Genomic DNA, 57,466 nt, shown 5'->3' with positions numbered 1-57,466 from the left:
ACGTCGATCCGCGCGCGCTGGTCGAGCAGGCGGTGCGCAAGGTGACCGGCACCCGGCCGTCGACGCGGCTCGACGTGCGGATGTCGTTGCGCGACCTGGGCCTCGATTCGTTGATGGCGATGGAACTGCGCAATGAGCTATGCGCGCTCACGGGCCGGCGCCTCGCGCCGACGATCGCGTTCGACTACCCGAGCATCGAGGCGCTTGCCGCGCATCTCGCAGCGCTGGCGGGCGACGACGACAAGACGGACAAGACGGACAAGACGGACAAGACGGACAAGACGGACAAGACGGACAAGACGGACAAGACGGACAAGACGGGCGCAGCGCCCGCGCCGGCCGCGCGGACCGACCTGTCCGCGGACGAACTGGTCGCCCGGCTCGAACGGGAAATCTCTGCATTGGAAGGACATCTGTGATGACGGCAATGGGTGCTGATGCTTCGCTGTTGCGCGCGCTGTCGGCGCTCGAACGCAGCCGGCTCAAGCTGGAGGCGGTCGAGCGCGAGCGCTCGGAGCCGATCGCGATCGTCGGGGCGGCTTGCCGGCTGCCGGGCGGCGTCGTCGATCTCGACAGTTATTGGGCGCTGCTGGCAAGCGGCGGTGATGCGGTATCCGGGCTGCCTGAGGCGCGCTGGAACGCCCCGGGCCTGTTCGACCGGAATCGCAATGCGGCGGGCAAGGTATACAGCGACGCGATGGCCGTGCTGGACGGCGCGGACCGTTTCGATCCGGCCGCGTTCGGCCTCTCCGCGCGGGAGGCGGAGCGCATGGAGCCGCAGCAGCGCCAACTGCTCGAAGTGTCGTACGAGGCGCTCGACCACGCGGGGCTGGACATCGACGGCTTGCGTGGCAGCGACACCGCCGTCTACGTCGGGATCTGCGCGAACGATTTCGTGCACCGGTTCGCGACCGAGTCCGCCGACACCTACTCGGCAACCGGCGCGTCGCTCGCCACCGCGTCCGGGCGGCTCGCTTACACGTTCGGCTTCCAGGGGCCGGCGCTCAGCATCGACACCGCCTGCTCGTCGTCGCTGGTCGCGCTGCACCTGGCATGCCAGGCGCTGCGCAAGGGCGAGACGCGCATCGCGCTCGCGGGCGGCGTGCACGTGAGCGCCGGCCCGGAATCCTCGGTGGCGCTCGCGAAGCTCAATGCGCTGTCGCCGAGCGGGCGGTGCCGCGCGTTCTCGGCGGACGCGGACGGCTACGTGCGCGGCGAAGGTTGCGTCGTACTGGTCCTGAAGCGGCTGGGCGATGCGCTGCGGGATGGCGATCGGATCCTCGCGTCGGTGCGCGAGACGGCGCTCAACCAGGATGGGCGCAGCAACGGGCTGACCGCGCCGAACCGGCTCGCGCAGACCGAGCTGCTGCGCGCGTGCCTGTCGCGCGCGAAACTGAGCCCGAGCGACGTCGGCTACCTGGAGGCGCACGGCACCGGGACCGAGCTGGGCGATCCGATCGAACTCTCCGCTGCTGCGGCGGCCTACGGCATCGATCGCGCGTCACCGCTGTGGGTCGGCTCCGCGAAGACCAACATCGGTCACCTCGAAGCGGGCGCGGGACTGGCCGGGCTGCTGCGCGCGGTGCTCGCGCTGCGGCACGCGACGATTCCGCCGAACCTGCACCTGAACGGACTCAATCCGCATTTCGACTGGGAGGCCGAGCGGCTGCAGGTGCCGACGGTGCCCACGCCGTTTCCGCTCAACCCGTCCGGCAGCCGGATCGCGGGCGTCAGCTCGTTCGGCTTCAGCGGCACGAACGCGCACGCGCTCATCGAGCAGCCGCCGTCGCCCGCCGCGGCCGCGGCGCCCCTGCCCGGCGACGCGGATGCCGTGTTCCTGAGCGCCGCGTCGGAGGCGGGGCTGCGCGACCAGGCGCGGCGCTTCGCGCGCCGTCTCGCCGATGCGCCCGCGCAGTGGCGCGAGCTCTGCCACACGGCACGCGCGCGGCGCAATCCGGGCGCGCTGCGCATCGCGGTCGCGGGCTGCGACGCGGCCGAACTCGCGGCGCAACTGAACGCGTTCGCGGACGGCGCGGCGCCGGCGGAGGTCATGCGCGGCGAGCGGCTGCCCGGCGAGCGCGGCGTCGTCGCGGTGTTTTCCGGGCAAGGCGCGCAATGGGTCGGGATGGGGCGCGAACTGATCGCGACGAGCTCCGCGTTCGCGCGTGGATTCGACGCGTGCGCGCAGGCGGTCGAGCGCCATTCGGGGCGCGCGATGCGCGACGCGCTCGCCGCCGGCGAAGCGGCCTTCGCGGCGCTCGACGCGGCCACCGTCCAGCCGCTGCTGTTCTCGGTCGCGGTTGCGCTGGCCGCCCACCTGCGGGCGCTCGGCGTGCGCTTCGACGCGGTCGTCGGGCAGAGCATGGGCGAGGTGAGCGCGGCGGCCGTCGCCGGCGCGCTGTCGATCGACGATGCCGCGCGCATCATGTGCGAGCGCAGCCGCCTCGGCGTCTCGGCAAAGGGTGGTGCGATGGCGATGCTCGCGATGAGCCGCGCGGAAGTCGAGGCGCAGGTCGCGGCCGAAGGCCGGGCCGTGACCCTCGCCGCGTGCAACGGGCCGGCGTCGACGCTCGTGTCCGGCGAGGAAGCCGAGATCGATGCGCTCGTCGGCACGTGGCAGGCGCGCGGCGTGTTCTGCCGCAGGCTGCGGGTCGACTACGCGTCGCACAGCGCGTTCATGGAGCCGCTGCTCGCGCCGCTGAAGGCCGGAGTGGCCGCCATTTCGCCGCGCGCGGCGGAGATCCCGCTGTATTCGACGGTGACGGCCGACGAGATCGACGGCGCGACGCTGACGCCCGACTACTGGGCCGCCAATCTGCGGCAACCGGTGCTGCTCTACCCGACGCTCGAAAAACTGATCGCGCGCGGCTACCGGCTGTTCCTGGAAATCTCGCCCCGTCCGGCGCTGAGCGCCTCCATCGAGGATGCGCTGGCACAGGCGGGCGTCGACGGCTGCGTCGCATGCGCGATGAACGACGATGCCCCGCAGGCACGCACGGCGCTGCTGGCCGCCGGCCGGTTGTTCGCGCACGGCGCGCGCCTCGACGTCGAGCGCGCGCCCGGCCGGGTGGCCGAGATTCCGCCGCGCAGCTGGGAGCACGTCGAGTTTCCGCTGCCCGCCTATCGGCGCGCGGCGGGCGCGGACGGGCACACCGACGCGATCCTCGGCGCCGCGCGCGCGATCGCGTGCCAGGCCGGCACCCTGGTGGCCGACGGCTGGCTGAGCGTCGGGCATCCGCTCGTCGCGCAGCATCGCATCGACGGCAGCGCGCTGCTGCCTGGCACGGGGTTCCTGCGGCTGGCGCTGCAGGCCGCGCTGGCGCGCTGGCCGGACCAGGATCTGGCGGTCACCGACGTCGTGTTCCGGCAAGTGCTGGCATTGCCTGACGAGGCGACCGAGCCGCGGCCGCTGCAGCTCGTGCTGGTCGACGAATCGCCCGACGCGGCCGGCTGGCGCGTGAGCAGTCGCGACAGCGAGCGCGACGACCGCTGGGTCGAGCATGCGGGCGGCCGCGTGACCCGCGTGACCCGCGCGAGCGGCCCGGCGGACGACGGCGCGCAGCCGGGGTTCGCCGACGCGCAGGCGCGCATGCGCGACGAGGTGGACGGCGCGACGCTGTATGACGCGCTCGACGGGATGGGGCTGCAATACGGCCCGCGGTTTCGCTGCGTCGAGCGGCTCTGGTGGGCGGACGATGCGTTCGTCGCGAGGCTGGCCGACGGCGGCGCCGCGCAGCCGGACGCATTCAACCTCGATGCATGCCTGCACGGGCTGGCGTGGCTCGGCTTCCGGCACGGCGAGCCGGCCCGGGTGCCGGTCTCCGTCGAACGGGCGACGATCGCCGCCGGCGCGGGCGCGCCCGCCTGGGTGCACGGGGTGCGCGCGCTCGACGGCGACGCGTCGACGGCTGATCTGGTCGTGTGGGACGCGGCGGGCCGCGTGGTGGCGCGAATCGTCGGGCTGCGCGCGCTGAGCCCCGAGCGCGCCGACGCGGCGCTGCCCGCGCAGGGTCGCTGGCTGCATGGCCAGGCATGGATCGAGCAGCCGTTGCCGGCCGAGACGCAAGCCGCGCCGCGCGATTGGCTGATCGTGGCCGCCTGCCGCGACGCATCCGGCGCGTGGCTGGAGCGGCTGCGGGCGCGGCTCGGCGGCGCTGCGCTGCTGCACTGGAGGCCCGACGACGGCATGCCGTTTCCGGCGGTCGCATTGCGCGCGTGGGCGGAATCGGACGGACACGGCACGCGCTCGATCGTCTGGATCGGCGACAGCGTCGAGCGTGCGCTCGCGGGCGACGCTGGCGGCGATCCGGCGATGCAGGCGAGCATCGATGCGCTCCGCCTCGTGCAGGCCGTCCTTGCCGCGTTCGACGGCCGCGAGGCGCCGCGCCTGAGCTTCGTGTCGGCCGGCGCGCAGGCCGTCGCCGGCCAGTCCGCGCCGGCCCGGGCGGCACTGGGCGATGCCGGCCTCTGGGGGCTGGCGCGCGCGCTGTCGGCGGAGCACGCGGAATGGCACGTGCGGTGCATCGATGTCGATCCGTGCGACGCGCACGCGCAGGCGGAGCGGCTGGCCGACGAGCTTGCCGGCGGGTCCGCCGAAACGGAAGTCGCGCTGCGCGCGGCGCGCTGGGTCGGCAGGCTGGCGCGCCGGCCGCTCGGCGAAGAGCGCGAGCCGGGCAGCCGGCTGGCCGGCGAACCCTATCGCGTCGAGATCGACCGGCCGGGCGTGCTGGGTTCGATGAAGCTGCGGGCGACGCCGCGCGTCGAACCGCGGGCCGGCGAGGTGGAAATCGAGATCGACGCGGCCGCGCTCAATTTCGCGGACGTGATGCGTGCGATGGGCTTCTTCCTCGCCGACGACGAGCGCTCGGTCGCACTCGGCAGCGAATGCGCCGGGATCGTGTCGCGCGTCGGCCCGGGCGTGTCGACCGTGGCGGTCGGGCAGCGGGTGGTCGCGATCGGCGCGCACTGCTTCGCGAGCCACGCGTGCGTCGACGCGGCGCTGGTGGCGCCGCAGCCCGACACGCTGTCGGCGGCGCAGGCGGCCGCGTTGCCGATCGCATCGATGACCGCGTGGTACGCGCTGAAGGAGGTCGCGTCGCTGCGCGCGGGGCAGCGCGTGCTGATCCATTCGGCGACGGGCGGCACGGGGCTGGCGGCCGTGCAGCTCGCGCTGTCGCTCGGCGCGGAGGTGATCGCGACGGCCGGCAGCGAAGCCAAGCGCCAGTTGCTGCGCGAGCTCGGCGTGCGGCACGTGTTCGATTCGCGCAACGCGACGTTCGAGCGCGCGACGCTCGACGCGACCGGCGGGCGCGGGGTCGACGTGGTGCTCAATTCGCTCGCGGGCGCGGCGATCGAGCAGAACCTGCGGGTGCTGGCCGCCGACGGCTGGTTCCTCGAGCTGGGCAAGCGAGACATCTACGAGGACGGCCGGCTGTCGATGCGCCACTTCAAGAAGCGGCTCCGCTTCGTGGCGATCGACCTGGGCGGCTTGCAGCGGGAACGGCCCGAGCAGTTCGCCGCGCTGTTCCGGCGGGTGCTGGACGCGTTCGCGCAGGGCGAGCTCGCGTCGCTGCCGACCACGGTGCTGCCGGTGTCCCGCGCCGCCGACGCGTTCCGGCAGATGGCGGCGGCGCAGCACGTCGGCAAGCTGGCGCTGGCCATGCAGGACCCCGATCTCGTCGTCGCCGAGCCGGGCGGGCCGGCGCCGCTGCTGCGCGGCACCCACCTGATCACGGGCGGCACCGGCGGCCTCGGCGCGGCGCTCGCCGGCTGGCTGGTCGCGAACGGCGCGCGGCGGATCGTCCTGATGGGGCGCTCGGCCGCGGGCGCGGCGGCGCAGGCGCAGGCCGAGCAATTGCGGCGGCAGGGCGCCGAGGTGCGGACGGTCGCGATCGACGTGGCGTCGCGCGCGGACCTCGCACGCGAACTCGACGCGATCGACGCCGGCTTCGGTCCGCTGCGCGGCGTGTATCACCTGGCCGGCGTGCTGAACGACGCGCTGGTCGACACCCAGACGCCGGACGCGTACCGGCGCGTGCTGGGCCCGAAGGCCGACGCCGCATGGCACCTGCACGAGCTGACCGCCGGGCGCGCACTCGATCATTTCGTCGTCTATTCGTCGGCGGCGACCTTGCTGCCTTCGCCGTCGCAAACGAGCTATGCCGCGGCGAACGCGTGCCTCGATGCGCTCGCCGCGTGGCGGCGCGGGCAGGGCCTGCCGGCGCTCAGCCTCCAGTGGGGACCGTTCTCGGACGCCGGTCTTGCGGCGGCCCGCGGCGACCGCGGCGCGCGCCTCGCGGAGCGTGGCGCGGCCAGCCTGACGACCGGCGAGTCGCACTGCTACCTCGGCATGCTGATGAAGCGCGACGAGCCGGTGGTCGGCGTGTTCCCGTTCGACGCCGCGCGCTGGCTCGACGCGTCGCCCGCGGTGGCGGCGCAGCCTCGCTTCGACATCGTGCGCGACGGCGCCGCCGCGCGGCCGGGCCACGGCGCGGCGCAGGCGCGCCTCAAGGACGCGCCGCCGGCGATGCGGCGCGAGCTGATCCAGGCCCTTTTGCGCCGGCATGCCGCCGCGGTGCTGCGGGTGCCGGAAGCCGCGCTGACGCCCGCGACGACCTTTCCGCAGGCCGGGCTGGATTCGCTGACGGGCCTCGAACTGCGCAACCGGATCGAGAGCGAGGTAGGCCTGCCGCTGTCGTCCGCGGTGCTGTGGCGTCATCCGACGATCGACGCGCTCGCCGAGTTCCTGACGCAGCAGCTCGGCGCATCGGACCGTCCGGCCGATGCAACGCCGCCGGCGCAGACCGTTGCCGCGCCGGCGGCGGAGGCGGGCAAGTGGTTTCTCGTGCCGCGGCCGTCGCGCGCGCCGCGTCTGCGGATCTTCTGCATCCCGTTCCTCGGCGGCCTGGGCTCGGTGTTTTCCGGCTGGATCCGGCACTTGCCCGAGGAGATCGAACTGCAGGCGCTGCAGCTTCCGGGCCGGCCGCCGCGCCACGCCGAAGCGGCGCATTCCCGCTATCCGGCGCTGGTCGACGCGTTGCGCGATGCGCTGCTGCCGCGTCTCGACGCACCGTACGCGATCTACGGGCACAGCCTCGGCGCGCTGCTGGCGTTCGGGCTTGCGCATGCGTTGCGCGACGCGGGGGCGCCCGCACCGGAGCACCTGTTCCTGGCCGCGTATCCGGCGCCGCACCTGCACAACCCTGTTGGCGACATCGCGGGCCTGCCGGAAGCGGAATTCATCGAGGGGCTGAAGCGCCTGCGCGGCATTCCGGAACAGGTCCTCGCGGACAGCGAACTGCTGAACGTGTTCCTGCCCAGCCTGCGGGCCGAGATCGCGCTGCTGAACTCCTATGTCCACGAGGGGCGCGCGCCGCTGGCGGTGCCCGCGACGATCCTCGGCGGCACGCACGACCACGTCGTCACCGCCGCCGAGATCGACGCGTGGCGGCAGCACTTCGCGGGCGCGGTCGACGTGCGCGAGATCGACGGCGGGCATTACTTCGTGAAGGACGCGCCCCGCAGCGTGGTCGACGTGGTGCTGGCGCGGCTCGCGCTGGCCCAGCCGGCCTGACGTCGGTGACGTGCGCCCGGCCGGGACTGGCGGGCGCACCCGAATTGCAGGCGAACGCTGCCGTTCGTGCGGAGCGGTAGCGGGGAGCAACGATCCGCACATTCATGACCAAGGAGATGAAAAAGTGAAAAAGATGCTCATGTCGTTCGCGACCGTCGGTGCGCTGTCCTCGTCCGCTCTCATGCTGGGCATGATGCCGGCGCCGGCCTGGGCCGGCACGCCGTCGTGCGCGAGCCTGGTCGGCTCGTGGGGCAACCAGCTTGGCTCGACGATGAACATCCAGTCGGTCGATCCGGTGACGGGCGCGATCACCGGCACCTACCGGTCGCCGTCGGGCACGAGCGGCCAGCAATTCCCGCTGGTCGGCTGGACCAACACCGCACCGGCGCAGAACGGCCTGGACAACGTCACGCTGGTGTCGTTCGCGGTGAACTGGGGCAACTACGGCACGGTGACGTCGTGGTCGGGTCTGTGCCGCACGCAGAACCAGGTGCCGACCATTTCCGCGCTGTGGCATTTCGCGCAGTCGAACGCGCAGTTCACGTGGAGCCACGTGCAGACGGGCCAGGACGTATTCAGCCCGTCCAGCTCGTCGACCGCGCGTTGAAGCAACGCGCCCGCGCAAGCAGCAGGCGGGCGCGCGCCGCCGTGGCGCGGCACCATGCAGACCCGGTTTCCCCGCGCCGCGCCGTCAGGCCGGCGCGGGCGAACACCGGCGGCGCGCGAGCGCGCCCACTATCCGGATTCATCAGCAGGGAGACGATTTCATGGCGTCAGCCGCCGAACTGAAACAGAACGCATCGCTGTATTTCCTGGCGCTGGGCGCCTTTGCGATCGGCACCGAAGGATTCATGCTCGCCGGGCTGCTGCCGATCATCGCGAAGGATCTGTCCGTCAGCCTCGCGGCGGCGGGGCAGCTCGTCACCGTCTTTTCGATCTCCTATGCGATCAGCTCGCCGATCCTGACGACGGTCAGCGCGGGGGTCAATCGACGGCGCTTCCTGATCGTCGCGCTGCTGTGCTTCTCCGCGGCCAACTTCGCGGCCTGCGCGTCGCCCGGCTATCTGTCGCTGCTGGCCGCGCGCGTGCTGCTGGCCGTGTCGGCCGGCCTGTACATGCCGAGCGCAAATGCGCTCGCCGGCTCGCTCGTCGCGCCGGAGCGCAGGGGGCGCGCGCTCGCGACCGTCCATGGCGGGATCACGATCGCCGTCGCGCTCGGCGTGCCGCTCGGCGCGTGGATCGGCGGCCACTTCGGCTGGCGCGCGACATTCGCCGGCATCGGCGTGTTGTCCGCGATCGTGACGCTCGGGGTGGTGGCGGGCCTGCCGCGCGGGATCGGCGCGAACCTGTCGGTGCCGTCGCTCGCGCAGCGCGTGGCAGTCGGGCGGCAGCCCGCCGTGCTGGTCACGCTGCTCATCACGACCCTGTGGGCCGCGGGCATCTGGACCATCTACCCGTATCTCGCGCCGTTCCTGACGGGCCGCCCCGGCTTCAGCGACGCGGAAGTCGGCGCCGTGCTGCTGCTGTACGGCGTGTTCGCCGGCATCGGCGTGTTCATCAGCGGCCGTGCGATCGACCGCCTCGGCAGCGGCAAGGTGCTGATCGTCTGCCTGGTCGTGATGATGCTGTCGTACGAGAGCCTGACCGCCAGCGCGCTGCACCTGGAGCCGGCGCATGCACGCGTCGCGATCCTGGCCGCGATCGCCGCGTGGGGCGCGGCCGGCTGGGCGTTCAACCCGGCCCAGCAGACCAAGCTGATCGGCATCGCCGGCCTCGACGTCGCGCCGGTCTCGCTGTCGCTCAATTCGTCGTTCACGTATCTCGGCTTCGCGCTCGGCGCGGCGCTCGGGTCGTTCATCGTCGCGTACAGCTCCGTGGCGGACATCGGCGCGATCGGCGGGCTGTGCGAACTGGCCGCGCTGATCGTCACGCTGGCGGCCAACCGCCATGCCCGGCGCGCGGCGACGCGCGTGCACGTCGTGGTCCAGGCCGCCGCCCCGCGCGCCGAACGCTCGACGCAGCCGTGACACGGCGCGTACGCACAACAACGAAGGAGACGTCATGAGCCGGGAAACGATCAAGGCGCTGTACGACATCGGCGAAATGCCGCCGCTCGGTGGCGTGCCGCATCTCATGCATGCATGGACGATTCGCGCGGATCGCCACGGGCCGCCGCACCGCGCGTTCCAGAGGGAAGTGGTGCCGGTCTGGACGATCGGCGACGACGAGGTGCTGGTCTACGTGATGGCGGCGGGGCTCAACTACAACGGCGTGTGGGCGGCGGCCGGCATGCCGCAATCGGTGCTCGGCATTCACGGGCATCCGTTCCACGTCGCCGGCTCGGACGCGTCGGGCATCGTCTGGGCGGTCGGACGCAACGTCCGGCGCTGGGCGGTCGGCGACCACGTGGTCGTGCATTGCAATCAGGTGGACGGCGACGACGAGGAGTGCAACGGCGGCGATCCGATGCTGTCGCCGAGCCAGCGGATCTGGGGGTTCGAGACGCCGGACGGCTCGTTCTCGCAGTACACGCGCGTGCATCGGAACCAGCTGCTGCCGAAGCCGGCCGGGTTGGGCTGGGCCGAGGCCGGCTGCTACATGCTGACGCTCGCGACCGCCTACCGGATGCTGTTCGGCCAGCATGCGCCGGGCATGCGGCCGGGCGGCGCCGCGCTGGTGTGGGGCGCCGCGGGCGGCGTCGGCGCGTTCGCGGTGCAGCTCTGCCGCTTGAGCGGGATGGAGGCGGTGGGCGTCGTGTCCAGCGAAGCGCGCCGCGAATTCGTGACCGGGCTCGGCGCGAAGGGCGTCATCGACCGCAGCCGGTATGACTGCTGGGGCGAGTTGCCCGACGTCCAGACGCCGCGCTACGACGCCTGGCTCGGCGAGGCGCGGCGCTTCGGCAAGGCGATCTGGGATTGCCTCGGGCGGCGGGAGAACGTCGACGTGGTGATCGAGCATCCGGGGCAGGCGACTTTCCCGCTGTCGTGCTACCTGGTGAAGCGCGGCGGCACGGTGTTGTTCTGCGGTAGCACGACCGGCTACAAGCTGACCTTCGACGCCCGCTACGTATGGATGCACCAGAAGCGCATCCAGGGTTCCCATTTCGCGCACATGAAGCAGGCCGCCGAAGCGAACCGGTTGGTCGAGCGCGGCAAGGTCGAGCCGTGCCTGTCCCGCACGTTCGCATGGGATGCGCTGCCGGATGCGCACGAGCTGATGGCGCAGAACCGGCTGTCTCCCGGCAACGCCGCGATCCTGGTGGGCGCGCCGGCCTGACGCCGCGGCGGGCGGCGAGGGGCCCGCCCGCGCCCGGGCGGGTGACGGCTATTCCGCGACCGGCCCGGCCGGTTCCGTCTCGCGCATCAGTTCGTCCACCTTATTGAAGATGTCGCCGAGCTTCATGTCGAAATCGACCTGCAGCTTCTCGAGGTCGATGCGTCGTTCATAGACGACCTCGGCGGCGATCGCCAGCTCGACGAGCATCATCGAATCCCAGCCCATGCCGGCAATCGTCGCATTGGTGTCCAGCTTCTCGACGTCAAGCAGGCGCGCGAGTTCCGCCGCCAGTTTTTCCGTCATCTGTTCACGTTCAGTCATTCTCCCGCTCCTTGGTTTGGTGGCTACACTTCCTGAAGTTCATCGATGATCGCCAGACTTCCGTCGGCGAGGCTTTCCCTGCATAGCGATCTGATGAATTTTCCGCTCGACGTCCGGCTCAACGAGCCGCGCAGGACGAAGCAGACCCTCGCGACGCTGACGCCCGCGTGCAGCGAGACGGCCTCGCGGATCTGCGAGACCAGCGTGCTTCGCGCGGACGAGGCGGTCGTTCGCGAGATCTCGACGACGGCCGCGACCGTCTCGTCGCCGTTCGCGGCGGGCAGGCCGACGATGCAGACCGTGTGATCGTCGATCTGCGGACACTCACGCTCGATGATGCTTTCGACGTCCTCGGCGTGATACGTGACGCCGCGAATCTTGATCGTGTCCTTGCGGCGCCCGGTCACGAACAGTTGCCCGCGTTCGATCTTGCCGAGGTCCCCCGTGCGGTGAAACAGCCGGCCCTCGTGGGCCGCGAAGCGGTATGCGAACGGCGCGGTCCGGATGCCGTATTCGTCACGGTAGGCGCTCGCCACCGACGGACCGGAGATGAAGATCTCGCCGGTCGAGCCATCGTCGAGCGGCGCGAGCGACACGGGATCGGCGACCACGATCGTTGTCTCCGCATCGATCGGGCCGCACGATACAAGCGTACCCGTGGAATCCGTCGCCGGCGCCGCCGTGCCGCCATCCGTCCCGAAGAAGCGGTGGCCAGAGACGAACAGGCTCGCTTCGGCCATCCCGTAGCACGGAAAGATCGACGTGGCCCTGAAGCCGGATGCGCGGAATTTTTCCGCGAATCGCTCCAGCGTGTGGCGCCGCACCGGTTCCGAACCGTTGTACGCGGTTTCCCATGCGCTCAGATCCAGGCTCGCCGCTTCGTCCGCCGACACGCGCCGCACACACATGTCGTAGATGAAATTCGGGCCGCCGCTCGTGTGCGCGCGTGTCCGCTCGATCAGCTTCAGCCAGCTCGCCGGCTTCGACACGACGTCGAGCGGAGACTGCATCAGCGCGGTGCCGCCGAGGAACAGCGGCTGCAGCACGTTGCCGATCAGGCCCATGTCGTGAAAGAGCGGCAGCCAGCCCAGCAGACGCAGGCCGTCGCGATGGCCGAAGTGTTTCGCGATCGCGATCTGGTTGGCGACGATGTTGGCGTGCGAGACGAGCACGCCCTTGGGCGTCGCCGTCGAGCCGGAAGTGAACTGCAGCAGCGCGGCGGCCTCGCCCGGGATCCGCCGCACGGGGGGCACGGTCCCGCCGGCCTGCGCCGGCGCGGACAGGTCCAGCGCATGCACGTCGTGGCGCGCGAGGATGCCTTCGGTGAAATCGTTCAGCCCGTCGTGCAGCATCGCGACCGACTGCCCGACCCGCAGCATGGCTTCGAGGCGCTGCGACGAGCGGCGGTTCGCCGGCATGCCCGGGATCGCCACGCCGCCGAGCGACAGGATCGCGAGCAGGGCGACGAGGTAGTCGATGCCGTACTTCATCGCGACGAGTGCGGTGTCGCCGGGCCGAACCCGGTCCGCGAGCCGGGCCGCGGTTTTCTGCATCGACACGACGAGATCGCCGTAGGTCAACCCGGCGATCGGTTCGAGGTGCGCGTCATAGTGCTGCATCGCGAGCTGATTCGGGCGGGATGCCGCGTGCTGTTGCAGGACCTCTACGATCGATTCGGGTGTCATGTGGCGAAGGAGGATGAGATTGCGTGAAAACCGGCGAACCTGGCGCTTCAGCCGAGCGCGAGCCGGCGGATCTGTTCCATCACGTCGTCCGCGCTGTCGAGCGAGATGCCGACGAGCGTGCCGATGACCGAGCGCATCCGCGCATCGATCAGCCCGCGATCGTCGACGCCCGGCAGTTCGTCGGACTCCCGGGACAGGCCCGACACGAGGCGCGACACGATTGCAACCGGGTGCTGCACGTCGCGCAGCGATGTGAGCCAGAAGTACAGGACCTTGAGCGCCTCGATCCGTTCCGTGCGCGGCCGATTCGAGCACGCGATCATCTTGCTCGCATACACGTAGAAGCTGCCGGAGTGGCGCGCCTCGTCCGACGACAGCAATCGCGTGATGGTCTTCAGCACGGGTTCCCGTACGGCCTTCGACAGCCGCATGTAGATCGACGACGCCTCGATTTCGGACAGGATGTTCATCACGAGGGTGCCGACGCGGGAACGGATGAACGGCTCGGTCGCGCGCCCGGACGCGACGAAGTCCGCGTCGAACGAACGCCCGGCCAGCTCGAGCCAGCGCATCAGCACGTACGGGTGCTTGGTCTCCTCGTACATCCAGACGGATACCCATTGCGTGAAATCGACGTCGTCGTGGAATTTCTCGAGGAACATCCGCGAGGCCGACCACGTGGTCAGCTCGGACATCGCAATCTCGGTGACCACGTCCAGCAGCTCGTCCGAGACGAGCGAATGGTCGAGCCGCTCCCACGGCAGGTCCGATATCTTCCAGCGCACCGATTCGGCCTGGTCGAACAGATGGTAGAAGCGCGCGCTGCCGAGCACGGACTCAGGGCTGCCGGGCTCGGCGCGGGACGACGGGGACATGCTGGCAAGGGCCATGGTGCTGGATCTCCTGAAAGCGCGGTTCGAACGTCGAAGGGCGGGCAGGCCCGCTCACGCGGACGCATGCAGCCGCAGGCCTGCGCTCACGCGCCGGCTGTAGTAGTCCTTCATGACGCCGGACGCGCCGGTGAAGAGGCTCATCACGCGGCCGTCGAGGCGCGCGCGCTGAAGCCACGCGATGTCGCCCGGCGCGCGGCGACCCGCGAGCAGCGCGTCTTCGCACGCATCGATGCAGTCGCGCACGAAATCGCCGCACAGGTACTTGAGCATCGCCGCGTCGGTGGAAATCGACGTGCGCGCCGCCGCGCGCCGTGCCGTTTGCCAGCAGCGCACGCGCAGCGCCGCCGCCTCGCAGCGCAGATCCGCGAGCGCCGCCGCGTCGTTCCGCGCGGGCAACTGCGCGAGCGTACGGTTCAGGCAGTAGAGCGCATACGAAACCGCGGCGGCCGCAATCAGCACGCGCTCCTCGACGATCACGTCGACGACGTATAGCAGGCCGGACCCGACATAGCCGACGGTGTTCTGCTTCGGCACCTTCACGTCGGTAAACCGGATATGCCCGGTTTCCGACGCGTGTGCGCCGAGCTTCGCGTATTTCTCCACGATCTCGACGCCCGGCAGGTCCATCGACACGCACAGCAGCGTGAGACCCTGCGCGTCGGCGCCGCGCGTCGTGCGCGTGAGCACGAACGCGACATCGGCGGCGGGCGAGTTCGTGATGTAATGCTTGTCGCCGTTTACGACCCAATGGTCGCCGCGATCGTCTGCGGTCGTCGCGAGCGTGGTCACCATCGCCCCGGCGCTACCGCTCTCGGTCACCGCGAGGCAGGGGATCGTGCGGCCGGCCGCGATCGCCGGCAGGAAGCGGTCCTTCAGGTCCTCCGAGCCGTAGCGTGTCAGGATCGGCACGACCGTATTCGCGATCAGCATCGTGCTGACCGTCAGTCCGAACAGATTGTCGAGCATCATCTGCTCGGTCATGTGCATGTGCCGAATCATGCCGGCGCCGCCACCGCCCCATTCTCGCGGGCACGCCTGCCCGAGGTAGCCGCGCTTGCCCAGTTCCTCGAATCCGTCGCGTGGAATGCGGCCGCTGGCCTCCCATGCGTCGAACACGGGCGTGACCCGTTCGTGCAGATACTCGGCGAAGGTCGCGCGGAACGCGTGCTCGTCGTCGGTGGCCGCGACGAACGGCTGGGTCCAGTCGATCGGGGTGCCCGGGCCGGTCGCGCTGATCCGCAGCAACGGACGAGCCGCATTCAGGTCGAGGTAGAACGCGGCGACCGGATTGCGCTCGATGTAGCCCCAACCGCCGTTCAGCTGAACGCACTGATTGGCGAACATCTGCAGTTTCCTGAGCGCGGCGACCAGCAGGACTTCGGCTTCCGCGCACGTGCCCGGCGAAGCGGGCCGCCCGGTCAGTTCGGCGTGCGCGGCCTCGAGCACGTCGAGCCACGCATGGACATGCGAAAGCTGCGTGCGAACGTCCGGCAGGTCGATCAGGACGCCGGTCGTGCTTTTCCTGTCGATCAGGAAGCGCGCGGTCTGCCGCTTGACCTCGGCGGCCTCGCCGACGAGTTCCGCGATCACGCGCAGCAGGTAGCCGGCGCGAATGCGCGACAGCTCGGCGTCGGTCAGCGGCTGCCCCACGAGGTTCGCGTCATCGGCGATGGAGAGCTGACCGAGCGCGTTGTCGCCGTCGCCGGACGAGCGCAGCGCGATCGCGCTCCGGTACGCGGCGGCGTCGAGATACAGTACGCGGCCGCCGTCGGGCGCCGGTGCGACACACGCGAGCAGTCCGCCGTCCGGAATACCGAACAGCGCGCCAGTCAGCCCGCCGACGTCGTCGTCGGCCGGCCGCAGGTCGACGAACGCGGCGGCGTCGCCGCGAACCGTCTCCGGCGGGCAGGTATGGCGAAGTTGCATCGCGAATTCGGCATTCGCTGTCCGCAGTCGCTGAAGAAGACCCATTTGATGACCCTTTGCAGATTGGACGACGTCGCGAGGCGTGCGGCGTCGGTTGACATCGAATGACGGATGAACGGCGTTTGGCCGGCCGGCGTCAGCTGGCCAGCCCCGCCAACGCCTCGAGGCGTTGGCGAGTCTTCGCGCGCGGGTCGAGATCCAGCTCGAGCACCGGCCTGCCGATCTGCCCGAATACCGTCCGGCGGAACTGCTTGCCGAACGACGACCCGTCGATCAGTTGCTTTGCCTGGTCCGCCGAGCATCCGAATCGCGCCAGCACCTCGGTCGGGCGAAGGTATTCGTCGAGTAGAGCGAGCGCTTCGTCGAGGAAATCGTCGAGTTCGGCCGGACCGACTTCGTCGTTGAGTCGCTCGGGCTCGCCGACGATCAGGCGCCCCAGCGCGAAATGGCGGGCCTCGTCCTTCATGATGTAGGAGAACAGCGTGCGCACGAACGCCGAGTCGGTCGCGATGCTGATGCGCCGGAACGCGCCGATGCCGACCCCTTCGATCAGGATCTGCATGCCGAGCGACAGGAAGCTGATCCGGTTGTCACGCCCGACCTGGTCAATCAGCGTCCCGAGCGACGGCGTGATCGGGAACGGGGCCGAGCCGATTTCGTCGAGAAGCCGCGTGAACACCTGCACGTGCCGCGCCTCGTCGGCCGCCTGCAACGTGCAGCAGAGCTTGGCCGGCACGTCCGTGTGAAGCTGCGTGAGTTTCGCGCACACGTCGAGCGCGGCCAGCTCCGCGTGCAGCATCTGCGACAGCCGCCAAACCTGGAAGTCGCGTGACAGCGACTCGCGGCCTCTGTCGCCGACCTTGCTCCAGAACGCACCGTCGCTGATCTCGTATTCGAGGCTTGCCATGCGCAACGGGTTCGCGTAGTCCCATTCGACGTTCCATTCGAACGTCTGGCCGGGCACCCACTGTTCCTCGGTGGCATTGCGGAACAGCTTCATCAGGCGTTCGTCACCGGGTAATGCTGTTGGACGCATCGCAAATCCTTCGATCGTTAGGCAAGGCGACGGCCTTGCGGTCATCAGGCGGGCGCGATCGCGGCGGCGCGCCGTCCGCTCGGCGAGCCTCGTCAACGCCTGGCATGCGTGCGCCGGATCGCCGCGGCGGGACAACTGAAGAACGCGGCCGTCATGTCCGCGCGTGCCTCGTCGGTGGCCGGCTGCGCGAAGATCCTGGCGAGACCGCCTTCCATGCGCATGCACGACGGGACGAGGGACGTGCAGGCGCCGCATGCGATGCACTGGCTGTCGTCGACCGAATAGATGTACTGCTCGCTTGCGTGGGTATGCTCGGCTTGCGTCATTTGCTGGAATTCCTCGTCGGGATTGGGTTATCGCAGCGTTTTCAGATGCAGGTACACGTCGTCGACATTGTTGATCCGCAGGCCGAGCAGGTTGCCCAGCAGCGGATAGACACGCGCGTACATCTTCTTCGCGCAGGCCTGGAAATCGGCGAGCGGAATCGCCTCCAGCACTTCGGGGCGGTCCGCCATCCGTCGCAGGAACAGGTTGACCGGATGCTCTACCCGGTGATTGGTTTCGGCCCAGAAGTACATGACCTTCAGCGCCGTCAGCCGCTCGCGGTCCGGTTTGTCCGAGTTCGCAAGCAGCTTCTTCGCATACGAATAAAAGCCGCTCGCGTGACGCGCCTCGTCGCCGGCCAGCAGGCGGGTCACCTGCGCGAGCACCGGCTCGGGCGAGCGCTTCGAGATCAGCATGTACAACGACCAGGCAAGCACTTCCGCATAGACGTTCGTGACGAGCGTCGCCATCAACGAAGGGATGATCTCGACCTTGCGGCCCTCCGTCACGAAGCGGCTGTCGACCGTCTCGCCAAATTCGTGCAGCCACCGGATCATCGCCTGCGGATGCTTCATTTCCTCGTAGAGCCAGACCGTTGCCCACTGCGTAAAATCGATGTCGCTCGCGTAATCCTGCAGATACTGCGCAGTTGCGTTGAACGGTGTGAGCTCGGTATAGGCGATCTCTCTGGCCAGCGCGATCCAGGCCCGCGGGGTGCTGTGGATATCGATCGACGACCACGGTATGTCGCCCATGCGCCACCGGACCGTTTCCGCCTCGAGGAATAGCCGGTAGTAAATCGAGCTGCCGAAGATGTCGTGGTCGACGGGCGATTCGTGCACGGGCGACGCGGGACTACTGCAACGCACATCCATAACGAACTCCTGTTGTTCAACTGGTTCGCATGCTTGATCCGGTTCCAATCGCCGCAGCCCGCTCATTCAAAAAATAACGGGGGCGTAATTGCGATCGATATATAAACGGCTATTTAACCCGTACAAACAGGATTAAAATCCGGAATTACAACGGCGCTTGCCTTTTTGCAGGGCGTGCAGCACCTATTCGCCCCGAAATAGGTGGCGAATCATTAACGCTCATGATGAAAGCAAGCTGTATGGTTTTCGGGATTATTCCCGGTTACGATTGGAATTGGCGCAAAAGTTCCTGTTTTTCACAAAGGGTCGAATTTCGTCGGATTTTGGTGTCGCATTGAAAAATTAATCAAGGCGCATCTTCGTATTGCGGGGTGTCGCCTTTTGCAACGAGATTAATACATGGAGTGTGCGGAATTGTATACTGTTATCTTAGGCAGGCCGTTTCGGTATCCGGAGAAGCCTTCAATTTAATTTCGCAGATCGTTTCGGATTTTTATTCGATCCATATATTTCGATCGAAAAATGACGGCGACGCCTGTTTCTTTCAAATATCTTTCGCAATCGAAAGAAAGGCGATCCCCATTGAATTGCTTGATGTTTTCATCAATGCCCCGAGGGGGCTGTTAAATCTTGCAGCATGTCGTTTGTTGACAGGCGTGAAACTCGCATGATAGAAGTGCGGCTCGTCGAAATTAATTCCGGATTTTCGTCGTTGAAAATCGGTGTCTATTCGGAATGCTGTCAAACGAACCAGAAGCGAGGTTGAATTGATCCCCATGACGTGCGAATCATGCCCGGCCATCGGGCTGGCGGCGCGCATCGATCCAACCCTCCCGGATTCCGGAGAATCGCGATGAGTGTCTCTACGCAGCAAAACAGCATTGCCGCACGAGGACTGAGCAAGAAGTTCGGTGATCTCGTGGTGCTCGACGAAGTCGAGCTGACGGTCCGCCCGGGCGAAATGTTCGCATTGCTGGGGCCGAACGGAGCCGGAAAGACCACCTTCTTTTCGATTCTCTCGACCCTGCGCAAGCCGACTTCGGGCGCGCTCGAGGTTTACGGCCGCGACGTGGTGAAAGAGCGCGCGTGGGTGCGCCGCCATATCGGCATCGTCTTTCAGGAGCCCGCGCTGGCCGACATCCTGTCGGTTCGAAAGAACCTGAACCTGATGACGCACTTCTACGGGCTGCCTCGCGCGATCGCGCGGCAGCGGACCGAGGAGATCCTGGCCAGTCTCGAACTCACCGACGTCGCCGATCGCCCGGCGCGGCAATTGTCGGGCGGGCAGCGACGCAGGCTGGAACTCGCGCGGGCGCTGATCGCGGATCCCGCGCTTCTGTGCCTCGATGAGGCGACGCTCGGCCTCGACCTCACCGCGCGCAGGCTGTTCTGGTCGAAAGTGCGCGAACTGGCCGACGCCGGGAAGACGGTTTTCTTCACGACGCACTACATGGAAGAAGCCGACGTCGCCGACCGGATCGCGCTGATCGACAAGGGCCGCATTGTCGCGATCGACACGCCGCAGGCGCTCAAGGCGCAGGTAGGCGGCGGCATCATCCAGCTCTCGACCGACAACGACGCGCTTGCCCATGACTGGCTGGTAGAGCGCGGCTATGCGGTCGACTCGGACGAGAGCGGCCTGTGCATCACCGGCAGGAATCTGTCGAACATGGTGCCGGATCTGGTGCGGGACTTGCCGGCGCGCGTCGAGAAGGTCGAGGTGCGCGAGCCGAGTCTCGAGGACGTGTTCCTGCTGCTGACCGGGCACAGCCTCGTCAACGGGCAGAGGGTCGGCAAAAAGAACGTGAAGGAGGGCCTCGTCGCATGAACGGCATCGTCGGCATCATTTTTCTGGACATCGAGCGTCTGTGGATCAATCGCAACCGGGTGCTGATGAGCCTGGTGCAGCCGCTCCTGTATCTGTTCGTGCTCGGCTCGGGCCTCAGCGCCAGCGCCGGCGCGCATTTCGGGAGCGGCGGGTACCAGAAGTACATCTACCCCGGCATCGTGATCCTGACGCTGCTGTTCAATTCGAGCTCCGCCGCGATCGGCATCGTCGTCGACAGGCAGGTCGGCTTTCTGAAGGCGCTGCTCGTTGCGCCGGTGTCGCGCAATGCGATCGCGTTCGGCAAGATCCTGTCGGGTGCGCTTCAGGCAATGGTGATCGCGATCCTGCTGCTGCTGCTCGCGCCGTTCGTCGGCGTGACGTTCACGGTGGCGAGCCTCGTGAAGTTCGTGCTCGCGATGGCGTTGTCGGCGGTCGTGTTTTCCGCGCTCGGCGTCGGCTTCGCGGCCCGGCTCTCGGCGATCACGTCGTTCCCGGTCTTCACGAACACGATCCTGCTGCCGATGTTCTTTCTGTCCGGCGCCATCTATCCGCTCGACAACGTCCCGGCCTGGCTGCGGGCGCTCGCGTACGTCGACCCGGTCGCGTATGGCGTGGACCTGTTGCGGGGAAGCCTGTCTGGGCACTATGTATTCCCCGTGCCGCTGTCCTTGCTGGTGCTGGTCGGTTTCCTGCTGGCGTTCGCGTATTCGGCCGTGCGGGTGTTCGACGGTCGCGGCGGCGACGACTGACCGGGGAGGCCGGCCGCAACAGCGATGCAACCTGCGCCGGCGAACCGCGGCGCGAATGGACTCAGGGGCGCGGGGCCGGACTTCCGGCGGCGCCCCGCCACATGACTGACCCGCCATGTACGAGCTTATTTCGGATGTTTGCGCCGTGCACGCGCACAAGGAGGCGATCGTCTCCGGCGCGGTGCGACTGCGCTTCGGCGCGCTGCTCGACCGCGCGCGCCGAATCGCCGCCACGCTGCGTATGCGCGCGCCGGGCCCGGTCGTCGGCTTCTGCCTGCCGCACCCGGAAGCCATCGTGTTCATGCTGGCCTGCCTCGACGCCGGCAAGGTGTTCGTGCCGATCGACGCCGGCACGGCCGCGACAGTGCGCTCCGGCATGCTGCGCACCGCCCGATGCTGCGCGTTGGTCGAGCGGCTCGATCTCGATACCGGCGAGCTCGGGCTGACCGGCCTCGATGCCGGCGCGCCCGTGCATACCGGCACGCTCGACGGCGTGCTGTCGATCATGTTCACGTCGGGCTCCACCGGGCAGCCGAAAGGCGTGATGGTGCGCCGCGCGTCGGTGTGCAACCTGCTGCATGCGCCGGACTTCCTGCCGCTCGACCCGCAGGACGTGTTCGCCGCGTATTCGTCGCTGTCGTTCGACGCGTCGACGTTCGAGATCTTCACACCGCTGCTGAACGGCAACACGCTCGTCGTGCTCGACAAGCGCGACGTGCTCGATCACGCGGTGCTGCAGTCGGCGATCCGCCGCGAGCGGATCTCGGTGATGTGGATGACCGCCGGCCTGTTCAACACGCTGGTGCTGGCGGATCGCTGGGCCGCGCTGGCCACGCTGCGCACGCTGCTGGTCGGTGGCGAGAAGGTGGACCCCGAGGCGGCGCGCCGCTTCGTCGACGGTGCGCGCGGCACGGCGCTGTTCAACGGCTACGGCCCGACCGAGAACACGGTGTTCACGACGATCGCCGCGCTTACGCCCGACGTAATGCGCGGCGTCGTCGACGAGGTGCCGCTCGGCCGTCCCGTGCGAGGCGTGCAGTGCGAGATCCGGCGCGCCGGCACGAGCGAACTGCTCGACGGGGCGGGCCAGGGGCGCCTGCTGGTGTCGGGCGCCGGGCTGGCCGCCGGCTACGTCGGCGAGACGGGCGGGACTGCGTTCGCCGCGCACGAACGTGCGGTCAGCGGACGCTTCTACGACACCGGCGACGAAGTCCGGCGCGATGCGCACGGAATTTACCATTTCATCGGACGATGCGACGCGCAGGTGAAGCTGAATGGCCATCGCGTCGATCTCGGCGGCGTCGAGCGGCGCTGCGTGCAGGCCGGCCTGGCCGAACGGGTTCATGCGTTCCATTCGGAGACGATGCAGGGGCTGGTGCTGGTGTGTCACGCGGCGGGCGTGACGCGCGACGGCTGGCGTCATGCCGACGCGCGGCTCGACGGCGTGCTGAACGCATGGGAGAAGCCCAGGCGGATCGTGTTCGTCGCCGACTGGCCGCTCACGCGCAACGACAAGACCGACGGCCGGGCGCTCGCGCGCCGCGCGGAAGCATTGCTGGCGGAACAGGCGGAGCAGGCCGGACGGGATGCGGGGAGTGATGCGCTTGCGCGCCTGATTGCGCGGCTGACTCGCGCGCCGGCGACGAACCGCCAGGCTCGCCTGTTCGACATCGGCTTCGACTCGATCGGCATCGCGCGCCTGCAGGCCGAGATCGAAACCCAGCTCGGCGTGCATCTCGACATCCTGGACATCTACGAGGCGGGGTCGCTGGGCGGGCTTGAGGAGCTGATTCGTGAACGATACGCGTACTGAGCGGGCGTACTACCTGCGGCACACGCCGAATACCGATCCGGGCCGCTACGGGTACCTGTTCGATTCGCTCGGCGACGACATTGACATGCTGTTTCAGGCCGCTCGCCATGTGGTCGAGCATCACGGCGGCCTGAACGCCGCCCGAATCGGGCCGCATCGACTGGCCGAGATGGATGTGTACCGGGTCGAGGACCTGCTCGGAAAGGTCGCCGCGCACGGTGTCCGGGATTTGCGCGAAGACGTGCCGCTCGAGCACAAGACCATCGGCAACTGCGTCAACATCTCGAAGGTCGCGTGCGGGATGCTGCGGCACAAGGGCATACCCGCGCGCATCCGCTATGCGTATTGCACGTATTTCTATCCGCGCCTCGCGCACGAGCAGACCCTCGTCGAGTACTGGCTCGACGAGCAGGGGCGCTGGCTGCGGGGCGACGCGTCGATGAACTGGCCGGTGCTGCGCGCGCGGAAGATCGACGTCGAGATCGATTTCCGCGATGTGGCCGAGCATCTGTCGAAGCCGGTCGCGAAGGTCTGGCAGGCGTGCCGGCGAGGCGAGGACCGCTTCGATCGGTACGGCAATTACAACCGCGTGGGCATGGGTCATGTCGCGCAGAAGATGCTGCACGACCTCGCATGCCTGAACCAGGTCGAGATGATGCCATGGGATTTCGGCGCGCCCGCCACGTTCTTCTGGACGTCGCGGCCGCTGGACCCGCTCGCGTTCGACGCGCTGGCCGAACAGATGGCGGGCGCGTCGTGGGATGAACTGCTGTACACGGCGCGGCGGCTGCCGTTTTTCGCGGTGCCGCGTCGCGTGCTGCGCAAGAGCCCGTACAGCGGGAACAGCCTGACTTTCGTCAAGGAGGGAGTATGGAAGACACCATGATCGCGGTCGTACGCTCGCTGTATACGGACGTGTTCGACACCGGCAACTGCCCCGCGGTGAATAACCATTATCACGACGACGCCGTCTGCCATTTCAATGGGAAGGATCTGAGCGTCGAGTCGCTGAAGTCGTCGATGCGCGACTTCGTCGCCGCGCACTCGGACATCAGGACAACGATCGAATCGGTGTTTGCGAGCGGCGATCGGACCTTCGCGCGCCTGGTTCGCGACGTCACGGAGAAGGAGAGTGGCCGCAGCCGCCGGATCAATATCATGGTCGAGAAGCGCTTCGTCGGCGACAAGGTGAAGGAGCTGTGGTTCATGGTGGACGACGACCAGTATCGGAACACCTGGGCACGCTGACATGGCACACGTCGCGCAACCGGATGCCAGGGTCGCGGTGATCGGGGCGTCACTCGCGTTGCCGGGCGCGGGCACGCTCGGCGATTTCGAACGGCTGGTGTTCGCCGGCGAGGACGCGTTTTCGTCGCCCGACGACGCGGCACCGCCTCGCGAGGGTTGGGTCGATCGGGCAGGCTACATGACGGACTGGCCGCGGTTCGACTATCGCCTGTACGGGCTGTCGCTGCGCGACAGCGTCATCATCGATCCGCAACAGCGGCTGTTCATCCAGCACTGCTGGAAAGCGGCGGAATCGGCCGGCTACTACCCGAAAGCGCTGCCCGCGCGCACCGCGGTGATTTCCACCGCATCCGACACCGAGTATGCGAGCGTGGTCCGAGCCCAGCACGACGTGGCGGCGAAATACCATCCGTTCGAGATCGAAATCGGCTCGAACAAGGAGCAGCAATCGCTGCGCGTGTCGCACGTGCTGAACCTGCGCGGCCCGAGCTACGGCGTGCAGTCCGCGTGCTCGAGCGGCCTGCTCGTGATCCACGCCGCGATGCAGGCGCTGAGGCTCGGCGATTGCGATCTCGTGCTGGCGGGCGGCGCCAGCCTGCCGTTTCCGCTGCACGACGGGTATGCGTACCATCCCGGCATGAACCTGTCGAGATCGGGCGTGGTGCGCTCGTTCGACCGCGATGCGGACGGAATGGTGCCGGGCTTCGGCTGCGTGGTGTTCGTGCTGAAGCGGCTCGACGACGCGCGGCGCGACGGCGACGCGCTGCTCGCCGTGCTGCGCGGCAGCCGGGTCAACAACGACGGCAGCCACAAGGCGACCTATACGTCACCCAGCTCCGTGGCGGTTGCCGAGAATCTCGACGGCCTGCTGACGGGAGCGGGGTTGGACGCGAGCGACATCGACTTTGTCGAGGCGCATGGCTCCGGGACCTACATCGGCGACGTGATCGAGGCGGCGGCGCTGCAGAAGGCGTTCGCCGGCAGCCGGCGCGGCGCAAACGCCACGGCGGTCGCGTCGGTGAAGTCGTCGATCGGCCACCTGGACACGGTCGCGGGCCTCGCGGGTCTGTTGCGCGCGGCCGTGCAGGCGCGGCGCCAATGCATCGCGCCCGCCGCGAACCATCGCGCGCTGAATCCGCGCATCTCGTTCGACAACGGGCCTCTCTATGTGCCGCAATCGCGCGCGCCAGCGACCGGGCCGTTGACGGGTATCGTCAATTCGCTCGGCATCGGCGGCACCAATTGCGCGGTGCTGGTCGAGTCGCCGCCCGCGTTCGCCGAGCCTCGCGGCGCGGCGCCGCCCGGGCCGCTGCACGTCTACGTCGGCGCCAGCACGCCGGAACGCGTCGCCGCGATGATGCGCGAGCTTGCCGAGACCGTGCGGCAATCCGGTGCCGAGTTCCGCGACGTCGCCCGTACGCTGAACCGGCGCGCCGCGGGCAGCGCGTGCGTCGCGTGTGTGACGGCGATGGATCTTGCGGAGCTTGCGCAGCGGTTCGACGGTTTCGGCCGTGCGGGTGTCGACCCGACGCCGGATGGCCTCCCGTGCGTGGCGGACCCGGATGCGCGCATCCTCGATCTCGGCGTGAGTGAAATCGATCCGGGCGTGCGAGTCGACGCACCGGGGCCGGCGGTCGCGATGGATGCCGCGGCGACGCCGCCACTGCCGGGCATCGAACCGGCGCTGGCGGACATCTGGAAGTCTGCGCTGATGCTCAAGCAAGTGAGCGACGCGACGTCGTTTGTCGACGAAGGCGGGCATTCGATGCTCGCGCTGACGATGGTGAGCGATATCAACGACGCGTTCGACGTCGGCATCGACCTCGACTGGATCGACACGCACGATCGCTTCGGCGAGCAGTTGCGGAGCATCGCCGCATTGCTGGCGGCGCCCGCGCGCGCCGACGGGGGGCTCGTGAAGCGGCTGCGCGCGGTGCGCTCGACGCCGCGCCTGCGGCTCGTCCTCGTGCATGCCAGCATTTCCGGCGCCGAGATCTACCAGCCGTTGGCCGCGCATCTGTCGGACGACATAGAGCTGCTTGCGATCGACTCGTACAACCTGTATTCGAACGAAGGCGACCTGATCCGCGACGCCGACGAACTGGCCGCACTGTACGCCGCGCAGATCGTGGAGGCGGTGCCGGACGTCTGCGTGCCGCTTTGCATCGGTGGCTGGTCGCTCGGCGGCATGCTGGCGAACCTGATTGCAGCGCGGCTCGCGGCGAGCTATCCGGTCGCGGGCCTGCTCGCGATCGATTCGGTCGTGTTTCACGAACGCCACGCCGCGCTGTTCGACGACGACGCGCTGCCGTATTTCATTGACAGTGCGGGCCTGCTGGTCGAGCGCTTCGGGAAGGCGCGCTACGAACGGCAGTTGCAGCGGCTGAACGCGGTCTTCCGGGTCGAGCGCGACATGGCGCGCGCATTCAGGCCCGCGCTGCAGGCGTTGCCGTTCCTGAACATCATCGCGACCGGTAGCCGCTTGCCGATCGCCGACGGGCCGCTGCGCCGCGCATTCGACGCGGCGAAGGCGGACAACGGCTGGGGCGGGTGCCCGCATGCGGAGATCGTGCGGATCGACGCGCACCACGTCGACATCGTCGAGGCCACCCGACTTGCGGAGGTCGCCGCGCACGTCAACCGCTTCGCGGAGGCGCTATGTATTTCCACGTGATCCTGTTCGCGTTCGCCGAAGGCGTGAGCGCGTCGCAGGCGGATGATGCGCTGCGCGCGCTGGGCGGGCTGCGCAGCCGGATACCGACGATCCGCGCGTATCACTTCGGCCGCAACGACGCCGACAACCCGCACAACGGCCGCTTCAGCCATTGCTTCGTGATGGCGTTCGACAGCAAGGCGGACCGCTACGCGTACCAGAATCATCCGTTGCATCTCGCGTTCATCCGCACGCGGCTGGATCCGATGCTGGCCGACAGCGCGGTGCTCGACTTCACCGACATGGACGACACCAAATGAATCCGGGCACCCGCGAGCCGATCGCCATCGTCGGCATGGCCTGCTGCGTGCCGGGCGCCGGCGACTACGAAGCATTATGGGCGTTGCTCGCAGCGCCGCCTCGCGGCGGGCGGCCTGAGCGGCGGCTCGAATCCGCCGAGCTGTTCGACGCCGCCCGTTACGGCATCAGCGAACAGGAAGCGCAGGTGATGGATCCGCAGTGCCGCCGGTTCCTGATGCTCGTCGACGCCGCGTTTGCCGATGCCGGCTACCCGCGCGGCGCGCATCCCGGCACGGTGGGCGTCGTTGCGTCGCAGGCGGCCAACGGCACCTATCACGACCATCTCGCGGCGCTGGTCGCACAGGGGCGCGCGGCGCCGCCACCTGCGCTGCTGGAGACGGTCAACCGGGGTGCCGATTTTCTCGCGACCCGCGTCAGCTACGTGTTCGACCTGCAAGGGCCGTCCTTCAACCTGCAAAGCGGCTGTTCGTCGTCGCTGGTCGCGGCGGCCGAAGCCTGCCATCTGCTGTGGGCCGGCCGCTGCGACGCGGTGGTGGCGGGCGGCATGACGATCACGTATCCGCTCGACGGGGCCTACGCCTACGAGCCCGGCTCGATCTATTCGCGACTGGGCGTGTGCCGTCCGTTCGATGCCGAGGCGGACGGTACCGTTCCGGCCGATGGCGGCGGCGCGGTCGTGCTGAAGACGTTGAGCCGGGCGCGGCGAGACGGCGACCGGATTCATGCGCTGGTGCGCGGCGTGGGCGTCAACAACGACGGCGCGCACAAGGTCAGCTTCGCCGCGCCGGCGGTGGACGGGCAGGTGGCGCTCCTGAAGGGCACCTATGCCGATGCGGGCGTCGCGCCCGATCGACTGGCCTTTGTCGAATGCCATGCGACGGCCACGGCGATCGGGGATCCGATCGAGGTGCGTGCGCTCCGGCGGTTCGTCGAATCCTATCCGCCGCCCGCGACGCCCGAACCGATCCTGCTGGGCTCGATCAAGGGGCATATCGGCCATCTGTTCTGGTCGTCCGGCATCGTGTCGATGATCAAGTCGGTACTCGCGCTGAAGCATCGCGTTTATCCCGGCACAGCCGGGCTCGTCAATCCGAACCCGTTGCTGGCCCTCGTCGACTCGCCATTCAGCATTTCGGCCGACGCAAACGTGCTCGACCTGCGCGAACGCACGTGCTGCGGCGTCAGCTCGTTTGGCGTCGGTGGCACGAACGCGCACGTGATACTCGAACAGGCGCCGGACGACGTGTGCCGCGCGTTCGACGCGGCACTGCCCGAACTGTCGGCACGGCGCTACACGCTGGTGCCGGACGCAGGCGGCGCAAACGCGGCTGCGGGCGTGAGCGAGCGGCCCGAGGCCCCGCCCGCCCGGGGGGCGGGGGAAGCGCGAACAGCGTCGTGCGACGAGATCGTCGAACTCTACACGGCGGTGCTCGCCGAGCCGTCGGTCACCCCCGACAGCGACTACTTCGAACTGAACGGCGACTCGATCTCTGCCGTCGAATTGATCGCACATGTCAACGAGCGTTACGGCGTGATGCTGGCGCAGACGGACATCTACGACTGTCCGACGCCCGCGTTACTGACCGCGCGCATCAATGCGCGCGTCGGCGCGCGCGCCGGGTCGAACGGGCCCGATGCACCGCCGCGTACGCGCCTGAACGCCTACCAGGCACGCTTCTACCTGCTCGAGAAGCTGCAGCGCGGCGACTTCAGCCATTACAACGTGCCGCTGTGCCTGTCGGCGGGTGTCGCGCCGGACTGGCCGGCTTTTTGCGCCGCGCTCGACGCGATCCTGAGCGGGCTTCCCGATTTCTCGATGACGCTGAAATGGACGGGCGACGGCATCATGCTGGGCGAGCGGCGCGAGCGGGTGACGACCGCGGAGGCGGTGACGCTCGCGGAATCGGACGATCCCGAGCGCTGCCTGACGGCGTTCTTCGGCCGGCGCTTCGATCTCGAGCGCGGTCCGGCCGCGCGTGTGCTGTACGTGCGGCACGGCGAGCGTCATCATGTCGCGATCAATTTTCCGCATCTCCTGATCGACGGCACCGGGTTGGAGAACCTGTTGCGGCGCGTCGAGCGCACGCTGAAGGGCGAGCGCACCGCGGAGCCGGTCCCGGTATCGGATACGCCGAACTGGCGGCCCGAGGACGCGACGTACTGGCTCGAGCAGCTCGCGGGGACACCGGCCAGTACGCTCGCCTCGACACCGGGGCGCGCGCCGCGCGAGGCCGGCGCACCGCTGCCGTATCCCGCGGCGGAGCGGTGCGCAATCCTGCCCGACGACCTGCTGCGCGCGGTACGGGCGGTTTGCCGGGTGCGCAGGATCACGCCGTTCGTTCTGTTCTACGCGGTGTTCAACACGCTGGTGGCAAGGCGGACCGGCATGCGCCGGGTCCTGACCGGCACCACGCTGAACAATCGCGACGCACACACACTGGGGCAGATCGATTGCCGGATCACGAACCTCCCGATCGGTGTCGAGATCGACGAAACGCGCGGATACGACGCGATCCTGGCGGCCGTCGGCGAACGTCTCGCCGAATCGATGCAACACGCCAACGCACCGCTCGACGTGATCGTGCAGGCCTCGGGCCGCGCTGGCGCGCCGTACCGGATGCTGTTCATGTTCCAGAACCAGAACACCGGTTACCGGATCGAGATGAACGGGCAAGTGTGGGAGGAGGGGCCGTACCGCTACCGGCCGCTCTACACCGAGCTGTGCCTGCAATTCCAGGCGGACGCGGACGAGCGCATCCGGCTCGTCGCGCACTACGATCCCGGGATTTACAGCGAGACGGATATCAGCCGCTTGACGGGCGAGTTCATCGCGCTTGCCTACGAATTCACCAGCCAGGTATGACGGAGTCCGACCGATGCTCAGCGGTCAAACAAAGACGCATTACCGGGATTTCATCGCGCGGTTCTCGGAAGCAGCGCAACGCGACCCCGACCGGATCGCGCTGATCGCCGGCGGCGAGCAATTGACCTACCGGCAACTGCACGAGCGAGTGCTTGGATGCGCGGCGTCGCTCGACACGCTGAGGCAAACGAGCGACGCCATGCTGCTCTGCCTGCCGCGCGGCGTGCCGCTGATCGTCGCGATGATCGCGTGCCAGCGTCAGGGCGTGCCCTACATCCCGATCGACTTCCGGACGCCGGCGCCGCGCATGAGGCAGATGCTCGACGTGAGTGCAGCAACCGCGGTGCTGCACGATACGGCCGGCACGCCGCATCCGTTCATCGCCGATTTGCCGGTCGGCACCCCGCAACTCGATATGGCGGCGTGCTCCTCCGCGCCGACGTGCACGCCGCCACCAGGCGCAAGCCGCGAAGCGTACCGGATCTTCACGTCCGGCTCGACGGGCAAACCCAAGATGGTCAGGGTCACGACCCGGGGATGCGCGAACCTGATCGACTGCCTTGGCGAACTGCTCGGATGCGATGCGGACACGAGCGTGCTATCCAGCACCTCGCCCGGCTTCGACATTTTCTATCTGGAGTACGCGCTGCCGCTTGCCAACGGCGCAACCCTGACCCTCGCCGATGACGGCCGGGCGGCATCGCCGCAGTTGCTGGCCCGGCTGCTGGAGCAGGTCCGTCCGGCGATTTACCAGTCCACGCCGTCGCTGCTGAAGTGCCTGTTGCCGTACCTCGGCGCATCGTTCCGATTCGACCGCCTGCTGGTCGGCGGCGAGCCGCTCGGCCAGGCGCTCTCGGCCGAAATCCACGCGCGTGCGGCGCGGCCGTACAACATGTACGGTCCGACCGAAACCACCGTGTGGTCGACCTGTCAACGGATCGATCGGCCCGGTGAACGGCGCATTGGGCTGCCGATCCAGAACACGCATGTGCTGGTCGTCGACGAACATGGCTCGGAGGTGCCGCTTGGCGTGGAGGGACGCATCCTGATCGGGGGGGACGCGGTCGCGCTCGGCTATCTGGGCAACGCCGCGCTCACGGCGGAGAAGTTCATCGCGAGCGCCGACGGCCGCACGATCCGTTACGACACCGGCGACGTCGGCTTCGTCGATCGGGAGGGATGCCTGAATTTCGTCTCGCGCGTCGGCGACTTCGTGAAGATCAACGGGCATCGGGTCGACCTGCAGGAGATCGGCGACACGCTGGAGGCGCTGCCGTTCATCAGCGAGGCGGCGGCGATCCACACGCGCGACCAGGGCGAGATCGACAGCCTGTCCGCATTCATCACGCTCGATCCGCGCCATGTCATCGCGGATCCGGTGGAACTGGCGCACGCGCATCTGCGCCAATGTTTGCCCAAGTATCTGTGGCCGCGCGAGCTGACCGTGATCGACACGCTCCCGCGCAACGGCTCCGGCAAGCTCGATCGGAAAGCGCTTGCGAGCCTGCCGCCTCCGCAACCCATGCCGCTTCCCGTCAAACGGAACGCGGCACCCGATAGCCCCGAACACATGCTGACCGTCCTGCTCTCACCCTACCTGAACGTGAGCCGGCTCGGCGAGCACGATAACTTCTTCGCGCATGGCCTCACGTCGATGCACGCGGTTTCGTTTCATCTGTCGCTGGCCGACCGGTGGCCGCGCATCGAACTCTTTCACATCTTCGAGTACCCGACAATTTCCGGCTTGTCGCGGATCGTGGCAAATTTGCGTTGACGCCTCTGGAGTTCGGCGGAGTAGAGGCTGGCCATGTTCATACGGGCAGTCCTGGCCTATTTTTTCATTCGGTCGCTTCTTTCGACCAACGCTTCATCGCTCGGCTGAATGCGGATGTACTTTTGTATCCCAATCGCGCCGCGATCTCCTTGACCGAATATTCCTTTTTGGCCAGATATTGCGATGTCAGATCTTGACGTACAAGGTTGTGCATGGCACTGAACGACGTCCCCATCTCCTGGAGTTTCCGCTGCAAACTGCGCAGCGAAAGTCCGAGCTCTCTGGAAAACTCGGCGATGTCTTGACACGCGGGGTTGTCGTACATCAGGCCAAGCAGTCGTCCGATGAGGTCCGACGGGACCCAGTGCGCAAGTTCGAATTCGCGCTTTGCGCACGCCTTTTTAGCCAATTCGAATTCTATCGGGTGTGCGAGCGGCAGCGCGATTTCAAGTGTCGATCGATCGAACTCGAGAAAACTTTCGCGAGAATTGAATTCGATTGGACAGTTGAAATAGGCTCCGTAAGATTCCGCGTGCGGCGGTTCCGGATAGGCAAATCCTATCCTCAGGAATTCCGGATATTGCCCGATCAAATCACGCATCTCCCGGCGAATGGCGGTGAAAACCATGTCGGTATTCAAAACCAGGAGATCCGTGCGATAGGTATAGCCGCCAACCGTAATTCTGGCCACGTCGCCCGTTGTCGTTATCCTCATTCTGAAATAGCTGATCCCCAGCAACGGATGCTCGAAGCCCAGGCGCAGCGCGTCGCCCAACGTCGGGCTCACCAGCATGGCGTGGGCGCGCAGGCCGTACGATGTCACCGGGATCGCGTTTCCGATATGAAGCCCGATCGCGGTGTTGCCGGTCGCCTCGAGTGCATTCGCAAACAGCACCATTTCCTGCGCATGCGTCACCATTGCGTTGGGTCGCTCGACGTCCGACGGAGAAATGCCCGCGCCTCTCAGCAAGACGTCGACGGGAACCCCCATACGCTTCATGAAGTCGATCGTGATGAAGATGGTGTGAAGCGGCGCCGGCCGTTGCGCGGCAGTGCGGTGACTCATGTCGGCTACCGGCTTCATTCGACTCCTAGCGACTTCGTAAACACGACCTGGCATCCATACTCGTCCAGTTCGCCGCGCTTCCACCCGAGACGCTGGTAGAAGCCATCGGCTCGCGAGCCCGGATCGGTCACGAGCGTGACTTGCGCCACTCCCTTTTCCTTCAACCATGTCAGCGCGCGGTCGAGCAGCTCCCGGCCGATGCCGGCGCCATGGAACGACGGATTCACAAACAAGGCGGTGATGAACGGCTTTTCGGTGATGACCGGCAGACAGATCCCGACCACCTCATCACGACATTCACAAATCCAGCCGCCTCCCTGCCTGATTTTCTCGATCAGGAGGTTGCGGTTGAGCAGGTGAACCTGGTGGGGATGGATTCTATTCTCGCTCACGGAGAATCGAACGTCATAAAAAGCGCCGATGTCGCGCTCGGTCATTCGGCGGTATTCCAGCTTATCAGCAATGGCCATATTCGTTATCGCCTGTCATCTCGTTATATGAAATATGCGTGGTGCGAATTGGGCAACTATCTCACGATTTTTACAAATCCGCCAACGATCATGCCGCGGAAGCCGGATAGCTGCCACGTGTGCCGCGGCGGACTGGGGTTGGCCGATCCACCGGCGAAGCCGCATGGCGCCACATGCGGCGCCCATCGGGCGCCGGCGTGCGGCGCAGTACCCGGTGACCGTTCCCGGCGACCTGACGATTGGTCAACGCTTTAATGTTCCTGCATCGATCTAAATTGCACGAGTACGAGAATTTCTGTTGGCGAAATAATCCAATATAAAATACCGTTCGCCAAACTTATAATGTCATTGGCGCTGACGGGTAACACATTGGCGCGAACGGCACGGGCAACCCCTATAAATGGAGCGATCTATTTGATACGCTTCCTGCCAATCGAATCGGCCTAATTGAGGTAATGGGTAGTGCGTCAAGTCCCTATGGTCCACCTGCCGAAGCTGAAATCATGGCGGAAGATGTATAACCCGGCGGTGCTCGTCATGGTCGCGGGTGTGGTTCTTCCCATGATCATCCTGGCAGTGGTCTCGCTCAGCGCGCCGCTCGACTTCGGCGGCGTCGCGTGGGGCGACTTCACTGCCCGGGCGTACGAGCGGGTCGTCTTCGATCGGGACTTTGACGGTTCGCTTGTCCTTCAGCGGGGCTATCTCGCCATTTTCGGCCGGTCGATGACCATGGCCCTGCTGACCACCGCGGGGTGTCTGCTGATCGGCTTCCCGACGGCGCTTTTCATGGCGACGCGCCCTCGGAAGTGGAAAGCCGCGTTGCTGATCCTGATCACGATCCCGTTCTGGACCTGCGTCGTCGTCCAGATGTACGGGTGGATCATCGTCATCGCAGACAACGGCCTGGTGAATCGGATCTTGATCGGAGCCGGCATCATGCACGGCCCGCTCGGCTTGCTCTACACCGATCTCGCGACCTTGATCGGCCTCGTCTATGCGTTCACGCCATTCATGGTCCTGCCGATCTTTGCCGCGCTCGACGATCTCGACTGGCGGCTGGTCGAAGCGGCCTACGACCTGGGGGCACACAAGCCGGCCGCACTGGTCCATGTGGTTGTGCCGTGCTGCCGCCCGGGCATCATGGCGGGCGTAGGGCTCGTCTTTGTCCCTGCGCTGGGTTCCTATACGATCCCCGGGCTGCTTGGCGGCAATCACGCGTTCATGATCGGCAACTTGATCGATTTCCAGTTTGCCGGCGGCCGGGATTGGCCTTTGGGCGCCGCCATGTCGTTTGCGTTGCTCGCGATTGTGCTTCTGGCGATGCTCATGCCCCGGCTGGGCGCGCTCTTTCAACGACAGGAGCGCGTTCATGAATTCGCCTGAACTGCGCCGGTTTCCGTTGGCCGCGGCGATCGCGATCGCGGTGCTGTTGTTCCTCTATTTGCCGATGCTGATCGTGATAGGGATGAGCTTCAACGTCGGCCCGTCCGCGCTCGTCTGGGACGGGTTCGGTATCCGCGGCTACGAGGAGGCGTGGTCCGATCCGACGCTGGTCCGTGCCGCGAAGAACTCGCTCGTTCTGGCGTTGATGTCGATGGTGCTTTCCACCGTGCTTGCGACGAGCGCGGCGGCTGCCTGGTGGTCGAGAAGTGATCGGCACGGGTTCGACCGGGCGGGACTTCTCGTCGCGCTTCCGCTTGTCATACCTGAAATCGTGCTGGCGATCGCGACGATGATGCTGTTCTCGATGTTCAAGACCGAGCTCGGATTCGGCGTCGTCCTGTTTGCGCATGTGGTCTTCAGCGTGCCGCTTGCTTACCTTCCGATCAAAGCCAGACTCAAGACGATCGATCGCACGCTGCTCGAGGCTGCTGCGGACCTGTCAGCCACACCCTGGGCCGCATTTCGGCAAATCACCGTGCCTTTGGCGCTGCCCGGCATCGTCGCAGGGGCGCTGCTGTCGTTCGTCGCGTCGATGAATGATTACGTCACCAGTTACTTTCTCGCTGGCGCCGGCATGACCACATTGCCGATGTACATCTTCAGTGCGATGAAGATCGGGATCACCCCAAAGGTCAGCGCTGTCTCGACCGTCGTCATCGGCCTTTCGTCGGTGCAACTGATGGCGGTCTGGGTCATCGGTGCACGAGGCAAAAGAAGATCCACGCCCAAGCAGTCCGAGATACACCATGCAAATCTCCAAGCAATAGGAACAGTATGAAAAAAACAATCGGGGCGATGTTGCTCCTCGCCGCTGTGACGACGCAGGCCGCCGAGCTTCATATCGGAAGCTGGCCGGGCATCCTGCCCGTGACCTTGCTCAAGAAGTTCCAGGCAGATACCGGTATCGAGACGACGCTCGACACCTATGCAAGCGATGCCGCACTGACCCAGAAACTGCAGGCGGGGGGAGGAGGCTACGACGTCGTGGTGGCCGGCGACTACTACGTCCCGGTGCTCGCGAAATCCGGCCTGTTGCTCAAGCTCGACAAGAGCAAGTTGCCGAATATCGCAAACATCAAGCCTGAATACCGTCATCCGGCATTCGATCCTCAGCGGGACTATGCGATGCCCTTTACGGTCGTCCTGACCGGGTTTGCATACGACAGCGCGCGCGTGCCGGGTGGCCGGCTCGACGATAGCTGGAAATCCTTTTTCGAGCCGCCCGAGGCGCTGCGCGGCCAGATCGGCGATCTGGACGTCGAGGAGGAACTGTACATGGCCGCGAGCTGGTATCTGGGGCAGGACGAATGTACCGAACGTCCCGAGGATGCGAAGCGCGTGCTTGACGTCCTGCAGAAGCAGAAGCCCTTCGTGAAGACCTACAGCAACGACGGCACGATCGACCGTCTCGCGTCCAGGCAAATCACCGTTCAGCACGTCTGGAACGGTGCCGCTGCGCGCGCGCAGGATCGTCTGCCGACCATCCGGTTCGTGTATCCGAAAGAGGGCGTCCGGCTGTTCATGGATAGTCTGCTTATCCCGGCAAAAGCGCGGAACGTCGAATCGGCCTACAAGTTCGTCGACTGGATGATGCGGCCCGAGAACATTGCACTGGTGACGAACGCGATTCGGTACAGCAACGAGATCGTCGGATCGGAGCGCTACATCGATCCTGCGCTGCTGAACAACCCCGCGACCAAGACACCCGAGCAATACAAGGATCGCCTCAAGCCGTACAAGATGTGCTCGCCTGCGGCACTTCAACTACGCAACAAGGTCTGGCTGAAGCTGAAGGGCAATCAATGAGCGGCGCCTGCGGCCTGGCCTTGGGGTACATACCAAGAGACCATCATGGCTGAACGTAGATCACGACAGCATCGGCATCCCGAGCCAGCTTGCATAAGCGCACCACCACTGTGCGCATGTACGGCGGGCGCGGTAGCCGTTCGCAGTCCAGTGCGCCGGTTTGACAGTCCGCCGCGGAAGCGAAATCGTCGTCTGAACGAAACTCGGCGCACGACGGCCGTGTCCTTGCTCACGTTCCGGACGAAGATATCGACAACGGCATCCGAATCTCGTGTCCGTGGCGGTTGCGCTCTCGGCACGCCCGAGGGCCGTCGGGCAGTCAGTCGCTCGAGTCTTCCGCGCAGGATCGACTAGCCCCGGTCGTCGGCTCCGCCTGTGTTCGGCGATTCATTACCTCCCGGCACAGGCGGCTCGCGATTTCCCCTCTCGATCGCGCTTTTTATTCCACGCGGCATCGCGGACATTCAAAGCTAAATATTATGCATTGCGAAACAGATTGGGTCGATGCGTGCGCAAGCTTTCCAGATTCACGATTCTCACATTGCCGAGGAAACGACATGCAAACCTACCTGGACCTGAAAGCCAAGATCCAAGCACTGCAAACTCAAGCTGAACTTGCACGCAAGACAGAATTGCAGAGTGCGATAAAAGAAATTCAGAAATTGATCGCCGACTTCGATTTGAAGCCAGAAGACATTTTCGACGGTATTCGGTACAAGCTACGTCGGCGGCGTGGCCCGGCTGCCGCAAAGTACCGTGATCCCGTCTCCGGCGCCGTCTGGAGCGGGCGCGGGCGGGAACCTCGTTGGATTGCCGGTCGCGATCGAGCGACGTTCCTGATCCAGGCCGAGACGTAAATAATCGGGGGTCAAGGTACGTCCAGACAAGAGCATCTTTTCGCCCGCCCTGTCCAGCACAGCCCGATCGAATCGAATCAATTGCACTGCAAACTTGATACGAGCAGCCGTCCACGCTTGCATTCCCGCTTGGTACTGGAAGCGTCGATTCGGTCGGCCTTCGGCGTCGAAACTCGCCGATGCTTTCGCCGCCGAGTGCGTTCACGTGGCTAACGTTGCCGCCGCGGGCGCGGTAACGCGCCGCTCTGGATCCGGGGCAAGGACCGCAGTCGGTTCGCCATATGCAAGCGTGCGTCGATCGGCAAGAAAGCCAGGACGGATTGACGGGACATGAAGGGCGTGGGATCCGGCGGCCACCATGCTGAACCAGGGCGATACAGGTTTCGGCGGCGTGTGGCGCGGCGGCGTCAGCACGACGAGCAGCGTCGCGCCGTCCGGCGACGGCGCCACCTACGCATGCGGCCGGTGCGACGAGAACAACGCGCTTGCTCAGGCACCGGCCTGAGCGACGGGGCGCGTCGACCGCCGGAAGGCAGCGAGCCAGGTCCTGGGCAATACCTTCCGGCGCAGGCCGCAGCGCGTGTTTATCCGCGACCGACGAACGGCATCGCGGTCGCCATGATCGTCATGTTCAGGATGTTCGTGTCCAGCGGCAGATTCGCCATCTGGACGACCGCATTCGCGACATGCGTGACGTCCATGCGCGCCTCGGGCGCCAGGCTGCCGTCCGCCTGCGGGACCCCTTGCGTCATCCGTTCCGTGAGCGACGTCGCTGCGTTGCCGATGTCGATCTGGCCGCACGCGATGTTGTACGCACGGCCGTCCAGCGCCAGCGACTTGGTGATGCCCGTCACCGCATGCTTGGTGGCCGTGTACGCGATCGTGTCGGGGCGCGGCGCGTGCGCCGAGATCGAGCCGTTGTTGATGATCCGGCCGCCCTGCGGCGTCTGCGCTTTCATCAGGCGCCATGCGGCCCGCGCGCACAGAAAGACGCCGGTCAGGTTCGTCGCGACGACGCCGTTCCACACGTCGAATTCGTATTCGCCGAGTGAAACGGGCGGGGCGTTGCGTCCGGCATTGTTGAACAGCACGTCCAGCCGGCCGAACTGCTGCGCGATTTGCGCAAACGCGCGGTCGACCGACGCTTCGTCGGTGACGTCGGCGGGAAACACGTGCGCGTCGCCGTCGGCGGCGCGGATCGCGTCCTGCGTTTCGCGCAACGATGCTTCGTTGCGCCCGAGCAGCGCGACGGTGAATCCCGCGTGGGCGAGCGCGACGGCCGCCGCACGACCGATGCCGGATCCGGCGCCCGTGACGGCTGCGAATTTCTTCGTGACAGACATGGCTTGATTTCCTGCGGGTTGAATTGGGAAAGAGGGGCGAGCGGTCGATGTCTTCGCCACCCGGTCAAGGCATTCGAAATGCGCCCGGAGCAAGCTCAAGCGACATCGTACCGCCCGCTCGATTGCGCGATAACCGCGACTATTTCTTCCGCCCGGCCGAGGCCTTGCGCGCCCGCGCACCCGTCTCCGCGAACAGATCGACCACCACGCCGCGCAGCCACCGGTTCCCTTCGTCCTGATTGACCCGCGTATGCCAGAGCATATGAATTGGCGCACCGGGCAGCGTGACGGGCAACGCGCGCCAGCCGAGCGAAAACGGCGCGGCGAGCTGCAGCGCGAGATGTTCCGGCACGGTCGCGATCAGGTCGGTGCGCTGCAGGATGTAGCCCACGCTCATGAAATGCGGCACCGTCAGCCGCACCCGGCGCTTCACGCGGCGCCGCTTCAGCCATTCGTCCACCTGCCCGTGGCCGGTGCCGGCCGACACCACGACCAGGTGCTCGGCGTCGCGCCATGCCTCGACCGTCAACGGCGCATCCGCGAGCGGATGCCCATGCCGGAACAGGCACACATAACGCTGATCGAACAGCCGGCGCTGATAGAACCCGCCCTTGAGTTGCGGCAGCAGGCCGATCGCGAGATCGACGCGGCCGTCGGCCATTTCGTCGCTCAGGTTGACGCTCGTGTTGCGCACGGTATTGAGCGCGATGCCCGGCGCTGCTTGCGACAGCCGTTCGATCAGCGCGGGCAGGAACACGACTTCGCCGATATCGGTCATGCCGATCGTCAGCGTGCGCGTGGCGCGCAGCGGATCGAAACCGGTCTCGGGATTGAGCGCGGCGTGCAGCGTCGCGAGCGCGTGCGACACGGGTTCCGCCAGACGCAGCGCGAACGGCGTCGGCACCACGCCGCCCGGCCCGCGCACGAACAGCGGATCGCCGAGCCGGCGGCGCAGCTTCGCGAGCGCGTTGCTGACGCCCGGCTGGCTCATGTTCATCTGCTCGGCGACGCTCGACACGCGCCGCTCCTGCATCAGCCGCTGGAAAAGCAGCAGCAGGTTCAGGTCGATCTCGCTCAGTTCCATGGGTTTCGCATTTCCCGGCTCATTGCATTCGGTGATGAAGCAGATTCATTTCATTTTATTGCGGGATGAATGTCCACTCCTGAAACTACCGATACGGCGCATGCATTCGACATGACCGCTGCGCAGCCCGCAGACCCTACATCTGAATATCGGAGACACCTTCATCATGCAGACGAACCTGAAGATCGCGATCGTCGGCGCCGGCATCGGCGGCCTGACGCTCGCGCTCGCGCTGCGCGAGCACGGCATCGACGCGCAACTCTACGAGCAGACCGACGCGCTGCGCGAAGTCGGCGCGGCCGTCGCGCTATCGGCCAATGCGACGCGCTTCTATGAGCGCATGGGCTTGCGTGCGGCCTTCGACGCGGTGTGTGCGGACATCCCGGGCCTCGTCTATCGCGACGGGCGCAGCGGCGCGGTGATCGGCCATCATCGCGGCGAACCCGACTATCGCCGGCAATTCGGCGGCGCGTACTGGGGCGTGCATCGCGCGGATCTGCAGGCCGTGCTGTCGAAGGCGGTCGGTCTCGACTGCATCCATCTCGGCCATCGGCTCGTCGATCTCGCGCAGCACGCCGATCGCGTCACGCTCGCGTTCGACAACGGCGAGCGCGTCGAAGCCGATCTCGTGATCGGCGCGGACGGCGCGCGCTCGATCACGCGGCGCTGGATGCTCGGTTATGACGATGCGCTGTATTCGGGCTGCTCGGGCTTTCGCGGCGTGGTGCCGGCCGCGCGCATGGACCTGCTGCCCGATCCCGACACGATCCAGTTCTGGGTCGGGCCGCACGGGCATCTGCTGCACTATCCGATCGGCGACGACGGCGACCAGAATTTCCTGCTGGTCGAGCGTCATCCGTCGCCGTGGCCGTCGCGCGACTGGGTCATGCCGGCGGAAGAGGGCGAGCAACTGCGCGTGTTCAGGAGCTGGCATCCGGCGGTGGTGCAGATGATTACCGCCGTGCCGGTCAGCCAGCGCTGGGGGCTGTTCCATCGCCCGCCGCTCGGCCGCTGGAGCCGCGGGCGCGTGACGCTGATCGGCGACGCCGCGCACGCGCTGGTGCCGCATCACGGGCAGGGCGCGAACCAGTCGATCGAGGATGCGGTGGTATTGGCGGCGCAACTGGCGAAGGCCGGCCCGGGCAACTGGCGCGAAGCGCAGGAAGCGTACGAGCGCCTGCGTCGCGGCCGTACGCGCAAGGTGCAGTACGCGTCGATTTCCGCGGCCGACGTGCTGCACCTGCCCGACGGGCCGGCCGCGCAGGCGCGCAACGCGCGTCTGGCCGAACGCGACAGCGTGCTGCATCACCTGGACTGGATCCACGATTTCGACGCGCTCGCCGAGGAGCCGAGCGAGCGGCAGGGCGGCACGTGGCTTTGAGCCCGGCGTGCGCACCCGGGTCGCGCGCGCAGTGCTTCGCGCCAGTCGACGGACGATGGGCCGGGCATCGGCCGGCTTGACGAAAACGGGCGGGGCCACGCCCGCCCGCCGTCACTTCACGCACTCGAGCGCGTACTTCAACCCCTGCCCGAGCAGCCCGCGCCACACGTCCCACGTATGCCCGCCTTCGACGATGCGCAGCTCGGCCGGGTTCTGCGCACGGCGCAGCTGCGTGTACAGCACGCTCGATTCCGCCTGGATCGTCAGGTCGTCGTCGCCGGCCGCGATGAACATCGGCACGCGCCAGCTACGCGCGAAATAGCCGCGCATCAGCGCCGGGTAGTTGAGCTCGTGCCACACGCGCGAGTCGAACTGCCGGTCGCCGAACACGCCGACATAGCGCGCGGCGGAATTGAGCGGCGGCTCGTTCGCATAGATCGCGGGGCTCAGCAGCATCGCGCCGCAGAACAGGCCGGGTTCGAGCAGCGAGAAGCGCAGCGCGCCGAAGCCGCCCATCGACACGCCGCCGATCGCGCGGCCCGCGCGCTGGTTCGACACCGCGAAGTGCGCTTCGACTTCGGGCAGCAGTTCGTTGAGGAACGCGCTCTGCATCTTCTCCTTGCGGTCGACGTACCAGTCGGTGCCGCCCTGCGGCATCACGATCACGACGGGCGGAATCTCGCGGCGCTCGATCAGCGTGTCGGCGGTGGCCTGCAGCCGGCCCTGCGTGATCCAGTCGTTCGCGTTGCCGGCATTGCCGTGCAGCAGGTACATCACCGGGTAGCGCGCGCCTTCCGGGTTATAGCCGGGCGGCAGGTAGACCGTGTACGACCAGTCGCGCTTCAGCGATGCCGACCGGAACGTGCGCAGCGCGACGCTGCTGCCCGGATTGACCGGCGGCTCCTGGGCGGCCGGCGTGACCGGCGCGGCCTGGGTGGCTTGCGCGGCCAGCGGCGGCGCGGGCGAAACCGTCGGCGCGGCCGGCGTGGCGCGGGCGGTGGCGATGGAGCCGGCGATCAGGGCGACGGCGAACGGAAGGGCGAGTCGGCGCATGGCGAATCGTTTCAGGAGAGGCGCCGGCTATCGTAGCAGCGGCGCATGACGGCGCGGCGCGTCATTGCCGCGAACGGAACGGCAGCCGCGCGACGAGCGGCCCGTAGAGTTTGGCGACGAGATACAGCAGGCCCATCGCGACGGCATCGGCGGTCAGGCCGAGCGGCACGTCGAGATAGCCTTCGGTCGCCTGGTAAAGCAGCGAATCGACCGCGAGCGAGATGCCGGTGCCCGCGACGAAGCACAGCAGCCCCTGCCGGCCGATCGTGCCGATCCACGGCATCGCGTGCGCGACCTTCTTCATCCAGCCGAGGTGCACGAGCTTGGCCGCGAGCCACGCGATCGCGAGGAAATTCACGAGCCGCAGCGCGCCGAGGTTCTGCTTGATCGACGGATCGGTCGGGAACGGCTCGATGCGCAGCCGGTAGTACGCGCCGGCGGCGACGATCGCGAGCGACACGGCCGTCAGCAGCCAGCCCTGCGGCCTGGGCGCGAGCGTCTGGTAGACGGGCTGGCAGCGCGCGATTACGCCGAGCACGAACAGGAACTGCCACGCGAACGGATTGAAGTCCCACGGCGCGCCTTCGACGGTCGGCAAAAAGCGCGCGACGTGCGGCGCCGCGTACCACAGCGATCCGCTGAACGCGAGCATCAGCCACGGCTGCGTGCGCGCGAGCGGCAGTGCGAGCGGGACGAGCAGCGCGAAGAACGCGTACATCGGCAGCACCGACGCGAGGTACGGCTGGCGGCGGAACAGCAGGATGTCGCGCAGCGCGGCGAGCGGTTTGTGGAGCAGGCCGTCGAGATCGTTGGTCGGCATGTTCGGGCCGTCGATCGCGAACGCGTTCAGCGCGGCCGTGATCAGCAGCATCAGGCCGGCCGTCACGAGGAACGCGCGGTAGATCTCGAACGCGCGCAGGATGAAGCGCTGGCGCGCGGCGGCCTCGTCGTGCCGCTCGGCGAGCGAGTTGTACGCGATCGCGGTCGCGAAGCCGCCGAGGAACACGAATACCTCGGCCGCGTCGCACAGCGCGTACGCGTGCAGCGTCACGCGCGACAGGATGCTGCCGCCGATATGGTCGACGACGATGACGAGCAGCACGAGGCCGCGGAAGAAATCGAGTTCGGCGTAGCGGCCGGCCCGGGCAGGCGCGGTCATCGGACTGCCGTCCGGCGCGGGCCGCGTGCGCGGCCGGCATACGCCGCGCATGAATCGGGGTGAAGCATGACTTCGTGAAGAAATGGCGAACGGATGCGCATTGTGCCACCGATGCGACGCTCGTCGGGTTTACGCGGATGGCGGGCCGGACCGCCGCTGCCGACAAGCCCGGTCAGGCTGTCTGCGCAACGGGGCAGTTGGGAGAGCGCAACGCTTTGCGCGCGGTTTCCTTACCCCGATGGACGGACGGTTTGCGACGTGACACCATTTTGTCCTCACGCGGCCGCACACCGCGTCGTCCGCCCTGCGGGCCACACACAAAACAGACCAAACATTCGCCGGGCGCTCGGCCCGCCCGGCCCTCGGCTCCGGAGATCCGTCATGAAGAAGCACGTCATTTTTGCCGCCGCGCTCGCTGCCTTCGCCGCGCCGGCCTTTGCCCAGAACAGCGTGACGCTGTACGGCCTGATCGACGAAGGCTTCAATTACACGAACAACGTGAACGTCAATGGGGTCGGAAAGACGAATTACCAGCTCGCGAGCGGTTTCGCGCAGGGCAGCCGCTGGGGCCTGAAGGGCAGCGAGGATCTCGGCGGCGGGCTCAAGGCGATCTTCACGCTGGAAAACGGTTTTGACGTGAACAACGGCCGGTTCAACCAGGGCGGCCGCATGTTTGGCCGCCAGGCGTTCGTCGGGCTGACCGAGTCGCGCTTCGGCACGCTGACCTTCGGCCGCCAGTACGATTCCGTCGTCGACTATCTCGCGCCGCTGACCGCGAACGGCAACTGGGGCGGCACGCTGTTTTCGCACCCGTTCGACAACGACAACACGGACAACTCGTTCCGCGTCAACAACACGGTCAAGTACGCGAGCCCCGACTGGAACGGCCTGACGTTCGGCGGCACGTACAGCTTCAGCAACAGCACCGGTTTCTCGAACAACCGCCAGTACAGCATCGGTGCGCAGTATTCGCTGGCCGGGCTGCAGGTCGCGGGCGCGTACCTGCAGGCGAACAACCCCGGCGTCGGCAGCGCGGGCGCGATCGCGGCCGACGACGCGAACTTCGTCGCCGATCGCCTGCGCATCTTCGGCGGCGGCGTCAACTACACGTTCGGCCCGGCAACGGTCGGCTTCGTTTACACGAAGACGGACGTGAAGAACCCGGTGTCGACCGTCTACCTGCCGGCCTCGACCTTCGCCGGCCTCGGGCTGACCGCGACGAAGTTCCAGAACTTCGAGATCAACGGCAAGTACCAGCTCACGCCCGATTTCTATCTCGGCGCGCAGTACGTATACACGGACGGCAAGTTCGATGCCGCGGCCGGCTCGTTCAAGCCGAAGTACCACACGGTCGGCCTGATGGCCGACTACAGCCTGTCGAAGCGAACCGACGTCTATCTGCAGGGCGCGTGGCAGAAGGTCGGCGGCGACAAGACCGGCACGGCGGCCGACGGCGGCTACGTCGTCGGGACGGACGGGCCGTCGTCGTCGTCGAACCAGTTCGCGGTGCGCGCCGCGATCCGCCACAAGTTCTGAACGGGCGGCGGCCGGTGCCGGGCGCGCCGGTGCCGGCCCTTGTCAGCCCGCCTGGCGCGTGCCGCCGAGCGTTTCCGCGAGCCAGTCGACGAAGATCCGCACGCGCGGCGCGAGATGGCGCCCGTGCGTGAACACCACCGACACGGGCAGCGGCTCGGCATGCCATTCCGGCAGCACTTCGACCAGCGAGCCGTCGGCGAACAGCGGCGCGAGCCCGTCGCGCGGCGCCTGGATCAGCCCGAGGCCGGCGAGACAGCACGCGAGATACGCCTGCGAGCTGTTCACCGACACGATGCTGCGCATCTTCACCGCGTGCAGCTCGCCCGTATCCATGTCCGCATATTCCCAGTCCAGCTCGCGGCCCGTGCGGCTCGAGAAATAGCCGACCGCGACGTGGTCGGGCAGTTCGTCCGGCGATCTCGGCGTGCCGTGGCGCGCGAGATACGCGGGCGACGCGCAGTTGATCTGCGCCATCTCGCCGATCCGCCGCGCGACGAGCGACGTGTCGGACAGCACGCCGACCCGCACCGCGCAGTCGATGCCGTCGGAGACGAGATCGACGAAGCGGTCGGTCGTGCTGATCATGACGCGCAGGTCGGGGTAGCGCGCATGAAAATCCGGCAGCGCCGGAATCACCTGGTTCAGCGCGAAGCGCTCGGGCAGGTCGACGCGGATCACGCCGCGCGGCGATGCGCGGGCGTCCTCGAACAGCGATTCCGCATCGTCGAGATCGGCCAGCAACTGCACGCAGCGCTCGTAATAGGTCGCGCCCTCGGCGGTCAGCGCGACGCGCCGCGTCGTGCGCTGCAGCAGGCGGATATTCAGGTGCTTTTCCAGATACTGGACGGCGTTGCTCACCGTCGGGCGCGGCAGTTGCAACTGCTCGGCCGCTTTCGTGAAGCTGCCGAGATGGGCGACGCGCGCGAAGATGCGCATTGCTTGCAGGTGGTCCATACGGGGCGGAGCGTTGGCGGATTGGAACAGGCTCCATTGTTGATCAGCGTCGAATGGTTTGGTGGAGCGTTTCGCGTTTCGCGCTTATCGCGCGCCGCGACGCACCGACAATCCGGTCCATCCACTCACCACTCGAAGGTCGATGCGCTGCGCGCGATCGCGTGGGCGCTGTCGCGCGGCATCGACATCGTGCCGCTGGTCGGCGCGCGCAAGCGCACGCAATTGAAGGACGCATCGCACGCGCCTGAATTGCAACTAACGGTCAATGATTTCTCGCGCATCGAAACGGCGGTTCCCGCCGGGGCGGCTGCCGGTGACCGCTATCCGGCTTCACAGATGGCTGACCTCGACAGCGAGCAGGCGCGGGGGGTGATCCATGGGGCCTGAACGGAGGGCCTGACAGGCCCGCCCGACAGGCCCTAGCCAGCCTCAGGCAAAACCAGATGGCGGGCAGGCTGACGGCGGTTCACCATCGGCGCCGTAATCATCCCAACCGGACGGAACGCCCTCCATGCAAATTCATACGCTGACGATCATCGTGCTGGTTTTCCTGCTGGCCGGCGCGGTGAAGGGAATGATCGGGCTCGGGCTGCCGACGATCGCGATGGGGTTGCTGACGCTCGCGATGCCGCCGTCGGCTGCGGCGAGCCTGCTGCTCGTGCCGTCGTTCATCACCAATGTGTGGCAGTTGTGGCTCGGCCCGTCGTTCGGGCCGTTGCTGCGTCGCCTGTGGCCGCTGCTCGCCGGTCTCGCGATCGGCACGCTGACGGGCGGGTTGCCCGCGCTCGCGGCCGGCAGCACGTGGACGCATGCGGCGTTGGGCGTGGTGCTGATCGCCTACGGTCTATGGGGGCTGGCCGCCGCGCGGCTGCCCGCGCCGGGGCGTCACGAAACCTGGCTGTCGGCCGTGGTCGGCTATCTGACGGGCGTCGTGACGGCCGCGACCGGCGTGTTCGTCGTGCCGGCCGTGCCTTACCTGCAGGCGCTGCGGCTGTCGAAGGACGACCTGATCCAGGCGCTCGGGCTGTCGTTTACCGCATCGACGATCGCGCTCGGCTTGCAGTTGCGCGTGACGGGCGCGCTGCAGACGGTCGATCTCGGCGTGTCGGCGCTTGCGCTCGTGCCGGCGCTGGCCGGAATGGCCGGCGGGCAATACGCGCGGCGCGTGATGAGCGAGAAGGCGTTCAGGCGCTGCTTCTTCGTCGGGCTGATTGCGCTCGGTGCGTACATGGCCGCCTCGGGGTGGCTGTAAGCGGGTATCGCCGCGGAGCGTGATGCTCACCGTCCCGAAACATCCCGAAGCCGGTTTCTGCTGCCGGCTTCGGGAGCTGTAACAGGACGGCGGTCGCACCGCTCAGGCCGGATCGGCATACTTCAGCGTCCAACCGAGCGTGCGGGCCGTGCCCGCGCCGAGCGCAAACGGCTTCGTCGTGCACGCGAAGTTCGAATGCAACTGGCCGATCGGCGTCGTCGACAGCGGATTCGTCGTGCCGTTTGCCGTGTCGAAGGCGGACAGCACACAGTTGTCGAACCCGGATGCCGCATAGCCGGTCGCAGCGCTGTTCGCGTATGCCACCGATACGCCGTCGCCGTTGGCGTGCGTGGACGCGAAATCCGCGAACGACGTGAAGTCCGTCTCGACCGACAGGTTGCCGGCGAGCGTGCCCGAACTCAGCGTATCGCTGCGCGCGACCGTGCCGTGCGCGAACGTCAGCACCGAATGCACCTGCAGGTCGAGATCGGTCGTGTACGCCGCGTTCTTCGACGCGAGACGGAATTTCGCGGTATCGAACGACACGATCACCTGGCCGTTGGCCTGCTGCACGTTCAGGTTCCTGTAGTACGTGACGGGAATGTAGGTCTTCCCGTTGTACGACACCTGCGGCACCAGCAGCGCATAGCCGAGATCGGTCGTGCCGTAGATCAGCCTGTCGGAGAACGGCACCGGGTAGTACGGCGTGAACGAGTTGTAGTCGGGCGCCTGGCTGAGGTTCAGGTTGATCACGCGCCGGCCGTCGCGCACGGTGAGCAGCGCCGCGCTGTACGGATGCGCGGTGTCGCCGGGCTGGTTGTACCGGGTGAGCGTGTAGCGCGGCAGCGCGTCGAGCCACGCGTTGTAGTCCGCATCCGCCATCGGCGCCTTGCCGCCGAAGCCGAGCTTGTTCCACCACGCGTTCACGTACAGGTACTGGTGCAGCAGGCTGAAGTTCTCGCCCATCACGCGCGGCTTGCCGCGATACGTGTCGGTGCCGCGACCCTTGACCCACATGTTCACCGACGGCGTCGGCAGCGACGGGTCGTACCAGTAGGTGTCGAAGCGATGCGCGGCCCGATAGATGAATGCATACGCGACCTGCTTCTCCTGGTCGGACAGCACACCGGCGTTGGCCGCGGCCGTCAGCACTTCCATGAACGCGGAATCGCCGTACGGGCCGATCGAGCGGCCGTAGTCGAAGCCCTGGCCGTCGGTGTTCAGCTGCGGCAGGATCAGGTCGACCGACTTGCGCAGATAACCCTTCAGCTCGGACGTGAGATTCGCCTCGTTACCCATCTCGAACGTGCGCTCGACCACTTCGCCGATCAGCAGCGTGCTGTAGCGGTCGAAGCGCGCCTGGTCGTAATAGGTCGTGTGCGTGTTCGACGCTTCGTCCGAGAACCCGCCCGACGAATCCTTGCGGATGTGGTTCGCGAGCGTATACAGCAGCGCGTCGCGCGCGCTCATCGTCGCGACGGACGGATCGGTCGCCGACGCGAATGACGGGCTGCTCCAGCCGAGCTTCTGCCGCAGCCCGGCGATTCCGTAGGACACCGCATAGTAGTTCTGCGCGGTGTTGAGCGACGCGATGTCGATCGGCGTGCCGGCGGCCGGGCACGTACTGGTCTTGCCGCTCGCGTCGGGGCCGAACATGTCGCAGAAGGTGAGCCGCTGCTGCAGCGTCGCGAGCATCGCGTCGCTGAAGACTTCGTTGAGCATCCCGTGCGCCTTCAGGTTGTTCAGCGCGACGAGGTAGTAGTACTCGCCCCACGACGTATTCGCATATGCGTAGTTGCCGCCCGACTGCGCCATCATCGCGGTCGTGATCGTCTGGTACGTCGCGAGGTAGCTCGCGTATTGCGGGTCGCCCTTCGACTTCATGTCGATCAGGATGTACGACAGGCCGAGCGCGAGCTTGCCGGGCAGGAATTTGTCGCCGGTGTTCGTATCGAGCACGTGCACCGGCGTGCCGTCGCCGAGATCCATCACGACCTGCGTGAAGTCGGGCGATTTCCGGATCAGGTCGAACAGCGCGCGCATCTGGCCCATCATCGTGACGGGAATGTTCGTGCCGGCCGGCACGCTGGTGTCGGGCGCGCCGTAGACGAGCGCCTGCAGCGAGTTCGCCGCGAGCGCGGGTGTCGAAGACGGGGGCGGCGACGGCGGCGGCGTGTCGGTCACGTCGCTGCCGCCGCACGCGCTGACGAACAGGACGGAAAGGGCGCTGAGCGCGGCGCCGACCGCGAATCTGCTGCGCGGATGCATGGTGTCTCCAGTTTGAATAGTGATGAAGGACGGGCAGGTATGGCCGTTGCCGCGCTCGACACCCGTACCTGACCTCCGCCATGCAACCCTGATCCCTGACGACGGATGGCCTGAATCACAACCCGAGCGGGCAAGCGTTCCCCCTGCGCGGGCCGAGGCCGGCGTCGCGCCGATGCATTGGAAAACGTTTTCCAAATTTAGGCATCGAACGGCGTGATGTCAATGAACTTTGACGCCGGAGGCGCCGGTAGAAACCCGAATAGTGGGAAGAGAGAGGGGGGCTGGGGCGAGATCGGGATTACATGTAAATTACGGGGAATTTTTGCCGAAGCCGATTAGACGCAGTGCGGGATACCGACGCTGAAGCGGCAGGCGGGTGTGCTCTCCAGTGATGCGCGTTTGATCACATTTGAGAGAAAACGTTATCCTTAAGGATCGAAACGAATCAAACCGGGCATCGGCGCATCGATCACGACCGGCGCCCGGCCGCGCCGGGGCTGCTAAAGCTGGGCCTCGATCGCCGCCTTGTCGATCACCGACCAGACCTGTCGGATCTTGCCGTCGTGGAACTCGTAGAACACGTTCTCGGCGAACGTGACCTTCCTGCCGTCGACGGCGAGCCCCATGAACGTCCCTTTCGGCGAACACGCGAAGCGAAGGCGGCTCGCGACGCGCGGCGGCTCGCACGCGAGCAGCCGGATGTCGAAACGGAGATCGGGGATGTCGCGAAAGTCCTGTTCCAGCATCGCGCGGTAACCGGCGAGGCCGAGCGGCCGATCGTTGTGGATCACGTTGTCGTCGACATACTGGCCGAGTGACGGCCAGTCCTGCCGGTTCAGGCAGTCGATATACGCGCGGTAGCGGGTGGCGAGATCGGTGTCGGTCATGGCCGTGCCTCCGTATGCCGGTGGGGTGGGGGCGCGCGTCACCGCGGCGCTGGTTCGCCGGACAAAAACGCCACGAACTCCCGCGTGTACTTCGGCAACGCGTCGAACGACCGCGCGCAGAGCGTCAGCTTCCGGTGGCTCCATGGATCGGCCAGTTCGACGAGCCGCACGTCCATCGTCTGCATCGCGCGCTCGGCCGCGTGCCGCGACACGATGCCGATGCCCACGCCGCTCGCGATCACGCGGCAGATCGCATCGAAGCTCTTCAACTGCACGCGATAGCGGATCCGCTTGCCGAGCGCGCGCGCCTGGTCGGCCAGATGCACCTGCAGCGCGCTGCCGTCGGTGAGGCCGATGAAATCGGCGTCGGCGATCGCGTCGAACGCGACCTTGTCGTGCGACGCGAGCGGATGCGCGGCCGGCACGACGACGATCAGCCAGTCTTCGCGGAACGGTTTCTGTTCGAGCCCGCCGAGCCCGACCGAATCGGCAACGATGCCGACCTCGGCCGTCTTGTTGCGGATCGCATGCACGATCTCCTGGCTCGAACGCTCCTCGACGCTGATCGACAGCTTCGGATGATGCGGCAGGTAATCGGCCAGCGCGTCGGGCAGGTATTCGCTCAGCGACGCCGTGTTGCACAGCAGCCGGATATGGCCGCGCAGCCCCTGACCGTATTGCTGCAGTTCGCCGCGCATGTGGTCGATCTGCTGCAGCACGGTGCGCGCGTGGTGTTCGAGCGCGCGGCCGGCGTCGGTCGGCTGCGCACCCGACTTGGTCCGGTGCAGCAGCGGCACGCCGAGTTCGTCCTCCATGCCGCGGATGCGCTCGCTCGCGGCCTGCAGCGTGATGTGCGTGCGTTCGGCGCCGCTCGTGATCGTGCCGGCCTCGCAGATGTTCAGGAAGAGCCGCAGGTCGGTCAGGTCGAAGCGCATGATGGGCGGGGAGCGATAGCGTTGGAATGGGCGATAAGTTAGCAGGAACCGCCGTGTCGGTCTCAGGCGCAGCCTGAGACCCGATTCGCCGGTTCCGCATTTTCGGGGCACGATCGATGCCCGATCATGGCCGCATCTCGACACCGGGGAGCCAGTCATGCAGATCGATTCGTCGTGGGGCGTGTCGTTCAAGATCGCGTTGCATGTGTTGTTCCTGTGCATCGGCATCGCGTGGGCCTGTTCCGAACTCGTCGCATGGTTGCGCTAAGCGCGGCGGCACAATCCTATTGAAATCGATCCGTCATAGTCTCCTGGGACGAAAATTCTTCCGTTTTCACACGAAAAGACCATCAAGTTTTTCGGGATCGGACCGTATTACCGGTAGCGAATGCCGGCCGGCGTCCCGTTCGTGATCGTTTGTCATCATTGTTTGCATCCGGTTACACGTCGGCGGTTCCGTTTTTGAGATGCTTGAAAGATTGTCAAACCGGAGTCGGATCGTCCATGAAAACGCGCGAGATTTGCCGCAATGCGGCTTGGCTGTCGGGCCTGGCCGCGGTGCTCGTCATGGCCGGTTGTGCAAACACGCAGTCCGTCCCGCCGAGCGACACGCTGGCGGGACAGCCGTCGCCGTCGAGCCAGCCCGCCGCTGCGCCGTCGGCCGCCACGCCGCCGCCGGCGCCGATTCTCGTCGCGCAAAAGTACGTCGTGAAACGCGGCGACACGCTGACGGGCATCGCGTCCGCGAACGACTGCAGCGTTGCCGACCTGCGCACCTGGAACAAGCTGGGCGCGAACGGCAAGCTGCGCAAGGGGCAGGTGCTGCGCATCGTCAGGCAGCAGCCGCTGCCGCCGTCGGGCGCGGCCGGCACGCAGGCCGCCGCGCAGGCCGCCGCGAGCGATGCGGTGGCCGGTAACCAGGCAACGGCACAGGCCACGGCATCGACGGCGAGCAACCGTCAGGTCGTCAAGGAAACGAAGCGGCATGCGGGCGGCGTCGCGCTCAAATGGCCCGCGAACGGCAAGATCGTCGAAGGGTTCCGGCCGGGGCAGAACCGCGGCATCCAGATCGCCGGCCGGCCGGGCGACCCGGTTCGCGCGGCGGCCGACGGCCGCGTGATGTACGCGGGCACCGGCCTGAACGATTACGGCAGCCTGATCATCGTCCAGCACAACGCGGATTTCCTGACCGCCTATGCGCACAATCGCAAGGTGCTCGTGAAGACGGGCGACATCGTGCGCCAGGGCGACGAGATTGCCGAGATGGGCGATCTCGACAACTCGCGCGTCGCGCTGCTGTTCGAAGTGCGGCGCGACGGCAAGCCGGTGAATCCGATGCCGTACCTGCCTTCTTCGCAAGGATGAAGCCAGGCCGTTCTGCTGGAACGCGACGACTGTCGCTGCTAGGCTAGGGGCTGTTTGCGAATCCCGCGCTTCGCGCGGGGCCGACGGGCGTCTTTCGGGGATGCGCGGCGAATGCCGTCGCGGGCGGCCGTCGGCGTGAACGGGCGTGCATCGCCGATGCGTGCCCGCGCTGCTTCGTGCCATCGTTTCCGACAGAACACTACTCATCCATGGAACACTCTCCGACACGCCGCTCGCTGTTGCTTGCCGCCGTTGCCGCGCCGTTCGTGGCCGCGTGCACGTCAGCGCCGGTCGCCGACCAGGGGCGCGCCCATGCCGCGCAAGCCGAACTCGCCGCACTCGAGAAAGCGTCGAACGGCCGGCTCGGCGTCGCCGCGCTCGATACGTCGAACGGCGTGCGCATCGCCCACCACGCGCGCGAGCGCTTTCCTCTGTGCGGCACGTATGCGGTCGTCGCCGCCGGCGCGATACTCGCGCGCGGCGCGCTCGACGCGTCGCTGCTGCCGCGCCGCATCCTGTACCGCCGCTACGAAATCGTGTCGGGTTCGCCGATCACGGAAAGCCATGTCGACACGGGCATGACGATCGCGCAGCTTTGCGAGGCGATGCTGCGCTCGGGCGACAAGGGCGCGGGCAACCTGCTGATGGGCGTGCTCGGCGGCCCGCAGGCCGTCACGTCGTTCGCACACGAGAGCGGCGACACGACGTTTCGCCTCGATCACTGGGAACCCGAACTGAACAAGGCCGCGCCGGATGACGAACGCGACACGTCGACGCCGGTCGCGATGGTCGACACGCTGCAGCGGCTGCTGCTCGGCGACACGCTGCGCGAACCGCAGCGCGCGCAACTGACGGAATGGATGGTCGGCGGCGCGCGCGGCGCGACCGGCATCGCGGCGGGCGTGCCGCCCGGCTGGCGCGTCGCGGACAAGGCCGGCACGGGCGGTTACGGCACGACGACCGACGTCGCGGTGCTGTGGCCGCCGTCGCGCGCGCCGCTCGTGATGGCCGTGTCGTTCACGCAGCCGCAGGCCGACGCTGCGGCTCGCGCGGACGTCGTCGCATCGGCGGCGCGCATCGCGGCGGGCGCACTCGCCGCGACGACCTGAGCGTCGCGCGCCTCGCGCAAAGCCGGCGTTTGGCTTATCGTGTCGGTCAGCGCGCGCCGGCGCCGGCGCGCGGTCCTTCCGTTTCCTGTGCCTCTTCATGCGCCGACTTCCGCCCCTGCACGCGCTGCAGATCTTCTCGACGGTGGCTCGCCACCGCAGCTTCACGCGCGCGGCCGAGCAGCTATGCATCACGCAGGGCGCGGTGAGCCGGCAGATCCAGACGCTCGAGGCGCATTACGGCTTTCCGCTGTTCAAGCGCCATGCGAAGGGCCTCACGCTGACGGCCGAGGGCGAGCAGCTGCTGCCGGTGGTCAACGAGAGCTTCGCGCGGATCGAGGACATCTCGATGAAGCTCACGCGCCAGCGCACCGATCTCGCGCTGAAGGTGCCGACCTGCGTGATCCGCTGGATGCTGCCGCGCATCATGCGCTTCCAGGGCGAGCATCCCGATCTCCATGTGCAGATCACGACCGCCTGGCAGCACGTCGTCGATTTCTCGACCGAGCCGTTCGACGCGGCAATCGTCTACGGCACGTCGCCGGGCGCGGGCGTATTCGCGCTGCCGCTGTTCGACGAACGGCTGACACCGGTATGCGCACCGGAGTTGCGGCAGGCGTCGCCGCTCGACGCGGTGGGCGATCTCGCGCGCCATACGCTGCTGCATCCGACCCGCGACCATCGCGACTGGCGTGCATGGCTCGATCATGCGGGCGAGCGCGGCGTCGATCCCGCGCGCGGGCCGACCTTCGACACGCTCGATCTCGCGACCAACGCGGCGATGCAGGGCTTCGGCGTCGCGATCGGCGACGTGACGCTCGTCGACGACGACGTCAGCGCCCGCCGGCTCGAACGGCCGTTCGACATCGTGCTCGAGACCGGCGCACGCTACTTCTTCGTCTATCCCGAGAACATCGGCAACCAGCAGAAGATCCGCGCGTTCAGCGACTGGATCGCGCGCCATCGCGACTGACGCGCGGCCGCGTCGGACCCGCCGCGCGCCGCGCGGGCGGCCGGTGTTACTGGTAGGTCACGACGGCGATCATCGGCGCGAGATTGTTGCCCGGACGGTTCGGTAAAACGATTGCGCGCGAGGCCTGAGTAAAGGTCGTGGTCTTGACGGCCTGCATGCTCGCCGCGTCGACGAACGCGATCTGGCCGGTCGCCGGGCGCGGGCAGTCGGCGCGCACGCGAGCGGGCGCGGCGTTGGGCGTATCGAGCGCGAACGAGCAGGGCGGCTCGACGATCATGCCGGAGAAGTGGATGATGCCGGACGCGCCGGCGGCAAAGGACGAGGACATGGCCAGAAGCGAGGCAGCCAGGGCGAACGAGGCAGCGAACGGGCGATGCTTCATGACAGGCTCCAGAGAGGAAGCGCGTCGCAGCGGGGCCGCTCGGGTGGCAGTCCGTCAACGCCGCGACGCTGACTGCGTAAACGGCAAATCCATCGGACCTCTTGAATGAAAAAACGGAAATAGCGGGAATAAGCAAACAGCGGCGTATTCCTTCAATCAATTTATCTCAAAATTGAGCGGCCGCAAGCCCGGGTAATGCCGGTGTAGTAAACCAGAGGGACGGTCGCCGGCGGACGCCGTTTTTTGCGGGTGAATCGTTGCGGAATCAACGAATCGGTAGTAGCGCGAATCGTCGTTCGCCAAAAGAAAACGGCCGCTCGTGATCCCGAGCGGCCGTTTTGCGTGGGGCGGTGTGGCGACGCGATCAGGCCATGCGCTTGCGCACCGCGCCGACGATCACCAGCAGCACGATCGCGCCGATGATCGATGCGATCCAGCCCGCACCCTGGCCCGGCGCATACCAGCCGGCCGCGCGGCCGACGTAGCCGGCGACCAGCGCGCCGACGACGCCGAGTACGGCCGTCATCAGGATGCCCATCTTGTCGTCGCCGGGCTTGAGTGCGCGGGCGAGGAGGCCGACGATGAGCCCGACGACCAGGGTTTCGATGAATTGCAGCATGAACGCCTCCCTATTGCTGTTGAGCTGTTGACGAAAGGAAATTGACCCGTGCGACGCACAAGGGTTCCATGCGGCGGCAAGCCGGCGCGTGGTGTGCGGAGTATCGCATGCCGGCGCGTCGCGCAGATGTCAGGCGGCCGGCGCGCCCGTGACCGGGTCGAGACGGCGGTAACCTTCGGTCGCCTGCAGCAGCGTGCGCGTGTAGTCGCGCGCGACCTGCCCGGTGCGCACGTCCTCGACTCGAAGCTGCTCGACGATCTCGCCATGCTGCATCACGGCGACGCGCTGGCACAGGAAGCCGATCACCGCGAGGTTGTGGCTGACGAGGATCATCGTCAGGTTGCGTTCGCGATGCAGGCGGCGCAGCAGGTTCAGGATCTCCGCCTGCACCGACACGTCGAGCGCGGACGTCGGTTCGTCGAGCAGCAGCACGCGCGGCTCGACGATCAGCGCGCGTGCGATCGCGACGCGCTGCCGCTGGCCGCCCGACAACTGGTGCGGATAGCGGAAGCGGAACGCGGGACCGAGGCCGACCTCGGCCAGCGCGCGGGCGATCCGCGCATCGGCGTCGCCGATTGCATGGATCGACAGCGGCTCGCGCAGCGTCTGGTCGACAGTGAAGCGTGGATGCAGCGACGCATACGGATCCTGGAACACCATCTGCACGTGGCGGCGGAACGCACGGTCAGGGGTGCCGCCGACCGGCCGTCCGTCGATCGACAGGCTGCCGGCCGCGAGCGGCACGAGGCCCGTCAGCGCGCGCAGCAGCGTCGACTTGCCGGAACCCGATTCGCCGACGAGCCCGAACACTTCGCCGTCGCGGACCGCGAAGCTTGCGTCGCGCACGGCGTCGACGTGACCCGTGCGGGTCGGGAAACGGATCGATGCGTGATCGACGTCGATCATCGTGCGGCCTCCTGGCGATCGGCGGGTGTGGGCGCATGCGGTGCGGGATCGAGCCAGGCCGGATCCCGCCGCAGCACGGGCAGTTCGTCGGGCGGGTTCGCGAGCGGCGGGTTCGCCGCGAGCAGCCCGCGCGTGTACGGATGCGTCGCATCGCGCAGGTCGCGCGCGGCGCAGGTTTCGACCACGCGCCCCGCATACATCACCGCGACGCGATCGCAGAACGACATCACGAGCGGCAGGTCGTGGCTGACGAACATCAGGCCCGTGTTGTGCCGCGCGATCATCGCGTCGAGCACCGCGAGCACCTGCATCGACACCGCGACGTCGAGCGCGGAGGTCGGCTCGTCGGCGATCAGCAGGCGCGGGCCCGTCGACACCATCATCGCGATCATCACGCGCTGGCCCATGCCGCCCGACAGCTCGTGCGGATACGCATCGGCGACGCGCGCCGGGTCGCGGATCTGCACGGCCGCGAGCGCGTCGACGATCCGCTCGCGCAGCGCGCGGCCGCGCAAGCCCGGCTCGTGCCGCCGGAACGCTTCGCCCATCTGCTTCGCGACGGTCATGACCGGGTTCAGCGAATACTTCGGATCCTGCAGGATCATCCCCATCTGGCTGCCGCACAGGCGCCGGCGTTCGCTCGCGGACATCGCGAGCAGGTCCTGGCCCGCGAAGCGCATCGTGCGGGCCGACCAGCGCGCGGCTTCGGGCAGCAGGCCGAGCAGCGCGCGGCCCGTCAGCGACTTGCCGGAACCCGATTCGCCGACGATGCCGAGCCGCTCGCCGGGGGCGAGCGTCAGCGACAGGTCGCGCACCGCGTCGGTGACGACGCCGTCGTGCCCGCGAAAGCCGATTTTCAGGCCGTCGATCTCGCAGAGCGGCGCGGGCGCGGTGGTGGAATTCATCGGCATGTCATGCTCCATGGCGGGGATCGAAGACGTCGCGCAGCCCGTCGCCGAGCAGGTTGAACGCGAGGCTCACGAGCAGGATCGCGATGCCGGGCAGCGTCGCGACCCACCACGCGTCGAGCAGCACGTTGCGGCCCGACGCGACCATGAAGCCCCACTCGGGGCTCGGCGGCTGCGCGCCGAGGCCGAGAAAGCCGAGACCCGCGACGGTCAGGATGATGCCGGCCATGTCGAGCGTCGCGCGCACGATCACCGACGACATGCACAGCGGCATGATGTAGCGCAGCAGGATCCGCGGGCCCGACGCGCCTTGCAGCCGCGCGGCGTGGATGTAGTCGGCCTGCGCGATGCGGATCGTTTCGGCGCGCGCGAGCCGCGCATACGCGGGCCACGCGGTGATCGAGATCGCGACGACCGCGTTGATCACGCCGGGCCCGAGCGCGGCCGCGAATGCGAGCGCGAGCACGATCTTCGGGAACGCGAGCGCGATGTCGGTGATGCGCATCAGCACGCTGTCGACGAAGCCGCCGCAATAGCCGGCCGTGGGGGGGGGGG

The 57,466-nt window shown here is 67.3% G+C and carries 48 protein-coding genes and 1 pseudogene (1 of these 49 running past the window's edge); 26 read left to right on the top strand and 23 right to left on the bottom strand.

Annotated elements, in window-relative coordinates:
- The 5 genes from AC3WLY_RS19670 to ccrA all read left to right on the top strand — a co-directional run.
- On the top strand, positions 1 to 419 hold the final stretch of the coding sequence (locus tag AC3WLY_RS19670; RefSeq protein WP_492332706.1) for a type I polyketide synthase. 6,013 nt of this gene lie to the left of the window's left edge; the window shows 419 of its 6,432 coding nt (coding positions 6,014-6,432); its start codon lies off the left edge, out of view; the stop codon is at positions 417 to 419.
- Positions 420 to 427: 8 nt separating this feature from the next.
- Positions 428 to 7,573 carry an SDR family NAD(P)-dependent oxidoreductase gene (locus tag AC3WLY_RS19665; protein WP_492332705.1) on the top strand — a complete coding sequence of 2,382 codons (7,146 nt, stop codon included), beginning with the start codon at positions 428 to 430 and terminating at the stop codon, positions 7,571 to 7,573.
- Between the two features lie 124 nt (positions 7,574 to 7,697).
- Entirely contained in the window at positions 7,698 to 8,180 is a 483-nt protein-coding gene (locus AC3WLY_RS19660; RefSeq protein ID WP_310137418.1) for an avidin/streptavidin family protein, read from the top strand.
- 160 nt (positions 8,181 to 8,340) lie between these two features.
- Positions 8,341 to 9,600 (top strand): MFS transporter, encoded by a 1,260-nt coding sequence (locus AC3WLY_RS19655; RefSeq protein WP_492310056.1) that lies wholly within the window; start codon positions 8,341 to 8,343, stop codon positions 9,598 to 9,600.
- A gap of 34 nt (positions 9,601 to 9,634) precedes the next feature.
- Positions 9,635 to 10,849 (top strand): crotonyl-CoA carboxylase/reductase, encoded by a 1,215-nt coding sequence (gene ccrA / locus AC3WLY_RS19650; RefSeq protein ID WP_492310055.1) that lies wholly within the window; start codon positions 9,635 to 9,637, stop codon positions 10,847 to 10,849.
- 48 nt (positions 10,850 to 10,897) lie between these two features.
- Here the strand turns inward: ccrA and AC3WLY_RS19645 are convergent, their stop codons facing one another.
- From AC3WLY_RS19645 to AC3WLY_RS19610, 8 genes are all read right to left on the bottom strand, one after another.
- Positions 10,898 to 11,170, bottom strand: coding sequence for a phosphopantetheine-binding protein (locus AC3WLY_RS19645; protein WP_175959332.1), 273 nt, complete (start codon positions 11,168 to 11,170; stop codon positions 10,898 to 10,900).
- Positions 11,171 to 11,193: 23 nt separating this feature from the next.
- Positions 11,194 to 12,855 (bottom strand): AMP-binding protein, encoded by a 1,662-nt coding sequence (locus tag AC3WLY_RS19640; protein ID WP_492310054.1) that lies wholly within the window; start codon positions 12,853 to 12,855, stop codon positions 11,194 to 11,196.
- A 47-nt stretch (positions 12,856 to 12,902) separates the two neighbouring features.
- The gene (locus tag AC3WLY_RS19635; protein WP_175959330.1) at positions 12,903 to 13,745 is read right to left on the bottom strand and encodes a ferritin family protein; all 843 of its coding nucleotides are present in this window, start codon (positions 13,743 to 13,745) and stop codon (positions 12,903 to 12,905) included.
- Positions 13,746 to 13,799: 54 nt separating this feature from the next.
- Positions 13,800 to 15,674 carry an acyl-CoA dehydrogenase family protein gene (locus AC3WLY_RS19630; protein ID WP_492310053.1) on the bottom strand — a complete coding sequence of 625 codons (1,875 nt, stop codon included), beginning with the start codon at positions 15,672 to 15,674 and terminating at the stop codon, positions 13,800 to 13,802.
- A 136-nt stretch (positions 15,675 to 15,810) separates the two neighbouring features.
- The gene (locus tag AC3WLY_RS19625) at positions 15,811 to 16,710 is read right to left on the bottom strand and encodes a ferritin-like domain-containing protein (protein ID WP_492332704.1); all 900 of its coding nucleotides are present in this window, start codon (positions 16,708 to 16,710) and stop codon (positions 15,811 to 15,813) included.
- A 92-nt stretch (positions 16,711 to 16,802) separates the two neighbouring features.
- Entirely contained in the window at positions 16,803 to 17,036 is a 234-nt protein-coding gene (locus AC3WLY_RS19620) for a ferredoxin (protein WP_072439052.1), read from the bottom strand.
- A gap of 27 nt (positions 17,037 to 17,063) precedes the next feature.
- Complete coding sequence (locus tag AC3WLY_RS19615) at positions 17,064 to 17,975, bottom strand: ferritin family protein (protein WP_492310051.1); 912 nt, start codon at positions 17,973 to 17,975, stop codon at positions 17,064 to 17,066.
- Between the two features lie 478 nt (positions 17,976 to 18,453).
- Positions 18,454 to 18,729 (bottom strand): hypothetical protein, encoded by a 276-nt coding sequence (locus AC3WLY_RS19610; protein WP_175959326.1) that lies wholly within the window; start codon positions 18,727 to 18,729, stop codon positions 18,454 to 18,456.
- A 99-nt stretch (positions 18,730 to 18,828) separates the two neighbouring features.
- Between AC3WLY_RS19610 and AC3WLY_RS19605 the strand changes: the two genes are divergently transcribed.
- The 9 genes from AC3WLY_RS19605 (at position 18,829) to AC3WLY_RS19565 (ending at position 31,158) form a co-directional block, all read left to right on the top strand.
- The gene (locus tag AC3WLY_RS19605; protein ID WP_492310050.1) at positions 18,829 to 19,737 is read left to right on the top strand and encodes an ATP-binding cassette domain-containing protein; all 909 of its coding nucleotides are present in this window, start codon (positions 18,829 to 18,831) and stop codon (positions 19,735 to 19,737) included.
- The gene (locus AC3WLY_RS19600; protein WP_072439045.1) at positions 19,734 to 20,486 is read left to right on the top strand and encodes an ABC transporter permease; all 753 of its coding nucleotides are present in this window, start codon (positions 19,734 to 19,736) and stop codon (positions 20,484 to 20,486) included. Before AC3WLY_RS19605 ends, AC3WLY_RS19600 begins: the two co-directional genes overlap by 4 nt.
- A 145-nt stretch (positions 20,487 to 20,631) precedes the next feature.
- Positions 20,632 to 22,299, top strand: coding sequence for a non-ribosomal peptide synthetase (locus AC3WLY_RS19595; protein WP_492310049.1), 1,668 nt, complete (start codon positions 20,632 to 20,634; stop codon positions 22,297 to 22,299).
- Positions 22,280 to 23,185, top strand: a complete 906-nt coding sequence (locus tag AC3WLY_RS19590; RefSeq protein WP_492310048.1) for a transglutaminase domain-containing protein — start codon at positions 22,280 to 22,282, stop codon at positions 23,183 to 23,185. The genes AC3WLY_RS19595 and AC3WLY_RS19590 overlap by 20 nt, the downstream gene beginning before the upstream one ends.
- A complete protein-coding gene (locus AC3WLY_RS19585) occupies positions 23,170 to 23,547 on the top strand; it encodes an ester cyclase (protein ID WP_175959322.1) in 378 nt (125 codons plus the stop codon). Before AC3WLY_RS19590 ends, AC3WLY_RS19585 begins: the two co-directional genes overlap by 16 nt.
- Before the next feature lies 1 nt (position 23,548).
- Positions 23,549 to 26,221 carry a beta-ketoacyl synthase N-terminal-like domain-containing protein gene (locus tag AC3WLY_RS19580; RefSeq protein ID WP_492310047.1) on the top strand — a complete coding sequence of 891 codons (2,673 nt, stop codon included), beginning with the start codon at positions 23,549 to 23,551 and terminating at the stop codon, positions 26,219 to 26,221.
- Positions 26,206 to 26,520 (top strand): Dabb family protein, encoded by a 315-nt coding sequence (locus tag AC3WLY_RS19575; protein ID WP_175959320.1) that lies wholly within the window; start codon positions 26,206 to 26,208, stop codon positions 26,518 to 26,520. Before AC3WLY_RS19580 ends, AC3WLY_RS19575 begins: the two co-directional genes overlap by 16 nt.
- Positions 26,517 to 29,384: a beta-ketoacyl [acyl carrier protein] synthase domain-containing protein gene (locus AC3WLY_RS19570; RefSeq protein WP_492310046.1), complete on the top strand. Its 2,868-nt coding sequence runs from the start codon at positions 26,517 to 26,519 to the stop codon at positions 29,382 to 29,384. The genes AC3WLY_RS19575 and AC3WLY_RS19570 overlap by 4 nt, the downstream gene beginning before the upstream one ends.
- 13 nt (positions 29,385 to 29,397) lie before the next feature.
- Entirely contained in the window at positions 29,398 to 31,158 is a 1,761-nt protein-coding gene (locus AC3WLY_RS19565; protein ID WP_492310045.1) for an AMP-binding protein, read from the top strand.
- Between the two features lie 64 nt (positions 31,159 to 31,222).
- Here the strand turns inward: AC3WLY_RS19565 and AC3WLY_RS19560 are convergent, their stop codons facing one another.
- Positions 31,223 to 32,242 carry an AraC family transcriptional regulator gene (locus tag AC3WLY_RS19560; RefSeq protein WP_492310044.1) on the bottom strand — a complete coding sequence of 340 codons (1,020 nt, stop codon included), beginning with the start codon at positions 32,240 to 32,242 and terminating at the stop codon, positions 31,223 to 31,225.
- Positions 32,239 to 32,694 (bottom strand): GNAT family N-acetyltransferase, encoded by a 456-nt coding sequence (locus AC3WLY_RS19555; protein ID WP_072439028.1) that lies wholly within the window; start codon positions 32,692 to 32,694, stop codon positions 32,239 to 32,241. The genes AC3WLY_RS19560 and AC3WLY_RS19555 overlap by 4 nt, the downstream gene beginning before the upstream one ends.
- Before the next feature lie 537 nt (positions 32,695 to 33,231).
- Between AC3WLY_RS19555 and AC3WLY_RS19550 the strand changes: the two genes are divergently transcribed.
- The 5 genes from AC3WLY_RS19550 to AC3WLY_RS19530 all read left to right on the top strand — a co-directional run bounded on the left by AC3WLY_RS19550 (position 33,232) and on the right by AC3WLY_RS19530 (position 37,305).
- Positions 33,232 to 34,077 carry an ABC transporter permease gene (locus AC3WLY_RS19550; RefSeq protein WP_492310061.1) on the top strand — a complete coding sequence of 282 codons (846 nt, stop codon included), beginning with the start codon at positions 33,232 to 33,234 and terminating at the stop codon, positions 34,075 to 34,077.
- Positions 34,064 to 34,915, top strand: coding sequence for an ABC transporter permease (locus tag AC3WLY_RS19545; RefSeq protein ID WP_175959315.1), 852 nt, complete (start codon positions 34,064 to 34,066; stop codon positions 34,913 to 34,915). Before AC3WLY_RS19550 ends, AC3WLY_RS19545 begins: the two co-directional genes overlap by 14 nt.
- Entirely contained in the window at positions 34,912 to 35,943 is a 1,032-nt protein-coding gene (locus AC3WLY_RS19540) for an extracellular solute-binding protein (RefSeq protein ID WP_425131008.1), read from the top strand. The genes AC3WLY_RS19545 and AC3WLY_RS19540 overlap by 4 nt, the downstream gene beginning before the upstream one ends.
- A 557-nt stretch (positions 35,944 to 36,500) precedes the next feature.
- Positions 36,501 to 36,800, top strand: coding sequence for an H-NS histone family protein (locus AC3WLY_RS19535; protein WP_175959313.1), 300 nt, complete (start codon positions 36,501 to 36,503; stop codon positions 36,798 to 36,800).
- A 358-nt stretch (positions 36,801 to 37,158) separates the two neighbouring features.
- Positions 37,159 to 37,305, top strand: coding sequence for a hypothetical protein (locus tag AC3WLY_RS19530; protein WP_310137468.1), 147 nt, complete (start codon positions 37,159 to 37,161; stop codon positions 37,303 to 37,305).
- Between the two features lie 79 nt (positions 37,306 to 37,384).
- Here the strand turns inward: AC3WLY_RS19530 and AC3WLY_RS19525 are convergent, their stop codons facing one another.
- Together AC3WLY_RS19525 and AC3WLY_RS19520 are read right to left on the bottom strand one after the other, a co-directional pair.
- Positions 37,385 to 38,143, bottom strand: coding sequence for an SDR family oxidoreductase (locus AC3WLY_RS19525; protein ID WP_492310043.1), 759 nt, complete (start codon positions 38,141 to 38,143; stop codon positions 37,385 to 37,387).
- A 139-nt stretch (positions 38,144 to 38,282) separates the two neighbouring features.
- Positions 38,283 to 39,227: a LysR family transcriptional regulator gene (locus tag AC3WLY_RS19520; protein WP_175959308.1), complete on the bottom strand. Its 945-nt coding sequence runs from the start codon at positions 39,225 to 39,227 to the stop codon at positions 38,283 to 38,285.
- Positions 39,228 to 39,393: 166 nt separating this feature from the next.
- On the opposite strand from AC3WLY_RS19520, the gene AC3WLY_RS19515 reads away from it, so the two are divergent.
- Complete coding sequence (locus tag AC3WLY_RS19515; protein ID WP_492310042.1) at positions 39,394 to 40,608, top strand: FAD-dependent monooxygenase; 1,215 nt, start codon at positions 39,394 to 39,396, stop codon at positions 40,606 to 40,608.
- 111 nt (positions 40,609 to 40,719) lie between these two features.
- Here the strand turns inward: AC3WLY_RS19515 and AC3WLY_RS19510 are convergent, their stop codons facing one another.
- Both AC3WLY_RS19510 and AC3WLY_RS19505 read right to left on the bottom strand, forming a co-directional pair.
- Positions 40,720 to 41,661 carry an alpha/beta hydrolase gene (locus AC3WLY_RS19510; protein WP_492310041.1) on the bottom strand — a complete coding sequence of 314 codons (942 nt, stop codon included), beginning with the start codon at positions 41,659 to 41,661 and terminating at the stop codon, positions 40,720 to 40,722.
- Positions 41,662 to 41,722: 61 nt separating this feature from the next.
- On the bottom strand, positions 41,723 to 42,820 hold the full coding sequence (locus AC3WLY_RS19505) for an OpgC domain-containing protein (protein WP_034180944.1): 1,098 nt from the start codon (positions 42,818 to 42,820) through the stop codon (positions 41,723 to 41,725).
- Positions 42,821 to 43,201: 381 nt separating this feature from the next.
- Between AC3WLY_RS19505 and AC3WLY_RS19500 the strand changes: the two genes are divergently transcribed.
- Positions 43,202 to 44,356 carry a porin gene (locus AC3WLY_RS19500; protein ID WP_175959305.1) on the top strand — a complete coding sequence of 385 codons (1,155 nt, stop codon included), beginning with the start codon at positions 43,202 to 43,204 and terminating at the stop codon, positions 44,354 to 44,356.
- Between the two features lie 42 nt (positions 44,357 to 44,398).
- On the opposite strand, the gene AC3WLY_RS19495 is transcribed toward AC3WLY_RS19500, so the two are convergent.
- Positions 44,399 to 45,310, bottom strand: a complete 912-nt coding sequence (locus tag AC3WLY_RS19495; RefSeq protein ID WP_175959304.1) for a LysR family transcriptional regulator — start codon at positions 45,308 to 45,310, stop codon at positions 44,399 to 44,401.
- Between the two features lie 90 nt (positions 45,311 to 45,400).
- On the opposite strand from AC3WLY_RS19495, the pseudogene AC3WLY_RS19490 reads away from it, so the two are divergent.
- Both AC3WLY_RS19490 and AC3WLY_RS19485 read left to right on the top strand, forming a co-directional pair.
- Positions 45,401 to 45,697: pseudogene (locus tag AC3WLY_RS19490) on the top strand (aldo/keto reductase); the annotation flags it as partial.
- Positions 45,698 to 45,821: 124 nt separating this feature from the next.
- The gene (locus AC3WLY_RS19485) at positions 45,822 to 46,562 is read left to right on the top strand and encodes a sulfite exporter TauE/SafE family protein (RefSeq protein ID WP_243566609.1); all 741 of its coding nucleotides are present in this window, start codon (positions 45,822 to 45,824) and stop codon (positions 46,560 to 46,562) included.
- A gap of 102 nt (positions 46,563 to 46,664) precedes the next feature.
- On the opposite strand, the gene AC3WLY_RS19480 is transcribed toward AC3WLY_RS19485, so the two are convergent.
- The 3 genes from AC3WLY_RS19480 to AC3WLY_RS19470 all read right to left on the bottom strand — a co-directional run bounded on the left by AC3WLY_RS19480 (position 46,665) and on the right by AC3WLY_RS19470 (position 50,652).
- Entirely contained in the window at positions 46,665 to 48,830 is a 2,166-nt protein-coding gene (locus tag AC3WLY_RS19480) for a hypothetical protein (protein WP_492310040.1), read from the bottom strand.
- A gap of 500 nt (positions 48,831 to 49,330) precedes the next feature.
- Positions 49,331 to 49,717 (bottom strand): ester cyclase, encoded by a 387-nt coding sequence (locus AC3WLY_RS19475; RefSeq protein ID WP_204421352.1) that lies wholly within the window; start codon positions 49,715 to 49,717, stop codon positions 49,331 to 49,333.
- Positions 49,718 to 49,755: 38 nt separating this feature from the next.
- A complete protein-coding gene (locus AC3WLY_RS19470) occupies positions 49,756 to 50,652 on the bottom strand; it encodes a LysR family transcriptional regulator (protein WP_492310039.1) in 897 nt (298 codons plus the stop codon).
- Positions 50,653 to 51,156: 504 nt separating this feature from the next.
- Between AC3WLY_RS19470 and AC3WLY_RS19465 the strand changes: the two genes are divergently transcribed.
- The 3 genes from AC3WLY_RS19465 to AC3WLY_RS19455 all read left to right on the top strand — a co-directional run bounded on the left by AC3WLY_RS19465 (position 51,157) and on the right by AC3WLY_RS19455 (position 54,096).
- A complete protein-coding gene (locus AC3WLY_RS19465) occupies positions 51,157 to 52,017 on the top strand; it encodes a peptidoglycan DD-metalloendopeptidase family protein (protein ID WP_492310038.1) in 861 nt (286 codons plus the stop codon).
- 209 nt (positions 52,018 to 52,226) lie between these two features.
- Positions 52,227 to 53,126, top strand: coding sequence for a class A beta-lactamase (bla, locus tag AC3WLY_RS19460; RefSeq protein ID WP_492310037.1), 900 nt, complete (start codon positions 52,227 to 52,229; stop codon positions 53,124 to 53,126).
- 97 nt (positions 53,127 to 53,223) lie between these two features.
- Complete coding sequence (locus AC3WLY_RS19455; protein ID WP_310137497.1) at positions 53,224 to 54,096, top strand: LysR substrate-binding domain-containing protein; 873 nt, start codon at positions 53,224 to 53,226, stop codon at positions 54,094 to 54,096.
- A gap of 46 nt (positions 54,097 to 54,142) precedes the next feature.
- Here AC3WLY_RS19455 and AC3WLY_RS19450 read toward each other — a convergent pair whose 3' ends face one another.
- The 5 genes from AC3WLY_RS19450 to AC3WLY_RS19430 all read right to left on the bottom strand — a co-directional run.
- The gene (locus tag AC3WLY_RS19450; protein ID WP_175959297.1) at positions 54,143 to 54,478 is read right to left on the bottom strand and encodes a type 1 fimbrial protein; all 336 of its coding nucleotides are present in this window, start codon (positions 54,476 to 54,478) and stop codon (positions 54,143 to 54,145) included.
- A gap of 364 nt (positions 54,479 to 54,842) precedes the next feature.
- Positions 54,843 to 55,097, bottom strand: coding sequence for a GlsB/YeaQ/YmgE family stress response membrane protein (locus AC3WLY_RS19445; RefSeq protein ID WP_034180284.1), 255 nt, complete (start codon positions 55,095 to 55,097; stop codon positions 54,843 to 54,845).
- Positions 55,098 to 55,226: 129 nt separating this feature from the next.
- A complete protein-coding gene (locus AC3WLY_RS19440) occupies positions 55,227 to 56,003 on the bottom strand; it encodes an ABC transporter ATP-binding protein (protein WP_175959296.1) in 777 nt (258 codons plus the stop codon).
- A complete protein-coding gene (locus AC3WLY_RS19435; protein ID WP_175959295.1) occupies positions 56,000 to 56,914 on the bottom strand; it encodes an ABC transporter ATP-binding protein in 915 nt (304 codons plus the stop codon). The genes AC3WLY_RS19440 and AC3WLY_RS19435 overlap by 4 nt, the downstream gene beginning before the upstream one ends.
- A gap of 1 nt (position 56,915) precedes the next feature.
- Positions 56,916 to 57,466: ABC transporter permease (locus AC3WLY_RS19430; RefSeq protein WP_492332703.1), on the bottom strand; the 551-nt coding region annotated here is incomplete at its 5' end.

The organism is Burkholderia sp. FW306-1C-G01B (genome assembly GCF_058781685.1).
Note: the sequence above shows the minus strand (reverse complement) of the source record. Positions and strands in the feature narration are given on the sequence as shown.

Coding starts and splice junctions, on each gene's coding strand:
- AC3WLY_RS19665 (WP_492332705.1), top strand. CDS start 428: ATGGGTGCTGATGCTTCGCTGTTGCGCGCGCTGTCGGCGCTCGAACGC.
- AC3WLY_RS19655 (WP_492310056.1), top strand. CDS start 8,341: ATGGCGTCAGCCGCCGAACTGAAACAGAACGCATCGCTGTATTTCCTG.
- ccrA (WP_492310055.1), top strand. CDS start 9,635: ATGAGCCGGGAAACGATCAAGGCGCTGTACGACATCGGCGAAATGCCG.
- AC3WLY_RS19645 (WP_175959332.1), bottom strand. CDS start 11,170: ATGACTGAACGTGAACAGATGACGGAAAAACTGGCGGCGGAACTCGCG.
- AC3WLY_RS19640 (WP_492310054.1), bottom strand. CDS start 12,855: ATGACACCCGAATCGATCGTAGAGGTCCTGCAACAGCACGCGGCATCC.
- AC3WLY_RS19635 (WP_175959330.1), bottom strand. CDS start 13,745: ATGGCCCTTGCCAGCATGTCCCCGTCGTCCCGCGCCGAGCCCGGCAGC.
- AC3WLY_RS19630 (WP_492310053.1), bottom strand. CDS start 15,674: ATGCAACTTCGCCATACCTGCCCGCCGGAGACGGTTCGCGGCGACGCC.
- AC3WLY_RS19625 (WP_492332704.1), bottom strand. CDS start 16,710: ATGCGTCCAACAGCATTACCCGGTGACGAACGCCTGATGAAGCTGTTC.
- AC3WLY_RS19620 (WP_072439052.1), bottom strand. CDS start 17,036: ATGACGCAAGCCGAGCATACCCACGCAAGCGAGCAGTACATCTATTCG.
- AC3WLY_RS19615 (WP_492310051.1), bottom strand. CDS start 17,975: ATGAGCGGGCTGCGGCGATTGGAACCGGATCAAGCATGCGAACCAGTT.
- AC3WLY_RS19610 (WP_175959326.1), bottom strand. CDS start 18,729: ATGCGCGCCGCCAGCCCGATGGCCGGGCATGATTCGCACGTCATGGGG.
- AC3WLY_RS19600 (WP_072439045.1), top strand. CDS start 19,734: ATGAACGGCATCGTCGGCATCATTTTTCTGGACATCGAGCGTCTGTGG.
- AC3WLY_RS19585 (WP_175959322.1), top strand. CDS start 23,170: ATGGAAGACACCATGATCGCGGTCGTACGCTCGCTGTATACGGACGTG.
- AC3WLY_RS19580 (WP_492310047.1), top strand. CDS start 23,549: ATGGCACACGTCGCGCAACCGGATGCCAGGGTCGCGGTGATCGGGGCG.
- AC3WLY_RS19575 (WP_175959320.1), top strand. CDS start 26,206: ATGTATTTCCACGTGATCCTGTTCGCGTTCGCCGAAGGCGTGAGCGCG.
- AC3WLY_RS19570 (WP_492310046.1), top strand. CDS start 26,517: ATGAATCCGGGCACCCGCGAGCCGATCGCCATCGTCGGCATGGCCTGC.
- AC3WLY_RS19565 (WP_492310045.1), top strand. CDS start 29,398: ATGCTCAGCGGTCAAACAAAGACGCATTACCGGGATTTCATCGCGCGG.
- AC3WLY_RS19560 (WP_492310044.1), bottom strand. CDS start 32,242: ATGAAGCCGGTAGCCGACATGAGTCACCGCACTGCCGCGCAACGGCCG.
- AC3WLY_RS19555 (WP_072439028.1), bottom strand. CDS start 32,694: ATGGCCATTGCTGATAAGCTGGAATACCGCCGAATGACCGAGCGCGAC.
- AC3WLY_RS19550 (WP_492310061.1), top strand. CDS start 33,232: ATGGTCGCGGGTGTGGTTCTTCCCATGATCATCCTGGCAGTGGTCTCG.
- AC3WLY_RS19545 (WP_175959315.1), top strand. CDS start 34,064: ATGAATTCGCCTGAACTGCGCCGGTTTCCGTTGGCCGCGGCGATCGCG.
- AC3WLY_RS19540 (WP_425131008.1), top strand. CDS start 34,912: ATGAAAAAAACAATCGGGGCGATGTTGCTCCTCGCCGCTGTGACGACG.
- AC3WLY_RS19535 (WP_175959313.1), top strand. CDS start 36,501: ATGCAAACCTACCTGGACCTGAAAGCCAAGATCCAAGCACTGCAAACT.
- AC3WLY_RS19530 (WP_310137468.1), top strand. CDS start 37,159: ATGCTGAACCAGGGCGATACAGGTTTCGGCGGCGTGTGGCGCGGCGGC.
- AC3WLY_RS19525 (WP_492310043.1), bottom strand. CDS start 38,143: ATGTCTGTCACGAAGAAATTCGCAGCCGTCACGGGCGCCGGATCCGGC.
- AC3WLY_RS19520 (WP_175959308.1), bottom strand. CDS start 39,227: ATGGAACTGAGCGAGATCGACCTGAACCTGCTGCTGCTTTTCCAGCGG.
- AC3WLY_RS19515 (WP_492310042.1), top strand. CDS start 39,394: ATGCAGACGAACCTGAAGATCGCGATCGTCGGCGCCGGCATCGGCGGC.
- AC3WLY_RS19510 (WP_492310041.1), bottom strand. CDS start 41,661: ATGCGCCGACTCGCCCTTCCGTTCGCCGTCGCCCTGATCGCCGGCTCC.
- AC3WLY_RS19505 (WP_034180944.1), bottom strand. CDS start 42,820: ATGACCGCGCCTGCCCGGGCCGGCCGCTACGCCGAACTCGATTTCTTC.
- AC3WLY_RS19500 (WP_175959305.1), top strand. CDS start 43,202: ATGAAGAAGCACGTCATTTTTGCCGCCGCGCTCGCTGCCTTCGCCGCG.
- AC3WLY_RS19495 (WP_175959304.1), bottom strand. CDS start 45,310: ATGGACCACCTGCAAGCAATGCGCATCTTCGCGCGCGTCGCCCATCTC.
- AC3WLY_RS19485 (WP_243566609.1), top strand. CDS start 45,822: ATGCAAATTCATACGCTGACGATCATCGTGCTGGTTTTCCTGCTGGCC.
- AC3WLY_RS19480 (WP_492310040.1), bottom strand. CDS start 48,830: ATGCATCCGCGCAGCAGATTCGCGGTCGGCGCCGCGCTCAGCGCCCTT.
- AC3WLY_RS19475 (WP_204421352.1), bottom strand. CDS start 49,717: ATGACCGACACCGATCTCGCCACCCGCTACCGCGCGTATATCGACTGC.
- AC3WLY_RS19470 (WP_492310039.1), bottom strand. CDS start 50,652: ATGCGCTTCGACCTGACCGACCTGCGGCTCTTCCTGAACATCTGCGAG.
- AC3WLY_RS19465 (WP_492310038.1), top strand. CDS start 51,157: ATGAAAACGCGCGAGATTTGCCGCAATGCGGCTTGGCTGTCGGGCCTG.
- bla (WP_492310037.1), top strand. CDS start 52,227: ATGGAACACTCTCCGACACGCCGCTCGCTGTTGCTTGCCGCCGTTGCC.
- AC3WLY_RS19455 (WP_310137497.1), top strand. CDS start 53,224: ATGCGCCGACTTCCGCCCCTGCACGCGCTGCAGATCTTCTCGACGGTG.
- AC3WLY_RS19450 (WP_175959297.1), bottom strand. CDS start 54,478: ATGAAGCATCGCCCGTTCGCTGCCTCGTTCGCCCTGGCTGCCTCGCTT.
- AC3WLY_RS19445 (WP_034180284.1), bottom strand. CDS start 55,097: ATGCTGCAATTCATCGAAACCCTGGTCGTCGGGCTCATCGTCGGCCTC.
- AC3WLY_RS19440 (WP_175959296.1), bottom strand. CDS start 56,003: ATGATCGACGTCGATCACGCATCGATCCGTTTCCCGACCCGCACGGGT.
- AC3WLY_RS19435 (WP_175959295.1), bottom strand. CDS start 56,914: ATGCCGATGAATTCCACCACCGCGCCCGCGCCGCTCTGCGAGATCGAC.